41 protein-coding genes and 2 pseudogenes (2 of these 43 running past the window's edge) are annotated in these 57,671 nt (G+C 67.2%); 20 read left to right on the top strand and 23 right to left on the bottom strand.

The features are described from left to right. The 3 genes from LG3211_RS11110 to LG3211_RS11100 all read right to left on the bottom strand — a co-directional run. Window positions 1-104: the 5' end (the start) of a chemotaxis protein CheW gene (locus LG3211_RS11110; RefSeq protein WP_222837602.1), read on the bottom strand. The gene continues 361 nt to the left of window position 1, outside the view; only the first 104 of its 465 coding nucleotides appear in the window; its start codon is at window positions 102-104; its stop codon lies beyond the left edge, outside the window. Window positions 105-151: 47 nt separating this feature from the next. Further along, window positions 152-1,771, bottom strand: a complete 1,620-nt coding sequence (locus tag LG3211_RS11105; RefSeq protein WP_057942901.1) for a methyl-accepting chemotaxis protein — start codon at window positions 1,769-1,771, stop codon at window positions 152-154. An 804-nt stretch (window positions 1,772-2,575) separates the two neighbouring features. Then, the gene (locus LG3211_RS11100; RefSeq protein WP_057942900.1) at window positions 2,576-4,084 is read right to left on the bottom strand and encodes an XVIPCD domain-containing protein; all 1,509 of its coding nucleotides are present in this window, start codon (window positions 4,082-4,084) and stop codon (window positions 2,576-2,578) included. Between the two features lie 322 nt (window positions 4,085-4,406). Here LG3211_RS11100 and LG3211_RS11095 point away from each other — a divergent pair, with 322 nt between their 5' ends. Together LG3211_RS11095 and LG3211_RS11090 are read left to right on the top strand one after the other, a co-directional pair. Continuing rightward, window positions 4,407-5,573, top strand: a complete 1,167-nt coding sequence (locus LG3211_RS11095; RefSeq protein WP_057942899.1) for a benzoate/H(+) symporter BenE family transporter — start codon at window positions 4,407-4,409, stop codon at window positions 5,571-5,573. Window positions 5,574-5,601: 28 nt separating this feature from the next. Continuing rightward, window positions 5,602-6,333 carry a helix-turn-helix domain-containing protein gene (locus LG3211_RS11090; RefSeq protein WP_222837601.1) on the top strand — a complete coding sequence of 244 codons (732 nt, stop codon included), beginning with the start codon at window positions 5,602-5,604 and terminating at the stop codon, window positions 6,331-6,333. Here LG3211_RS11090 and LG3211_RS11085 read toward each other — a convergent pair. Next, complete coding sequence (locus LG3211_RS11085; RefSeq protein WP_083512883.1) at window positions 6,290-7,366, bottom strand: sterol desaturase family protein; 1,077 nt, start codon at window positions 7,364-7,366, stop codon at window positions 6,290-6,292. The two genes, LG3211_RS11090 and LG3211_RS11085, sit on opposite strands and share 44 nt — an antisense overlap. Before the next feature lie 170 nt (window positions 7,367-7,536). Here LG3211_RS11085 and LG3211_RS11080 point away from each other — a divergent pair, with 170 nt between their 5' ends. Together LG3211_RS11080 and LG3211_RS11075 are read left to right on the top strand one after the other, a co-directional pair. Beyond that, the gene (locus LG3211_RS11080) at window positions 7,537-7,866 is read left to right on the top strand and encodes a hypothetical protein (RefSeq protein ID WP_057942897.1); all 330 of its coding nucleotides are present in this window, start codon (window positions 7,537-7,539) and stop codon (window positions 7,864-7,866) included. 169 nt (window positions 7,867-8,035) lie between these two features. Further along, a complete protein-coding gene (locus LG3211_RS11075; RefSeq protein WP_057942896.1) occupies window positions 8,036-9,052 on the top strand; it encodes a transporter in 1,017 nt (338 codons plus the stop codon). Between the two features lie 10 nt (window positions 9,053-9,062). Here LG3211_RS11075 and LG3211_RS11070 read toward each other — a convergent pair whose 3' ends face one another. The 8 genes from LG3211_RS11070 to LG3211_RS11035 form a co-directional block, all read right to left on the bottom strand. After that, window positions 9,063-10,196, bottom strand: coding sequence for a M23 family metallopeptidase (locus tag LG3211_RS11070; protein ID WP_057942895.1), 1,134 nt, complete (start codon window positions 10,194-10,196; stop codon window positions 9,063-9,065). Window positions 10,197-10,299: 103 nt separating this feature from the next. Then, window positions 10,300-11,730 (bottom strand): hypothetical protein, encoded by a 1,431-nt coding sequence (locus LG3211_RS11065; RefSeq protein ID WP_148648852.1) that lies wholly within the window; start codon window positions 11,728-11,730, stop codon window positions 10,300-10,302. A gap of 109 nt (window positions 11,731-11,839) precedes the next feature. After that, entirely contained in the window at window positions 11,840-12,592 is a 753-nt protein-coding gene (locus LG3211_RS11060) for a glycoside hydrolase family 16 protein (RefSeq protein WP_057942893.1), read from the bottom strand. Window positions 12,593-12,732: 140 nt separating this feature from the next. Further along, window positions 12,733-14,133: an efflux transporter outer membrane subunit gene (locus tag LG3211_RS11055; protein ID WP_057942892.1), complete on the bottom strand. Its 1,401-nt coding sequence runs from the start codon at window positions 14,131-14,133 to the stop codon at window positions 12,733-12,735. Between the two features lie 8 nt (window positions 14,134-14,141). Continuing rightward, window positions 14,142-17,351 (bottom strand): efflux RND transporter permease subunit, encoded by a 3,210-nt coding sequence (locus LG3211_RS11050; RefSeq protein ID WP_057942891.1) that lies wholly within the window; start codon window positions 17,349-17,351, stop codon window positions 14,142-14,144. Next, window positions 17,348-20,449, bottom strand: coding sequence for an efflux RND transporter permease subunit (locus LG3211_RS11045; RefSeq protein ID WP_057942890.1), 3,102 nt, complete (start codon window positions 20,447-20,449; stop codon window positions 17,348-17,350). Before LG3211_RS11045 ends, LG3211_RS11050 begins: the two co-directional genes overlap by 4 nt. After that, window positions 20,446-21,609, bottom strand: coding sequence for an efflux RND transporter periplasmic adaptor subunit (locus LG3211_RS11040; protein ID WP_222837600.1), 1,164 nt, complete (start codon window positions 21,607-21,609; stop codon window positions 20,446-20,448). The genes LG3211_RS11045 and LG3211_RS11040 overlap by 4 nt, the downstream gene beginning before the upstream one ends. 268 nt (window positions 21,610-21,877) lie before the next feature. Beyond that, the gene (locus LG3211_RS11035; protein WP_222837599.1) at window positions 21,878-23,089 is read right to left on the bottom strand and encodes an MFS transporter; all 1,212 of its coding nucleotides are present in this window, start codon (window positions 23,087-23,089) and stop codon (window positions 21,878-21,880) included. 498 nt (window positions 23,090-23,587) lie between these two features. Between LG3211_RS11035 and LG3211_RS11030 the strand changes: the two genes are divergently transcribed. Together LG3211_RS11030 and LG3211_RS11025 are read left to right on the top strand one after the other, a co-directional pair. Continuing rightward, complete coding sequence (locus tag LG3211_RS11030; protein WP_083512465.1) at window positions 23,588-25,189, top strand: alkaline phosphatase D family protein; 1,602 nt, start codon at window positions 23,588-23,590, stop codon at window positions 25,187-25,189. Window positions 25,190-26,218: 1,029 nt separating this feature from the next. Continuing rightward, entirely contained in the window at window positions 26,219-27,445 is a 1,227-nt protein-coding gene (locus LG3211_RS11025) for a pyridoxal phosphate-dependent decarboxylase family protein (RefSeq protein ID WP_057942888.1), read from the top strand. A gap of 150 nt (window positions 27,446-27,595) precedes the next feature. Here LG3211_RS11025 and LG3211_RS11020 read toward each other — a convergent pair whose 3' ends face one another. Further along, window positions 27,596-28,921: an MFS transporter gene (locus tag LG3211_RS11020; RefSeq protein ID WP_057942887.1), complete on the bottom strand. Its 1,326-nt coding sequence runs from the start codon at window positions 28,919-28,921 to the stop codon at window positions 27,596-27,598. Between the two features lie 465 nt (window positions 28,922-29,386). Here LG3211_RS11020 and cyoA point away from each other — a divergent pair, with 465 nt between their 5' ends. From cyoA to LG3211_RS10970, 10 genes are all read left to right on the top strand, one after another. Then, complete coding sequence (gene cyoA, locus LG3211_RS11015) at window positions 29,387-30,436, top strand: ubiquinol oxidase subunit II (protein ID WP_057942886.1); 1,050 nt, start codon at window positions 29,387-29,389, stop codon at window positions 30,434-30,436. Window positions 30,437-30,508: 72 nt separating this feature from the next. Beyond that, window positions 30,509-32,515 carry a cytochrome o ubiquinol oxidase subunit I gene (cyoB, locus tag LG3211_RS11010; RefSeq protein WP_057942885.1) on the top strand — a complete coding sequence of 669 codons (2,007 nt, stop codon included), beginning with the start codon at window positions 30,509-30,511 and terminating at the stop codon, window positions 32,513-32,515. After that, window positions 32,508-33,143: a cytochrome o ubiquinol oxidase subunit III gene (gene cyoC, locus LG3211_RS11005; protein ID WP_057942884.1), complete on the top strand. Its 636-nt coding sequence runs from the start codon at window positions 32,508-32,510 to the stop codon at window positions 33,141-33,143. The genes cyoB and cyoC overlap by 8 nt, the downstream gene beginning before the upstream one ends. Continuing rightward, the gene (cyoD, locus tag LG3211_RS11000) at window positions 33,140-33,553 is read left to right on the top strand and encodes a cytochrome o ubiquinol oxidase subunit IV (protein WP_057942883.1); all 414 of its coding nucleotides are present in this window, start codon (window positions 33,140-33,142) and stop codon (window positions 33,551-33,553) included. Before cyoC ends, cyoD begins: the two co-directional genes overlap by 4 nt. Window positions 33,554-33,794: 241 nt before the next feature. Continuing rightward, the gene (locus LG3211_RS10995) at window positions 33,795-34,574 is read left to right on the top strand and encodes an SURF1 family protein (RefSeq protein WP_057942882.1); all 780 of its coding nucleotides are present in this window, start codon (window positions 33,795-33,797) and stop codon (window positions 34,572-34,574) included. Window positions 34,575-34,583: 9 nt separating this feature from the next. After that, window positions 34,584-35,966 carry an ATP-binding protein gene (locus LG3211_RS10990; RefSeq protein WP_083512464.1) on the top strand — a complete coding sequence of 461 codons (1,383 nt, stop codon included), beginning with the start codon at window positions 34,584-34,586 and terminating at the stop codon, window positions 35,964-35,966. Then, a complete protein-coding gene (locus LG3211_RS10985) occupies window positions 35,959-36,540 on the top strand; it encodes a response regulator transcription factor (protein WP_057942881.1) in 582 nt (193 codons plus the stop codon). Before LG3211_RS10990 ends, LG3211_RS10985 begins: the two co-directional genes overlap by 8 nt. A gap of 188 nt (window positions 36,541-36,728) precedes the next feature. After that, window positions 36,729-37,265 carry a hypothetical protein gene (locus LG3211_RS10980; RefSeq protein WP_148648851.1) on the top strand — a complete coding sequence of 179 codons (537 nt, stop codon included), beginning with the start codon at window positions 36,729-36,731 and terminating at the stop codon, window positions 37,263-37,265. A gap of 394 nt (window positions 37,266-37,659) precedes the next feature. Continuing rightward, window positions 37,660-39,969 carry an isoamylase gene (locus LG3211_RS10975; RefSeq protein ID WP_083512463.1) on the top strand — a complete coding sequence of 770 codons (2,310 nt, stop codon included), beginning with the start codon at window positions 37,660-37,662 and terminating at the stop codon, window positions 39,967-39,969. Window positions 39,970-40,473: 504 nt separating this feature from the next. Continuing rightward, window positions 40,474-41,166 carry an alpha/beta hydrolase gene (locus tag LG3211_RS10970; RefSeq protein ID WP_057942878.1) on the top strand — a complete coding sequence of 231 codons (693 nt, stop codon included), beginning with the start codon at window positions 40,474-40,476 and terminating at the stop codon, window positions 41,164-41,166. A gap of 997 nt (window positions 41,167-42,163) precedes the next feature. Here LG3211_RS10970 and LG3211_RS10965 read toward each other — a convergent pair. Beyond that, window positions 42,164-42,991 carry an AraC family transcriptional regulator gene (locus LG3211_RS10965; RefSeq protein ID WP_057942877.1) on the bottom strand — a complete coding sequence of 276 codons (828 nt, stop codon included), beginning with the start codon at window positions 42,989-42,991 and terminating at the stop codon, window positions 42,164-42,166. Window positions 42,992-43,090: 99 nt separating this feature from the next. Here LG3211_RS10965 and LG3211_RS10960 point away from each other — a divergent pair, with 99 nt between their 5' ends. Together LG3211_RS10960 and LG3211_RS10955 are read left to right on the top strand one after the other, a co-directional pair. Further along, window positions 43,091-44,380 (top strand): MFS transporter, encoded by a 1,290-nt coding sequence (locus tag LG3211_RS10960; protein ID WP_083512462.1) that lies wholly within the window; start codon window positions 43,091-43,093, stop codon window positions 44,378-44,380. A gap of 131 nt (window positions 44,381-44,511) precedes the next feature. Then, window positions 44,512-45,099: an alpha-ketoglutarate-dependent dioxygenase AlkB gene (locus tag LG3211_RS10955; RefSeq protein ID WP_057942876.1), complete on the top strand. Its 588-nt coding sequence runs from the start codon at window positions 44,512-44,514 to the stop codon at window positions 45,097-45,099. A 127-nt stretch (window positions 45,100-45,226) separates the two neighbouring features. Here LG3211_RS10955 and LG3211_RS10950 read toward each other — a convergent pair whose 3' ends face one another. The 4 genes and pseudogenes from LG3211_RS10950 to LG3211_RS10935 all read right to left on the bottom strand — a co-directional run. Beyond that, the gene (locus LG3211_RS10950; protein ID WP_057942875.1) at window positions 45,227-45,418 is read right to left on the bottom strand and encodes a hypothetical protein; all 192 of its coding nucleotides are present in this window, start codon (window positions 45,416-45,418) and stop codon (window positions 45,227-45,229) included. 71 nt (window positions 45,419-45,489) lie between these two features. After that, window positions 45,490-46,104 (bottom strand): GIY-YIG nuclease family protein, encoded by a 615-nt coding sequence (locus LG3211_RS10945; RefSeq protein WP_057942874.1) that lies wholly within the window; start codon window positions 46,102-46,104, stop codon window positions 45,490-45,492. Between the two features lie 214 nt (window positions 46,105-46,318). Beyond that, window positions 46,319-46,687: a BON domain-containing protein gene (locus LG3211_RS10940; protein ID WP_057942873.1), complete on the bottom strand. Its 369-nt coding sequence runs from the start codon at window positions 46,685-46,687 to the stop codon at window positions 46,319-46,321. A gap of 113 nt (window positions 46,688-46,800) precedes the next feature. After that, window positions 46,801-46,971 (bottom strand): annotated as a pseudogene (locus LG3211_RS10935) (HupB); the annotation flags it as partial. Between the two features lie 273 nt (window positions 46,972-47,244). On the opposite strand from LG3211_RS10935, the gene LG3211_RS10930 reads away from it, so the two are divergent. After that, window positions 47,245-47,724: an MgtC/SapB family protein gene (locus tag LG3211_RS10930; protein WP_057942871.1), complete on the top strand. Its 480-nt coding sequence runs from the start codon at window positions 47,245-47,247 to the stop codon at window positions 47,722-47,724. Between the two features lie 10 nt (window positions 47,725-47,734). On the opposite strand, the gene ligD is transcribed toward LG3211_RS10930, so the two are convergent. The 5 genes and pseudogenes from ligD to LG3211_RS10905 all read right to left on the bottom strand — a co-directional run bounded on the left by ligD (window position 47,735) and on the right by LG3211_RS10905 (window position 57,101). Continuing rightward, window positions 47,735-50,332: a DNA ligase D gene (gene ligD, locus LG3211_RS10925; RefSeq protein ID WP_057942870.1), complete on the bottom strand. Its 2,598-nt coding sequence runs from the start codon at window positions 50,330-50,332 to the stop codon at window positions 47,735-47,737. A 40-nt stretch (window positions 50,333-50,372) separates the two neighbouring features. After that, window positions 50,373-51,278, bottom strand: a complete 906-nt coding sequence (ku, locus tag LG3211_RS10920) for a non-homologous end joining protein Ku (protein WP_057942869.1) — start codon at window positions 51,276-51,278, stop codon at window positions 50,373-50,375. A gap of 158 nt (window positions 51,279-51,436) precedes the next feature. Continuing rightward, window positions 51,437-51,853 (bottom strand): annotated as a pseudogene (locus LG3211_RS24855) (low affinity iron permease family protein); the annotation flags it as partial. Beyond that, window positions 51,850-52,233 carry a hypothetical protein gene (locus LG3211_RS10910; protein ID WP_057942868.1) on the bottom strand — a complete coding sequence of 128 codons (384 nt, stop codon included), beginning with the start codon at window positions 52,231-52,233 and terminating at the stop codon, window positions 51,850-51,852. The pseudogene LG3211_RS24855 and the gene LG3211_RS10910, both read right to left, overlap by 4 nt. Window positions 52,234-52,655: 422 nt before the next feature. Continuing rightward, window positions 52,656-57,101 (bottom strand): DEAD/DEAH box helicase, encoded by a 4,446-nt coding sequence (locus LG3211_RS10905; protein WP_057942867.1) that lies wholly within the window; start codon window positions 57,099-57,101, stop codon window positions 52,656-52,658. 202 nt (window positions 57,102-57,303) lie between these two features. Here LG3211_RS10905 and LG3211_RS10900 point away from each other — a divergent pair, with 202 nt between their 5' ends. Next, window positions 57,304-57,671, top strand: partial view of a heavy metal translocating P-type ATPase gene (locus LG3211_RS10900; RefSeq protein ID WP_083512460.1) — the beginning only. 2,077 nt of this gene lie beyond the right edge of the window; the window shows 368 of its 2,445 coding nt (coding positions 1-368); its start codon is at window positions 57,304-57,306; its stop codon lies off the right edge, out of view.

Raw genomic sequence — 57,671 nt, 5'->3', positions numbered from 1 at the left:
GCCCGCGGGATCGCCTTGGCCTGCATCAGCGGCAACACCGACACCACCTGCGACGCTTCGATGGCGTAACGGTCGCGGTCCAGATGGAAGACGAGCAGCAACACGGCATCGTTCTCCAGAGAATGGGCTTGCCCGGCCATGCGTTCGCGGATCAGGCCTGCAACTTGAACTTCGAGACTCCGTCGCGCAGTCCGGCGCTGACTTGATGCAGTTCGTCGATCGCCTGATTGGACTGCTTGAGCGCATCCACCGTCTGCTGCGCGGCTTCGCTGAGCTGCACCAGCGCCAGATTGATCTGCTCGGCGCCGGCGGCCTGCGCCTGCACGCCTTCGTTGGCGGTATCGAAACGCGGCACCATCGCCTGCACGTGTTCGATCACCTTCGACAACTGGCCGCCGACCTGCTGCACATCGCCGGTTCCGCGGCGAACTTCCTCGGAGAACTTGTCCATGCCCATCACGCCGGCCGATACCGCCGACTGGATCTCGCGCACCATCTGCTCGATGTCCAATGTCGCCACCGCGGTCTGATCGGCCAGACGGCGGATTTCCACCGCCACCACCGAGAAGCCGCGGCCGTATTCGCCGGCCTTTTCCGCCTCGATGGCGGCGTTGAGCGACAGCAGGTTGGTCTGGTCGGCGACCTTGGTGATGGTGGTGACGACCTGGCTGATGTTGCTGGCCTTCTCCGCCAGCACCGCGAGCTTGCCGCTGATCGCCGCGGTGGCGTCGATCATGCGGCCCATCGTCTCTTCCATCTGCGCCACGCCGTCCTGGCCGTTGCCGGCCAGCATCGCGGTCTGTTCGGCGCTGGTCGCGACCGCGCCCATGGTCCGCGCCAGTTCCTTGGAGGTGGCGGCGATCTCGCGCGAGGTCGCGCCGATCTCGGTGGTGGTCGCGGCGATCTGCGCGGCGGTGGCCTGCTGTTCGCGCAGCGTAGCGGTGATCTCGTTGATCGAGGAATTGACCTGGATGCCGGAGGTCTGGATCTGCCCGACCAGTTCGGACAGATCCGTGCTCATGCGGTCGTAGCCCTGCGCGACCGCGCCGAACTCGTCGGCGCGGGTGAAGCCCAGGCGCTGGCTGAAATCGCCCTTGGCCATGATCCCGGAGGCGCGCGTCAGCCGGTCCAGCGGCAATGTGATCGCGCGCCACAGGTAGAACCCGGCCAGGACCGCCAGCAGCAGCGCGCCGGCGAAGGTGACGGTGATCCCGATCTGCGCCGAGACCACCGCATCGTCGATGCGCTTGCCCGAGGCGGCCGCCTGGGTGTAGTTGAACTTGATGATGGTTTCGATCAGCTCCACCGACTTGTTGAAAGTCGGCGTGACCTGGGCGTTGAGTATCCGCTGCAGCGCGGCCGTGTCGGATTCGCCCAGCTTGATCAGCTCGGGCTGCAGCGCGAACACTTGCGCGCTCATGCGGGTGAGCGAATCGAAATTGCGGCGGTCGCTGGGGTCGTGGATGGTGGCGCGATAGCGGCTCATCGCCTCGTCGAACGCTTCGCGGCGCGCGCGCATGCGCTCGGCGGCCTCGGCGCGGTCCTTGGCGCTGGGCGAGGCCAGCCCGTTCACGGCCGTGTTATAGGAATGCCACTGGGTTTCTATCTGCCCCGACGTATACAGCCCGGGAATGGAGTCGCTGCGCAGCAGGCTTTCTTCGGCCTGGATACGATTCAACCGCTGCAGGGCGAGTCCGCCCATCAGCAGCATGACCGCGATGATCACCGCGAAACTCAACATGATTCGCTGGCGAATCGTGAGATTACTCATGGCTGGTTCTCGTGAGACGCATGAAACGAATGGCCTACCGTGATTGCTCGCCGCATCCGTGCTTTCACCGGCGGCGGCGCGAGGACGCATCCTCGACCGGCCCGCCGCGGTAACCGGCTCTTGCCGCGGATGAAATCGCTGCCCCCTTTGATCGGCGCCATCTGCCTCACGGTCGGTCGGTTATGAACGCACCGGCGACTTAATTTACACGTCTTAACACGATAGAGGCGTATTTACAGACATATCCCGGCGCTTTTCAGTTCACGGATCATCACGTGAAATTGACGTGGGCAGGCGAATGCGAGGGTCGGCAATATGCCCGGCAGGCTGTCGTGATAACTGAATAACCGTTGGTGCCGGGCGCCCGGGTGAGGCCGCGGCCAAGATCGGCAAGGTGGTTTTATCGAGCCGCCACGTGGATATGGCCCGGATTCGAACTTGCGGGCGGACTTGGAAACTGCGGGCAGCCGCGGTGGAATGTGACAGCACAGTCACGCGTGGTGAATGCCTTGATTGGGACTTGCGTAAATTGAGAGCGGTACAAAGTCTCCATCTCCTTCTCTCCCTCTCCCGCTTGCGGGAGAGGGCTGGGGTGAGGGTTGAGCGCCGCAGGCGCGAATGCTCTCGCATCGAGCCTCACTACCGGCCGGGCACCCTCACCCCAACCCCTCTCCCGCCAGCGGGAGAGGGGCTCCACGGCGCTCTTGTCAGACTCCTCTCCTTCTCTCCCTCTCCCGCTTGCGGGAGAGGGGCTCTATGACAGTCCCCACGCTGGATAGCTCTGTCAATCGCAAGCGGCCGGGCTCACTGGCCCGGATGGCGTCCCGGGTGCGCGTGTTGCGAATCGGTCTGCATCGCCGCCACTTGGGTCTGCGCTTGCGTGTTCGACGGCGTCGGCGCGTTCGCCGCAAGCTGACTGGCCTCGCGCGAACTTTGCTGGATCGGCTTGGCCATCGCCTCGGCGGTGGTCACGCCGGCCCATTGCATCGACTCGCCGTGGCCGTGGATCGCGAACAGCTTGCCCGGCTGCTGATCGGTCACCGCGTCGATGGACGGCAACCGGTTCTGTTTGGCCGCCACCGCCAGCGCGGCCGAGGCGTTGTCGAGCTGGGCCGCGTTCATGCCCAGGCCGTGATCGCGGTTCAAGGCGCCGACGTGGCCCTTGGCCTGCTCGAACAAACCGTTATCGGGATTGCGCGGGTCGCTTAGCACGTAGCGCGGTTGCAGCTGATGCACCGGCGCGTCGGGATCGAAGGCGTGCAGCGGCCGCGGCTGGCGATCGAGCAGGCCCGGCAGCATGTCCAGCGCCCGCTGATCCTCGCGCGTCGCCGGCCCGTGCTCGACGAAGGCGCGGTCGTGCTCGGTTTCCGGCGCTTCGCGGTCGCGGAATTCGCCGCGCGCGTCGAGTTCCCATTCGTGCGAGCAGTTGGCGCTGCGGCTCACCAGGCGCAGGTTGCTGGTGTCGTTGTACAGATCCAGCGCATCGGCCTTGCTGATGCTGCCGCCGGCGCGCTCCAGGCGCTCGCGGGCGACGTCCTCGAACGGCCGCACATGGTCGATATCGAAGGCGTCGCGGGTCACCAGTTGCCCGGTTGCGGGGCAATGGAACAGCGGCACCTGCCGCGAATAGCCGTCCTCGCCGTCGATCGGGACGCTGCCGGCGTAGCGTTCGGAGAGCTGATGCTCGAACCACTTGCCTGACACGCGCGTGTCGAAACTCAGGCCGGCGCGGCCGTCGTCCAGGGTCCAGGTCTGATCGCGCGTGGTGGTGCGGCGCGCGCCGTCGCGGGCCGGATCGAACGGCGGATGCGGCGCGGCCGGATCGTAGTGGAAATGCTCGCGCGACCAGTCCTGCCAGGCCGGCGAATCCACGCCCTGCTCCAGCGCGCGTTCGGCGCTGGTGCGGGCGCGGTTGATCACCGCCGGCAGCGCGCGCAGATTGCTCACGTCGTTATAGGCCTGATGCGCGTCTGCCATGCTGCGGGTGCCGACGTCGCGCAGGTGCTGCTTCCACGGCTGCACGTGGTCGATGTCCAGCGCTTCGGCGGTATGCCAGGTGTCGGTTTCGCGATTGCGGTACAGCATCAGATTGTGCTGGCCCGCGCTCACCGGCAGCACGTCCATGTTTTCGCGCGCCCAGTCGTTGCGCATGTAGTGCACGGTGGAATCGTAGAAGGCCAGCGCGGTGCGGCTGTCGTTGGGATTCCAGGGGCGTTGCCGCAGGTCCTCGCCGTGGGCCGGCGGGCTCAGATCGTCCCACCGCGCCAATTCCACCTGACGGCCGCCGCTGAGCGATTGCTGGTACGTTCCCATTGCGCGATTTCCCTTCGGTTTTAATGTCAGCACGAACGCAGGATGCGGATGCGGGCGGCCATGCGCCGGCCGCGAGCGGCGCTGATGATCGTGGCGGCGATAAAAACGTTTGCCTGCCGCGGTCACGGTTCGTGCGCGATGCCAAAGTTCGCAACGGCAACCACCGCGCACCGCGTCGCGGGCCCGTCACTGTGACAGCGGTCGTGCAGCGGCGCCGATAACCGGCGGGCGATGCGCGCGGCTTGCGAAAATCTCCCGCGGCTACGCACGGCCGCCGCGATTGCCGCATCATGGCGGCCTTCCCCCGCCGGCCGTTCCCTGCATGCGTGCGTTGCGCGATTTGTCTGTGTCCGCGGTCGTCGCGGGTTTCGTCGCCGTCCTGGTCGGTTTCACCAGTTCGGCCGCCATCGTGTTCAGCGCGGCCCAGGCCTCCGGCGCCGACGAGGCGCAGATCGCCTCGTGGATGTGGGCGCTGGGCCTGGGCATGGGCCTGACCTGCATCGGCCTGTCGCTGCGCTACAAGGTTCCGGTGGTCACCGCCTGGTCCACGCCGGGGGCGGCGATGTTGATCACCGCGGTGGCCGGGCTGCCGCTGGCGGAAGTGGTCGGCGCATTCCTGGTCAGCGCCTTGCTGACTACCCTGCTCGGCTTCAGCGGCTGGCTGGAACGCGCGCTCAGCCGGCTGCCGGTGAGCCTGGCCTCGGGCATGCTCGCCGGAGTCTTGCTGCGCTTCGGCTTGAACGTGTTCACCTCGATGGAGCAGCGCTTCTGGCTGGTGGCGGCGATGTTCCTGAGCTGGCTGCTGGCAAGGCGCTGGAGCCCGCGCTACGCGGTGATGATCACCCTCGCGGTCGGCATCGTCATCGCCGCCGCGCAGGGCGAGCTGCACCTTGAGCGGCTGAAGTTCGCCATCGCCACGCCGGTGTGGGTGACGCCACGGTTCTCGCTGGCGGCGATCGTCGGCGTGGCGATTCCGTTGTTCGTGGTGACCATGGCCTCGCAGAACATTCCCGGCATCGCGATCCTGCGCGCGCACGGCTACCAGGACACGCCGGTGTCGCCGCTGATCGGCTGGACCGGGCTGACCACGCTGTTGCTGGCGCCGTTCGGCGCGTTCGCGCTGAACCTGGCCGCGATCACCGCCGCGATCTGCATGGGCCACGACGCCCACGAAGACTCGCGCAAACGCTACATGGCGGCGGTGGCCGCGGGGTTCTTCTATCTGCTGACCGGCATCTTCGGCGCCACCGTGGCGGCGCTGTTCGCCGCCTTCCCGCAGCCGCTGGTGCTGGCGATAGCCGGCATCGCCTTGTTCACCACCATCGGCAACGGCCTGGCCGCGGCGGTGCACGATCCGCAGGAACGCGAGCCGGCGATGATCACCTTCCTGGTCACCGCCTCGGGCGTCAGCGCGTTCCAGATCGGCTCGGTGTTCTGGGGGATGCTTGCCGGGTTGTTGGCTCTGGGTATCGCGCGTTACAAGAAATAAAGGCGATGCCTGTACCCACTCGCCACGCTTGCAACGAACATCGCCGCAACCGCAGCGCGAAGCCGCGCCGATGACGATCGGCGGCGACGCGCCGGAGGCCGGCGACTGGTACGGCTGCCTGCATCTGGCCGGCGATTTCGCCGTGCTGTACGGCGGCATCGGCGACGCGGTCGCGCATCGCCACTATTGCCACCAGGTCGCGCGCGGCGAAGCGATCCAGGCCTGGACCGAGCACGGCGAGGTCAGCGGCCCGTGCGTGCTGATTCCGTCGCAGACCCGCCATCGCCTGCGGGTCAGCGCCGCGCCGTGCTGGCTGGTGTTCGCCGAACCGCTGGCGTTCGCGGCCGATACGCTGCACCGGGCCGTCGCGCGGGCGCCGGCTTCATTGCCGGCGATCGCGCAGGCGGTGCTGGACGTTCGTCGGCCGCGCCCGCTCGATCCGCGCGTCGCCGCGACCCTGGCGCGGATCGACGCCCTGCCGGGCGAGCGCGTCCACGCCGCCGCGCTGGCGCGCGAGGCGGCGCTGTCGCTGAGCCAGCTCGAACGCTTGTTCAGCGCTCAGGTCGAACTGCCGGTGCGGCGGCTGATCCTGTGGCGGCGCCTGCGTCTGGCCTTGCATCTGGCCTGGAGCGGCGACTCGCTGACCCGCGCCGCGCATGCGGCCGGTTTCGCCGATTCGGCGCATCTGAGCCGCAGCATGCGCAGCCTGTTCGGCGTCAGTCCTTCGCGGATCGTGCGCTCGCTGCGCCCGCCGCCGTAGCCGTTTCGCGCTGGCGCGGCAGGCCCGGCGGCGTGGGCGGCACCGGCTGCGAGGGCCGGTCGCGGAACGGTTCGAACAACTGCGCACGGTAGCCGCCCGGGTAATCGGGTTGGCTGCCGATGCCCAGGTCGGCGCTGTCGAGCGGGTACTGCGGATGATCGAAGGCCGTGCCGGACAGGCGATCCCACAGATTGAAGAACAGGCCGAAGTTGACGTCGCCGGAAGTGCCGTACTTGATGTGATGAAATCGATGCAGCGGCGCCCAGGCGAACACGCGGCGCAGCGGGCCCAGGCGCATATCGACGTTGGAGTGCTGCAACTGCAGCTGGATCGCGATGGCGAAGGCCAGCACCGCGGCCACGGTCGCCGGCATGCCCAGCAACAGCAGCGGCACCACGCCGGCCGCGGCTTCGATCATCTGGTGCAGCGGATGCTTCATCAGCCCGTTGAATCCGTACATGCGCGTGACGCTGTGATGCACCGCGTGCAGCCGCCACAGCGGGCGGTAGCGATGGCTGGCCATATGCATAGCGGTCAAGCCCAGATCGGCGATAAGGATGGCGCCGAGCAGTTGCAGCGCGAACGGCGCCTGGGTCGGCCACACGCCGGCCCAGGGCAGCGCCGCGGCCAGCAGCGGGATCGCCGCCAGCCCGATGATGTTCAACGACTCGTTGACCAGGGCATGAGCGATGTCGCGGCGGCCGTCGCCGCCGTCGCGGTTCCAGTGCGCACGGTAGGGGCGATAGCGCTCGGCCAGCGTTGACACGGCGATGGCAAGCAACAGCAACGGCGGCAGCCACCACGGCGAGCCGCCGCGTTCGCCCACCCACCACGCGGCGACGCCGATGAAGCCGGCCCAGTACAGCGGTGCGTACAGGCAGGCGAATATCCGCGGCAGGCGGCGCGCGGCTGGCGCAGGTTCGCGCCGAACGGGGTCGCGCTCGCTCGGCGCGGGAGGGACGGTTTCGGGAACGACGGATGCGGGCGCGGCGGTTTGCGTGGATGTGTATCCGACTGGTGCGGGACTGGGCATGAAGGGCTCCGGCGACTGGGGTGCCGCAGTGTCCGGGCCCGCATGGGCGCGAGGCTTGAACGAACGGCGCATCCGCGCGGGCGGCGGCTTCGTCCAAACTGAGCAATGCCTCGCGTTGTCGCAGGCGGACGCCGGCTATGCTCCGGCGAATCGATCCGGGAGAACGGGGCATGGAAGCGAGCGAACATCGGCCTGTCGTGCTCGCCACGCCGGTCAACTGGCTCAGTCCGAGCCTGATCGTGAGCCTGTCGCTGGCGCTGCTGGCGGCGCTGCTGGCCTCGGTCTATCTGCTGCAGCGCGACCCGGCCCCGCGCACCACGGTGTCGGCGCTGCCGGCCGCGGATGCGGCGCGGGCGCAAACGCAGCCTGTCCCCGCTCACATTCGCGTCGATCCGGCGACCGGCCAGGAAGTGCTCGAGGAAGCGGTGGAATTCCGCTGCGTGCAGGGGATGCGGGTGCGCAAGCAAGGCAGCAGTTATTCGTCGGCTGGGCGGTGCTGACGGGGCCCCGGCCCTCATCCGCCCCCCGCCTTCGCGGGGGCAGGCTCTTCGGGCTCCTTCTCCGACAGTTGTAGCAGGCCACTCGCCGTCCAAGTCGTTTCCCCGCAATGACGCAGTCGCCCCTTTCCGCTAGCGTATGCGGCAACCTCCCGCCCGCGCGGTTTCAGCAATGCGAATCACCGACGCCAGCTACGGTTCCAACGAAGACGGCCTGATTTGGGGCTACCGCTTCGAACCGGAGCAGCCGGCGCAGTCCATCGACACCAACGCGGTCGCGCAGTTCCTCGCCGCGCCGGCCGAGGAAGGTGGCGGCGGTTTCCTGTGGCTGCACTTCTCGCTGTCCAACACCGGCAGCGAGCGCTACCTGCGCCGCGCCCTGGAACTGCCGGACGCGTTCTACGACAGCCTGCGCAGCGAAGTCGGCTCGACCCGGCTGGAACTGGACGACGGCGCGCTGATCGCGGTCATCCACGATGTCCTGTTCGATTCCAGCTTCGACGCCTCCGAGGTCGGCACCACCAGCCTGTGCATCGGCCCTCGCCTGCTGGTGAGCGCGCGCCTGCGGCCGCTGCGTTCGGTCGATCAACTGCGCGCGGCGGTGCGCTCGGGCCAGAGCTTCCGCTCGCCGGTGGAACTGCTCGCGCATCTGCTGCGCGATCAGGCCAGCGTGCTCGGCGACATCCTGCGCAAATCCACCCAGCAGGTCGATCGCATCGAAGACCGCTTGCTGGCCAACCGCATCTCCACCGACCGCACCCAGTTGGGCGCGCTGCGGCGCAGTCTGGTGCGCCTGCAGCGCCTGCTGGCGCCGGAACCGACTGCGCTGTTCCGCCTGCTCAACCGCCCGCCGGACTGGATCAGCCACGACGACATCCAGGACCTGCAGCAGGCGGCGGAGGAATTCTCCACCGCCATCGGCGATTCGGCGGCGCTGGTGGAACGGGTCAAGCTGATCCAGGAAGAACTGGCCGCGCTGGTCAACGAACAGACCGGCCGCACCTTGTTCGTGCTGACCGTGGTCACCGTGCTGGCGCTGCCGATCAATCTGATCGCCGGCCTGTTCGGCATGAACGTCGGCGGCATGCCGCTGGCCGAGAGCCGGCATGGCTTCTGGACCGTGGTGGTGGCCTTGTTCGTGCTGACCGCGATCCTGGCCTACGCCGCGTTCGGCCGCCGCCGCGACTGAGCCGCTGCGCTCAGCGCGGAAATTCCACCACCGCATTGGACGCGGGCAATTCGTCGCGGCGCTCACCCGCGATGCCCGCCTCCAGCGCCTGCCAGGGCTGCTTGCCCAGGCGATCGAGCTGCGGGTAATGGCCCAGCAGGCGGAAGCCGGCGAAGCCGTAGCCCACGCCTTCCGAGGCCAGCGGCTTGCGCCCGTCGGCGAGATGGAAATGCAGGTGCGGGCCGGTGGAATCGCCGGTGAAGCCCAACTCGCCGATGGTCTGGCCGATGCGCACCTTGTCGCCTTCGCGCAGCTTCACGCTGCCCGGGCGCAGATGCTCGTAGGTCGCGTAGCGGCCGTCGGCCAGCGCCAGCACCACGTAGTTGCCGGCGGCTTCGTCGAAATCGTGCTTGGGATTGAGCGATACGCGCGCGGTCTCGGCCACGCCGTCGCGCGCGGCGGCGACGGTGGCATCGGCCACCGCCAGCACCGGTTCGCCGTAGCCCAGCGAGTCGGCGATGAGATCCTTATCGCCGCGGCTGGTGCGACCCTGGTCGTCGAGCTTGACCCAGTCGATGGCGTAACGCCCCGGCAGGCGCGCGCGTCCGTCCAGGGCATAGAACACCCGGCGATGGCCGCGCGGCCACTGCGGCGCGTAGATCGCGATCCACGGCCCGCCGCGCAACGGCGGCCCCAGTTGCAGCTTGGGCGCGGCGGCCAACGCGATCGCCGCGCCTTCGACGGCGACCGGCGCATCGCTGCCGGCGGCCTTGAATTCCAGGACATGGCGCAAGCGTGTGGGCGTACGCCGCGGCTCGAATTCCAGATAGATCACTTCGCGCTCGCCGGGCCGGATCGCGCCGGCATCGCCGCTCTTGCGCCCGATTATCCGGCTGCGCGCGGCCAAGTCCTCGCCGCTGAAACTGACGAGGGTGGCGCCGCCGTCGGCATCGACCACGCGCAGCGTCGAGGGCGTCAGCTCGCGGTCGCCGAAATGGCTCAGGTGCAATTCGTAGATCAGGCGCGACCGCCCTTCCACCCGCACCGGCGCGGGCGGTTGCGGCACGCTCAGTTCGAAACTGTCGAACGGCGCGGCCGCGCGCGCACTCGCCGCGGCGCTCAGCAATACGAGCAGATGCAAGGCTGAAGCGAGCGGGCGCGGCATGCGGCGATCCTGGGCTGGCAATGGAACGGCGAGGACGGCAGCTTCCGCGAGCGCCGCCGCGCCGTCCCATGCCATTTGTCACCGGCGCCGCCGACGCCGCGCTTCAGTTCACATCGATCACCACCACGCTCATCCACGGCACCGCGACGGTGATGCGCCCTTGCGAGAACGCGGCGGCGTTGGCGATCCGCGCCGGCGGCTGGTACTGCGCGCCGGTGGCGAAGTTCGCCGGGTCCATGCCGCGGGTATAGCGCCAGGCGCTGTAACGGCCGCTGGTGCTGCCGGTCAGCGCGATCACCGCCTGCCGGTCGGTATTCTCCGACTTGTTGACCAGCACGATCTTCTTCGCGTTGTCGGTGGCGAACACTTCCAGATCGGCGAGCTGGGTACTGGCGCCGACCATGAACTCGCCGTAGCGCCGCGACCACGCGCCGCCGCTCCAGGCCGACAGGCCCCAATACGCCGGCAACCGCAACCGCTGGCCGGCGGGCTGGTCGTTGCGATCGGTGCCGTCGCTGATCAGGCCCAGCGGCCCGTTGTTGTCCGAATACTGGTACGCGCTGCCGCCGGCGCGCAGCACGTGGCCGATCAACGAAGCGGTGTGCACGGTATTGCGCGAGGTGTAGAACGAGCCGCGCCAGCCCGGGTCGTACCACGCGTTGTAGTTGAACTCGCCCAACTGGATCGCCACGCCGTTGGCGCGATCGCCGAAATACTGCGTGATCTCCTGGCGCAGCCAGGCGATCGCCGCGCCGTAGTCGGCGGTGGTGCCCAGGTTGCCCAGGGCGCTGCCGCTGCCGTATTTGTGGAAATCCACCACGTCGGTGTCGGCGTGGCTGGCGGCGAAGAACTTGCGGAAGTCGCCGTACTTGTAGTCGGCCCAGGTCACCAGCGACGGCCCGGCCAGCGACAGCGGCTGCGCGCTGGACTGGCGCATCGCCGTGGCGATGGCGTGGAAGCCGTCGCTACCGTTGCCGCCGAAGATGTACGGGTCCATGCCGAAGCCGTTGTCGGGCTCGTTGCCGATGATGTAGTCCACCACCGGCCCGCCGCGCTGGCCGCCGTTGTCGTTGAAGTAACGCACCAGCGCCGCCGCGTCGCTGGCGCGGATGTCGTTGTCGTTGCTGCTGCCGCCGACGGCGATCATCGGAATGCCGTTGATGCCCTTGATCGCGCGGATATAGGCCTCGCCCTCGTTGCCGCCGTGGATACCGCCGGCCGACGATCCGACCTGGCCGTCGTGATGAAACAGGGGAATGCGCCACACCAGCGGCCCCAGGTCGGCCAGGTACTGGCGCCATTGACCGCTGTCGGGCCCCTTGATCAGGTTGCTGCCGCCTTCGGCGAAGGTGGAGATGGTCGAACCCAGCGAATACGTCGAAGTCGGTTGGCCATGGGCGGTGAAATCGACGAATACGTTCGCAACCGGCGCGGCCGCGGAAGACGCGACGGCCGACGACGACAGCGCCAACAAGGCGGCGCTCAACAGACCGCTCAACAAACGGCGGCGGGGCGTGGGAACAGCTCGATGCATGGGAAATCCTTGCGCTGGAGGAAAGAACGCCCCGACGGCGGTTTGCGCGACGCCGCCGAGGCTCGTGGAAATCTTCTGGCTCTTGGCTGCGGCGCGATCGCCTACGGCGTCAGGGCAGTGCGGAGACGCGCACGTAGTCGATCGTCATCGTGCTGTTGAGCGCGGGATCGGGCGTGCCGGCGTAGGAACCGACCGCGATGTTGAGCAACACCGTCGAAGGCGAATTCGCCGGCACCGCGTACGGCAAGGTCTTCACCAGCCGGCCGTCGACGTAGAACGAGGCCTTGGCCGAGGCGCCGGGGCTCCAGCGCACTTCATAGACATGCCATTGGCTCGGGTCGATCGCGTATTCGCCGCCTTCGCCCGAGGTTTCGGTATGCACGTGATATTCCGGGCGCCAACGCGAACCGTTGAGCCCGTTCTCCATCAGATCCAGCTCGCCGTGTCTGGGCCACAAGGCTTCGGGCTGGCCCAGCGTCCAGATCGCCGGCCACGCGCCGGACTGCCAACCCGACATCTTGGCGCGCACCTGCACGCGGCCCTTGGCGTGGGACTGTTTGCTCATCAAGCGCGCGGAGGTGTAGCGGTAGCCGTTGTAGTCCTCGCGGCGGGCGGTGATCACCAGCTGACCGGCGCCATTGAGTTTGGCGTTGTGTCCGCCGTCGGTGTAGCACTGGTCTTCGGCGCCGCCGCCCCACTCGCAACCGGTCTGCTGCTCCCACTTGGCCGGATCGGGCTGGCTGCCGGCGGCGCCGTTGAATTCGTCGTTGAACACATAGGTCTGCGCTTGCGCCTGCCAGGTTGGCAGCGCGAACGCCAGCACAGCCGCGGCGATGGCGGCGGGCTTGATCGAACGGGTCATGGAATCGCATCCAGTGGGAGACCGGCGCGACCTTAGGGCCGCAAGCTGTCGCTCACCTGTCGAATCGGTCGCTTACGCGAGAAGCGGATGTGCGCGTTGTCGAAATCGGAACGGAGCTCGCGATTCCGATGCGTCCCGGCCTATCCGCCCTGCTCCGCATGCCAGCCGCCGCCGAGCGCCTGGATCAAGGCGACCGCCGTGGTCTGCCGGTCGCGCGTGGCCTGCGCCAGCGACTGCCGCGCCGACAACGCCGTGGCCTGGGCGACGACGACGTCGGTGTAGGCGACCAGACCGGCCTGATAACGGTTGAGCGCGATGCGCTCGGCTTCGTCGGCCGATTGCGAGGCCTGCGCGAACAAGCGGGCGCGCTCGACCAGCACGTTCGTGGCGACCAACTGATTCTCCACGTCCTGGAATGCGGTCAACGCGGTCTGCCGGTACAGCGCCACGCTTTGATCGTAGCCCGCGCGCGCGGCGTCGCGGCCGGCGCGGCGCGCGCCGCCGTCGAACAAGGTCTGCGCCAGCGCCACGCCGAGCGACCACAGGCTCGACGGTGCGTCGAACAAACGCCCGAGTTGCGAAGCGCCGCCGCCGCGCGAAGCGCTCAGGGTGAAACTCGGAAAGAACGCCGCCTGCGCGGCGCCGACTTGCGCGTTGGCCGCGGCCACGCGGCGCTCGGCGGAGGCGATGTCGGGGCGGCGCTGCAGCAGATCGGAGGCGACGCTGGGCGGCAGCTCGGGCACGCTCGCATGCCAGGCCGGATCGGCTGCGATGGCGAAATCGGCCGGCGCGCGGCCGACCAGCACCGCGATCGCATGCTCCAACTGCGCGCGCTGCTGGCCCAGATCGGCCAGATTCGCCTGCGCATTGGCCAGTTGCGTCCGCGCCTGCAGCACGTCGCTCTTGGGCGCGATCGATGCCGCATAGCGATTGCCGGCGATCTTCAGCGAACGCTGGTACGCCTCCACCGTGGCCTGCAGCAGGCGCGTTTCGATATCGCTTTCGCGCAACTGGAAATAATTCGCCGCCAGTTCGCCTTGCGCGGCCAGCCGGGCCGAGGCCAGATCGGCGGCGCTGGAGTCGGCCTGCGCGCTGGCGCCTTCCACATTGCGGCGAATGCGCCCCCACAGATCGGGCTCCCAACTCGCGCCGATGTCGTAGCGATAGCTCTGGCCGACGCTGGAACCGCTGTTGCCGGCGCTGCGTGCGCGCGTGCCGGAGCCGTCCAGGCTCACAGTGGGAAACAGCGAGGCGCGTTGCTCGCGCACCAGCGCTCTCGCCTGCCGGTATGCGGCCTCGGCGGCGGCGAGATTCTGGTTCGAGACTTCGACCTGCCCCATCAATGCATCCAGCGCCGGGTCCTGGAACAAGCTCCACCAGTGGCCGCGATCGAGCGCATCGGCGGGCACCGCGCGATTCCAGCCTTCGGCTTCCTTGTACTGGGCCGGCACGCTCAGATTCGGCCGGACGTAATCCGGGCCGGCGGCGCAGCCGCTCAATGCGCTCAAGGCCAGTGCGATGGTCGCAACGCGGATGCGCATCGAATCTCCTACGCGCCGTGCGCGCGCAAACCGTCGTCGACCAGGCGCGACAACCAGGCTTCGTTCTTGCCCGGGCGGCGCAGGCGGTCGAGGTAGTAATAGACTACCGGCGTGGTCAACAAGGTCAGCACCTGGCTCGCCATCAGGCCGCCGATGATCGCCACGCCCAGCGGCTGACGCAGCTCGGCGCCTTCGCCGAAGCCAACCGCAAGCGGCAGCGCCCCCAAGCCCGCGGCGAGCGTCGTCATGAGGATGGGCCTGAACCGCAACATCGAAGCCTCATAGATCGCATCGCGCGCCGACAGCCCGCGCGCCCGCTCGCTCTCCAGCGCGAAATCGATGATCAAGATCGCATTCTTCTTGACGATGCCGATCAACAACACCAGCCCGATCAGCGCGATCACGGAAAACTCCATCCGCAACAACATCAACGCCAGCACCGCGCCGATGCCGGCCGAAGGCAAGGTGGACAGCACGGTGATCGGATGGATCATGCTTTCGTACAGCACGCCCAGCACGATGTAGATCGCCACCAGCGCCGCCAGGATCAGGATCGGCTGGCTCTTGGTGGTGTCCTGGAACGCCTTGGCCGTGCCCTGGAAACTGCCGTGCACGTTGGCCGGCATGCCGATCTGCGCCTGCGCGCGCGCAATCGCCTCCTGCGCATCGCTGAGCGAATGGCCCGGGGCCAGATTGAACGACACGGTGGTGGCCAGTTGCCCGTCCTGGTGATTGATCGAAGTCGCCGCGGCGCCGTCGGAGAAGCGCGCGATCGCCGACAGCGGCACCATCTGCCGCGCGCTCTGGGTCAGCGCGCTGCCTTGCGAGGCGTTGCGCACCGGCGAGGCGGTCGGGCCCGATTGCGCCTGCACGCCGATGGTGGCGGCGGTCGCGGCGGCATGCGCCGGCAGATAGACGTCGTTGAGCGCGGACGGCTCGCGCGCATAGGCCGGATCGACCTCCTGGATCACATGGTACTGGTTGAGGTTCTTGTAGATGGTCGATACCTGGCGCTGGCCGAAGGCGTCGTACAGCACGTTGTCGATATCGGCCGGCGTGATGCCCAGGCGCGAGGCGCTGGCGCGGTCGATATCGACGAAAGACTCCACCCCGTGCGCCTGGGTGTCGGAATCGATGTCGGTCAGTTCCGGCTGCTGCTTCATCGCCGCGGCCAGCCTGTCGGCCCAGGCGCGCAGAGAGTCGGAGCTGTCGCTCTTGAGCGTGTACTGATAACTCGCGTTGCTTTGCCGTCCGCCCAGGCGCACGTCCTGGACCGGATTGAGGAACAAGGTCGCCCCGGCGATCTTCATCAGCTGCGGACGCAATCGCGCGATCACCTGCTCGCTGCTGTCCTTGCGCGCCGGCTTGGGCTTGAGTGTGACGAACACGAAACCGCCGCCGGCGCGCGAGCCGCCGGTGAAGCCCACCACCGTCGCCACCGCCGGGTCTTTGCGCACCACATCGACGATCTGCTTGAGCTTGCCCTGCATGGCCTGGAAGGAAATGCTCTGGTCCGCGCGCAGGCCGCCGTTCAACTGGCCAGTGTCCTGCTCGGGGAAAAAACCCTTCGGAATGGCCACGAACAAATAGCCGTTGAGCCCGATCACCAGCGCCAGCGTCGCCAGCATCAGGCCGGGATGATCCAGCGCCCAGCGCAGGCTGGCGCCGTACGTGCGATGAGCGCGGTCGAACTGGCGATCGAAGAACGCGCCGATGCGGCCCGGCGGTTTGTCCTGCGAATGCGGCCTGAGCAGGTACGCGCACATCATCGGCGTGGTGGTCAGCGACACCAGCAGCGAGATCAGCACCGCGGCCGACAAAGTCACGGCGAATTCGCGGAACAGGCGGCCGACGATCCCGCCCATGAACAACAACGGGATGAACACCGCCACCAGCGACAGACTGATCGACACCACGGTGAAGCCGACCTCGCGCGCGCCCAGCAACGCCGCCTCGAAGCGGTCCATGCCGCGCTCCAGGTGGCGGCTGGTGTTCTCCAGCACCACGATGGCGTCGTCGACGACGAAGCCGGTGGCGATGGTCAGCGCCATCAGGCTGAGATTGTTGAGGCTGAAGCCGAGCAGATACATCACTCCGACCGCGCCGAGAATCGACACCGTCACCGCCACGCCGGGCACGATGGTCGCGCGCCAGCTGCGCAGGAACACGCTGACCACCAGGATCACCAGCACCAGCGCGATCACCAACGTGGCGGCGACTTCCTCCAGCGAGGCGCGGATGGTCGTGGTGCGGTCCGAGGCGATATCCAGCTGGATATCGGCCGGCAACTGCTTGCGCAGCACCGGCAGCGCCGCGCGCACGCCGTCCACGGTCTGGATGATGTTGGCGCCGGGTTGCCGGCTGATCACCGCGACCACCGCCGACTGGCCGTTGAACAGGCCCAGCGTGTGCACGTCCTCGACGCTGTCGATGACCTTGGCGACATCGCGCAGGCGCACCGGCGAGCCGTCGCGCCAGGCGACCACCAGATCGCGGAAATCCGCCGCGGTCTGGCCGGTGTCGTTGGTGTAGATCTGGAACGCGCGTTCGCCGGTCTCGACCACGCCCTTGGGCCGGTTGGCGTTGGCGGCGGAAATCGCCGCGCGGATGTCCTCCAGGCCGATGCCGTAGCGCGACAGCGCATACGGCACGATCTCCACCCGCACCGCCGGCAGCGAGCCGCCGCCGATCTCGACATCGCCCACGCCTTCGACCTGCGACAGGGTCTGCTGGACGATGTTGGTCGCGGCCTCGTAGATCTGCCCGGGCGTGCGGCTGTGCGAGGTCATCGCCACGATCATGATCGGCGCGTCGGCCGGGTTGACCTTGCGATAGGTCGGATTGCTCTTCAGCGTCGCCGGCAGATCGGCGCGCGCGGCGTTGATCGCCGCCATCACGTCGCGCGCGGCGCCGTCGATGCTGCGGCTCAGATCGAACTGCAAGGTCACCCGCGCCTGACCGGTGGAGCTTTGCGAAGTCATCTCGGTGACATCGGCGATCGTGCCCAGGCGCCGCTCCAGCGGCGTGGCCACATTCGACGCCATGGTCTCCGGGCTGGCGCCGGGCAGATTGGCGCTGACCGACACGGTCGGAAAATCCACCTGCGGCAGCGGCGACACCGGCAAATTGAAGAACGCCGCGATGCCGCTCAGCGCCAGCCCGACCGTCAGCAACACCGTGCCGATGGGCCGGCGCACGAACGGCGCGGACAGATTCACGGCTGCGGCTCCGCGGCGCCGGCCGCGACGCCGCGCGTCTCACCGCGGCGCTTGGCCAGTCGGTCGAAAGCCAGATACACCACCGGCGTGGTGAACAGGGTCAGGATCTGGCTCAGGATCAATCCGCCGAAAATCGCCACGCCGAGCGGACGGCGCAACTCGGAGCCCTCGCCCCAGCCCAGCATCAGCGGCAGCGCGGCGAACAGCGCCGCCAGCGTGGTCATCAGGATCGGACGGAAGCGCAGCAGCGCGGCCTGATGGATCGCCTCGCGCGGCGCGCGGCCCTGCTCGCGCTCGGCGTCGATGGCGAAGTCGATCATCATGATCGCGTTCTTCTTGACGATGCCGATCAGCAGAATGATGCCGATGATGCCGATCACGCCCAGGTCCGAACCGGTCAGCATCAACGCCAGCAAGGCGCCGACGCCGGCCGAGGGCAAGGTGGACAGAATCGTCAGCGGATGGATGTAGCTCTCGTACAGCACGCCCAGCACGATATAGACGCAGATCACCGCGGCCAGGATCAGCCACAGCTCGTTCTGCAGCGAGGCCTCGTAGGCATTGGCCGCGCCGAGGAAGGACAGGCTGACGCCGGCCGGCAGTCCGGCGTCGCTGGCGACTTTTCGGATCGCATCCACCGCCGCCCCCAGCGATACGCCCGGAGCGGTGTCGAAGCCGACCGTCGCCGCCGGGAACTGGGCGACGTGATTCACCTGCAGGGGCGCGGCGCGTTCCTGGATCTGCGCGATCGCCGCCAGCGGCGTCGGCGCGCCCGAGGTCGGCAGGTGCAGGCGGCCGAGGTCGGCCGGTTGCGACGCCAGTCCCGGCGAGGCTTCCAGGATCACCCGGTACTGCGTGGTCTCGTTGAAGATGGTCGACACGATGCGCTGGCCGAACGCGCTGTACAGCGCTTCATCCACGGTGGAGGCGCTGATGTTCAGGCGCGCGGCGCTGTCGCGGTCGATGGCCACATATGCGGCCGAGCCGGTCGCGCCGGCATCGGTGATCACGTTGCGCAGCTGCGGCAAGCCGCGCAGCCGCGCGACCAGATCGTTGGCGGTGCGGTCCACCGCGCTCTGGTCCGAGCCCTGGATCGAGAAACGGTTCTGGGTCGGCCCGGTCTCGGCATCGATGGTCAGGTCCTGCACCGGCTGCACATACAAGGTCACGCCGGCGACCGCGGCGGCGCGGTCGCGCAGGTGCTGCATGATCTGTTCCTGCGAGCCGTCGCGTTCGGGCTTCAGATTGATCAGCATGCGCCCGGCCGACAGCATCGTGGTGTTGGCGCCGTCCACGCCGATGTAGGCGCTCAACGAAGCCACGTCGGGATCGCGCAGCAGTTCGCGCGCCACGTCCTGCTGGACCTTGGCCATGCCGGCGTAGGACACATCAAAGCTGTAGCGCACTTGCGCCTGCAACTGGCCGGTGTCCTGGACCGGGAACAGGCCCTTGGGAATCAGCACGTACAACAGCACCGTCAGCGCGAGCGTGGCGACGGCGACGATCAAGGTCGCGCCCTGGCGGTCGAGCACCCAGTCCAGGGCGACACCGTAGCGCTCGATCACCCGCTGGAACACATCCGGACGTTCGCCCCGCCCGTCCTTGCCGCCGCCATGCGCATGCGGCTTGAGCCAGCGCGCCGCCAGCATCGGCGTCAGGGTCAGCGAGACCACCGCCGAGATCACGATGGTGATCGCCAGGGTGATGGCGAACTCGCGGAACAGGCGCCCGACCACATCGCCCATGAACAACAGCGGGATCAGCACCGCGATCAGCGACACCGTCAGCGAGATGATGGTGAAGCCGATCTGGCGCGCCCCCTTGAGCGCGGCCTGGAACGGCGGCTCGCCTTCCTCGATGTAGCGCGAGATGTTCTCGATCATCACGATCGCATCGTCGACCACGAAGCCGGTGGCGATGGTCAGCGCCATCAGGCTGAGGTTGTCCAGGCTGAACCCGAGCAGATACATCGCGCCGAACGTGCCGATCAGCGAGATCGGCACCGCCAGGCTGGCGATCACCGTCGCCGCCAGGCTGCGCAGGAACACCAGGATCACCGCCACCACCAGCACGATCGCCAGCACCAGTTCGAACTCGACATCGCGCACCGAAGCGCGGATGCCGGTGGTGCGGTCGCTGAGCACATCGACCTTCAGCCCGGCCGGCAATCCGGCCTGCAACTCGGGCAGTTTGGCCTTGATCGCATCGACGGTAGCGATCACGTTCGCGCCGGGTTGGCGCTGCACGTTGACGATGATCGCCGGGGTCAGCCCGGACCAGGCGCCCAGGCGGACGTTCTCCGCGCTTTCGATCACGTTGGCGACATCGCGCAAATGGATCGGCGCGCCGTCGCGATAGGCGACGATCAGTTGCTTGTATTGCTCGGCATTGGTGAGCTGATCGTTGGCGTCGATGGTGTAGGACCGGCTGGGCCCGTCGAAACTGCCCTTGGCGCCGCTGGCGTTGCCGCTGGCGATCACCGTGCGCAGGCTGTCGATGCCCAATCCATACGAAGCCAGCAGCTGCGGATCGGCCTGGATGCGCACCGCCGGCCGGTTGCCGCCGCTCAACGACACCAGGCCGACGCCGCTGACCTGGGAAATGCTTTGCGCCAGGCGCGTGTTGACCAGATCCTGCACCTGCGGCAGCGCGATCGTGTCGGAGGTCACCGCCAGGGTCAGCACCGGCGCGTCGGCGGGATTGACCTTGGCGTACACCGGCGGCGCCGGCAGATCGGCCGGCAGCAGATTGCCGCCGGCGTTGATCGCGGCCTGCACTTCCTGCTCGGCCACATCCAGCGTTTCGTCCAGATCGAACTGCAGGGTGATCACCGACGCGCCGGCGGCGCTGGTCGAACTCATCCGCCGTAATCCCGACATCTGCCCGAACTGCCGCTCCAGCGGCGCGGTCACCGTATGCGCCATCACCTCGGGACTGGCGCCGGGGTACAGCGTCTGCACCTGGATGGTCGGGTAATCGACTTCCGGCAACGCCGACAGCGGCAACAGACGGAAACCGGCCAGGCCGGCGAGCACGATCGCCGCCATCAGCAGCGAGGTCGCGACCGGCCGCAGGATGAAGGGGCGCGAAGGATTCATTGCGCGCTACGGCGGCCGCCGCGACGTTCGCCCTGCTGCGCGCCGGCGCCGCCCTTGGCCGCGTCTTCCGGCAAGCGTACTTCGGCGCCGTCGGTGAGTTGGTCGCCGCCGGAAATCACCACCTTCTCGCCAGCGCGCAAGCCTTGCGCGATCGACACGCTGTCGCCCGAGGCCGGCCCGCGTTTCACCATGCGCAGCGAAGCCTTACGATCGGCGCCGACCACATAGACGAAATCGCCGCGCGGGCCGCTGCGCAGCGCCGCCGACGGCACCACGATGGCGTTGTTCAAGGTATCCAGCAACACCCGTACGTTGACGAACTGGCTCGGGAACAAACGCGCGTCGGCGTTGGCGAAGCGCGCCTTGGCCTTGACCGTGCCGGTGGTCGGGTCGATCACGTTGTCCAGGGTCAGGAACTGGCCTTGCCCGAGCACTTGCGTGCGGGTTCGATCGAGCACCGTCACCGCCAGCGCATCGCCCTTCGCCAATCGCGCCTGGATGCGCGGCAGATCGTCCTGCGGCGCGGTGAATTCGACATCGATCGGCGTCACCGCGGCGATCACCGCAACACCCGCGGCATCGCCGGGCGTGACGTAATTGCCCAGATCGACCACGCGCAGGCCCACACGTCCGGCGATCGGCGCCTTGACCTGGCTGTAGTCGAGATTGAGTTTGGCCGTGCCGACCGCGGCCTGATCGGTGGCGACCACGCCGGTCAACTGGCGCACGGTCGCGGCCTGGGTGTCGAAGTCCTGGCGTGCGATCGAATCCTGCGAGACCAATGTCTGATAACGCTGCAAGGTCAGTTGCGCGACGCGCAACTGCGCCTCATCGCGCGCCAGACTGCCCTGCGCCTGCTGCAGCGCCAGTTGGAACGGACGCGGGTCGATGCTCAGCAGCACCTGGCCCTTGCTTACCGTCTGCCCTTCCTTGAAGGCGATATCGACGATATTGCCCGAGACCTGCGGCCGCACCGTCACCGTCGCCAGCGGCGTGACCGTGCCCAGGGCTTCGATGGTGATCGGGATCGAGCCGCTGGCCGCGGTCGCGATGCCGACCGTCGCGGTGGGCCGGCGATTGCCGCGCTGCTCGGCGGCGCGCCCGTGCACCAGCCACCACACCAGCGCGATCAGCACCAGCACGCCGAGGATCGTCAGCAACAGTCCCTGATGGCGCCGCCATCGGCCTTGGCGAGGAGGCGCATCGCCCGATTGAGCTTCCCGCGTCGTGCCCATAGGCCTGCCTGCATCCGCTTGATTCGTGAGATTCGGATAAAGCTAACGCGCGAAGCCGGTTTCGGTTGTCCGCATTACAGAATCGTAATTCGCGGCCAATGTTCGGAAGACGGCGTGAACGTTATGTGGTGGCTGGCTTTGCCGCAGCCGCCGAATGTGGCGAAATCGGCGCCACCGGCCGGCGGCGCGTCATTCAAGCGCGGCGATTGCGCAGACCCAGCAAGACCGCCAGCGCCGCCAGCAAAGCCAGCGCGCCGCCGGCATACGGCAAGGCCGGATGCCAGCCGAACAGGCCGGCCGCCAGCAACGGGCCGATCATGCGCGCCACCGCCTGCTGACTCTGGTTGGCGCCCTGGATCGAGCCCTGCATGTCGTCGGGCGCCGCGTTCGCGATCAGTCCGCCGATCGAAGGCTGGAACAAGCCATCGCCCAGAGTGAAGGCCGCGACCACCAGCGCCAGCCACCACCACGACGGAATCATCAGCACCGAAGCGGTCAAGGCGCAGCCCAAGGCATTGAGCAGCAAACCCGCGCCGGCCACGCGGCGCTCGCCGTAACGGCCCAGCAGCCACCCGGCGAGCATGCCCTGGCCGATGATGTCGAGCGCGCCGACGACCAACAGCAACAATCCGATCTGCAACGGGCCCGAGCCGAGCGCTTGCTTGAGGAACACCGGCAGATTGCTTTGCCACATCGCCGCGGCCAGACAGAAGCCGAACGCGGCGGCGAACAGGATTCGCAGATGCCTGCCCGTCAACGCCGAGCGCAGTTGCCTCAGCGGATTGAGCCCGCGCCAGTGAAAGCGCGCGCTGCGGCGTTCGTGCGGCAGGCTTTCGACGACCGCGCGATGGACCCAGTACAGATTGGCCAGACTCAACGCGGCGGCGACGAACACCGGGCAGCTCAGCGATACCTCGCCGAGAACGCCGCCGATCGCCGGCCCGAGCATGAAGCCCAGGCCGCCGACCGCGCCCAGCAGTCCGTACACGCGGCTGCGCTGCTGCGGTTCGACCACATCGGCCACATAGGCGAACAAGGCGCTGATGCTGCCGGCGGTGAGGCCGTCGATGACGCGGCCGGCGACGATCATCCACAGGCTGCCGCCGATGCCGATCAGCGCATAGCCGACCGCCGAGCCCAGCAGCGACAACAGCAGCACCGGGCGCCGGCCGTAGCGGTCGCTGCACGCGCCCAGGATCGGCGCGGCGATGAACTCGCACAGCGCGTAGACCGAAACGATGGCGCCGACCGCGAACGCCAGATGGCGGGTATGGCCGACCAGCAGGAACGGCATCACCGGAATGACCAGGGTGAAGCCGACGAAGTTGAGGAACACCGATACCGCGATCACGCCGATGCGGCCGCGCAGCAGGTGCGGATAAGACAAAGCGGAGAGGTTGGACACGTGAAGCTCCTGGACAGGGCTCATCCGGGAACGACGCGTCGGGCGCGAACACAGGACGAACCCGAGACGCCGTAGCGCCGGGATTCGTCGAGGGTTCTCATGCGCAGGCCGAGCGCTGAACGCGCACCGCCAGGAAAGGAACAGATCTTCCGTAAATGGAAGGGTTTGGGCCTACCTAAACCAAACCTGCCTTCTTCGACCGCGGCAGTGTAGCGGGCGGGTTGATGGCGGGCAATGCGTGCGTTGTCGCTGTGAAGTCTTTTGTGGGAGGACCTTCAGGCCCGACTGCGAACCATGGCGGCGATGCTGCCTGAGGATGAGGCCAGACCTCGGGCGGGGCTGAAGCTGCCTCCCACAGAGACTTCGAGGCCGCGCTCGTGCCGCGGAATCGTTTGTACCTTTTGCAGGCCCAAGCGCGATCCGGGCGCCAACGACGGCCATACGGCTGCCATCTGCGCGAGCTAGGGTCGGATTTCCCCCAAGTGCCGAGCCGACGCCATGCACGATCACGATCCCTTCCGCCGCCGCTTCCTGTCCCGATCCGGCACCGCCCTCAGCCTGGGCGCGCTCAGCGCCAGCCTGCCGCTGCTGCCCGCCATCGCCGGGCCCGCGCCGATCACCGCCGAATCGGCGCGGCCGCAATTGCCCTACGGCCTGCAATTCGGCGATGTCGGCGAACGCGGCGCCACGGTGTGGGCGCGCAGCGATCGCGCCGCGCGCCTGTGGGTCGAGATCGGCGACGAAGACGGTTTCCGCCGCGCCCTGCGCCTGCGCGGCCCGCTGGCGAGCGAGGCCAGCGATTTCACCTCGCGCCTGGACATTCCGCGCCTGCCCGGCCCATGCCAGCGCAAAATCCGCGTCGCTTTCGAAGACGCGCGCAGCGGCGTGCGCAGCGCCTGGAGCGAAGGCCGCCTGCGCGCGGCTCCGCATACTCTGCCGCATGCGCGCACCCGGCCGGTGCGCTTCGTCTGGGGCGGCGATGTCGCCGGCCAGGGCTGGGGCATCAATCCCGAGATCGGCGGCATGCGCATCTTCGAAGCCATGCGCCTGCGCGATCCGGATTTCTTCCTGCACTCGGGCGACACCATCTATGCCGACGGCGCCATCGCCGCCGAAGCGCCGGCCGAGAACGGCCGCATATGGCGCAATCTGGTTGCCGAGGGCGTGCACAAGGTCGCCGAAACCCTGGACGAATACCGCGGCCGCTATCGCTACAACCTGCTCGACGAGAATCTGCGCCGCTTCGCCGCGCAGGTGCCGCAGCTGTGGCAGTGGGACGATCACGAAGTGGTCAACAACTGGTCGCCGTCGAAGGATCTGCGCGCCGATCCGCGCTACACGGTCAAGGACATCGATGTGCTGGTGCGCCGCGCGCGTCAGGCCTTCCTGGAATATTCGCCGCAACGTCGCGGTCCGGATCCGCGCGGCACCCGTATCGATCGCGTGATCCACTACGGGCCGCTGCTGGATGTGTTCATGCTCGACATGCGCAGCTATCGCGGCCCCAACACCGATAATCTACAGGCCGCGGCCGGCGCCGACACCGCCTTTCTCGGCCGCCGCCAATTGCGCGAACTGGCCGAGGGCCTGCGCCGTTCGCGCGCGACCTGGAAGATCGTCGCCGCCGACATGCCGCTGGGCCTGCAAGTCCCCGACGGCACCGACGCGCAAGGCCGGCCGCGCTGGGAAGCGGTGGCCAACGGCGATCCCGGCCTGCCGCGCGGCCGCGAACTGGAATTCGCCGAACTGCTGCGCGCGATCCGCGGCGTGGACAACGTGGTCTGGCTGACCGCCGACGTGCACTACTGCGCCGCACATCACTACGATCCCAGCCGCGCCGCGTTCCAGGACTTCTCGCCGTTCTGGGAATTCGTCGCCGGCCCGCTCAACGCCGGCTCCTTCGGCCCGAATGCGCTCGACGCCAGCTTCGGCCCGAAGGTGGTGTTCCAGAAAGCGCCTCCGGCGCCGAACGCCTCGCCGCTGGCGGGCTATCAGTTCTTCGGCGAGGTCAACATCGATCCCGACAGCCGCGCGCTCAGCGTCGATCTGCGCGACCTCGACGGCGCCAGTGTGTTCACCCAGGTCCTGCAGGCGGTCTGAGCACCCGCATCCGCGTTCGATCCGCGCGCCGCGGGTCGAACGCGGACGCAGCGACCTCGCTCGCGCGCCGCGAGCCTGAACAAAACCGCATCGCTTCAGCTTCGATGGTCGCCGTGTACGCACCGGTATCGTCATGCATCGGAAAGCCGCGCATCACGCGCGCTATACATCGCTCACTCAAACTCACTGAAACGGCCCGTCGCGGCAAAGCGCGCTGTCGCGCATACGGGCGCGCATCGCGCTTCACAACTGCGATCACACATCGCAATTAGTCTTGAAATACAGGCGAATTCGCAACGCACTCAGAAACCACTCCAAACACCTTGATGCAACGCAAGCGCCTGCGATTGTGTGATCCTTCGCGAGGCGCAGTGCGATACGCATCGCTACTTGAACAACCAACTTCGCGCGATCGTTGACCGATACGACACCGGGACGTAACACTGTCTTGGCAGTTTGATTCCAACGATTTCGTCGCACCCACCGGCCTCGCGCATACCGACTAAAAAAAACGCGCATCTATTCGTCGGCCGATCTGCGCTTTTCGCGCGACCCTTCTTCGTGACACGGAGCAAGTCCATTGAAGAACTCAAGCCCCAACCCGACGCGACCGCATGGCGGCTCGCCCAAAACAACGACTTTCTCCGATGCTGCGCGCGATGCGCGCATGCCCGGCGCAGGCCGTCCGGCGATCGCTGCCGGACGCTGTCGCGCATGAGTTGCGCGCTGTAGCGCAACTCGCACGCGTCGCAAGTCTCGATTCACCATCGGCTTGCGTCGCGGCGCATCGCGCTCACGTTAATCGGTGATCGCTTCGGCATAAAACCTATGCCGCTGATCGCAACGCAGACGGGCCGCATGCCGCGGCCCGGACGGCGTGCGCGCCGGAATCGCCGAGACGCGTCGATGCGAAGCAACGAACCACTGCCGTATCCGCTGCGCCACATGCAGACCGCATGACGCGCAGCGTCGCTGCACGACGCACAACGCCTGCCACCTTCATCCACATCCGCTTACGAGACCGCGCCCATGATGTCCTCGTTCAACGTCCAAGGACGTAAGACCCTGCCCGCCCGCGGCCAACCCTGGAGCGAACTCCAGGAAGCGCTTTCCGATCTGCGCAGCGGCGATGCCGACTGGCGCCAGGGCCGCGGTTCGCTGCACGTCTACTACGCCGGCGAGGATGTGCTCGATGTCGCCCGCCGCGCCTACGGGATGTTCATCAGCGAGAACGCGCTGGCGCCGACCATGTTCCCCAGCCTGCGCAAGATGCAGGACGATCTGGTGCAGATCTCGCTGTCGCTGCTCGGCGGTGGCCGCGATGCCTGCGGTACGGTCACCTCCGGCGGCAGCGAAAGCGTGATGCTGGCCGTGCGCAGCGCTTACCGCGCGTTCCGCGCGCGCCGCCCGCACGTGCGAAGCCCGCACCTGTTGCTGCCCGCCAGCGCGCATCCGGCCTACGACCAGGCCGCCGAGGTGATGGGGCTGGACGTGATCCGGGTGGCGATCGGCGGCGATTACCGCGCCAGCGTCGAGGCTTTGGCGCAATGCATCGAGCACGAGACGATGATGATCGTCGCCTCGGCGCCGTCGATGCCGTTCGGCACCATCGACCCGGTCGAGGAACTGGCCCGCGTCGCCCGCGAGCGCGATGTCTGGCTGCACGTGGACGCGTGCATCGGCGGCTTCCTGGCGCCGCACGTGGCGCGCTTCATGACCGGCGTGCCGCGCTTCGACCTGGGCATCGCCGGCGTGCGTTCGCTGTCGGCCGATCTGCACAAGTTCGGTTACGCCGCCAACGGCGCCTCGGTGGTGCTGTACGCCGACACCGAGGATCAGGCCCATCAGTTCTTCGAATACAGCGATTGGCCCAAGGGCCTGTACCGCACCGAGACCTTGTCCGGCACCCTGCCCGGCGGCGCCGTGGCCGCGGCCTGGGCGGTGATGCATTACCTGGGCGAAACCGGCTATCGCGCACTGGCGCAGCGGGTCATGCATCTGCGCGATCGCTACATCGAAGGCATCGGCCGCATCCGCGGCCTGCACGTGCTGGGCGCGCCGCACCTGAGCGTGATCGCATTCGGTTCGGACGAATTCGACATCCACAGCGTCGGCGACGCGATGCAGGCGCGCGGCTGGCATATCAGCCGTCTGTTGAACCCGGCCGCGCTGCACATGACGGTGACGCCGGTGCACGACCAAGGGGTGGAGGCGTATCTGGAAGATCTGGAGCGCTGCGCGCAGCGTTGCTACTGACGTATCGGATTGCTCTGCGCCCTTCCCTACTCCCTCTCCCGCTTGCGGGAGAGGGCCGGGGTGAGGGCAAGCGCAACCGAAAGACCCCGCGCGCCCTCATCCGGCCCTTCGGGCCCCCTTCTCCCGCCAGCGGGAGAAGGGACAGGCACTTCAGCTGCGGATGTTCAACATCCGGTTCACCCCAAGCGCCGCCATCGTGCAGATCGCACCCGACAGCAAGTACACGCCGATGAAAGCCAGCCCGAAGTGCGCGCTCAGCCCCAGCGCGATCAGCGGCGCGAACGCGGCGCCGATCAGCCAGGCCAGGTCGGAGGTCAACGCGGCGCCGGTATAGCGGTACTTGGAGCCGAAGTTGGCCGTCACCGAGCCTGCGGCCTGTCCGTAGGACAAGCCCAGCAGCACGAAGCCGATCAAGATGAACACGTCCTGGCCCAGGTCGCCGGACGCCATCAGCGTCGGCGCGAAGCCGCTGAACATGGCGATCGCCGCGGCCAGCGCCGCCAGGGTGCGCGGGCGGCCGAAACGGTCGGCGATCCAGCCCGAGGCCACCACCGCGCCGGCGGCGAGGACGGCGCCCAGGATCTGCACCATCAGGAACTGGGTCACCGACTGGTCCGAATACAGCAGGATCCACGACAGCGGGAAGATCGTGACGATATGGAACAGCGCGTAGCTGGCCAACGCGGCGAAGGCGCCGATCACCACGTGGCGGCCCTTGGCGCTGAACAGCTCCAGCACCGGCGTGGGTTCGAGCTCGTGCTCGCCCAGCTCGCGCTCGTATTCGTGCGTGACCACCAGGCGCAGGCGCGCGAACAGCGCGACCACGTTGATGGCGAAGGCGGCGAAGAACGGATAGCGCCAGCCCCAGTCGAGGAAGTCGGCGCGCGGCAGCGCGGTGTTGAGGTAGGCGAACAGCGCCGCGGCGATGATGAAGCCGAACGGCGCGCCGAGTTGGCCCAGCATCGCGTACCAGCCGCGGCGCTGCTTCGGCGCGTTCAGCGCCAGCAGCGACGGCAGGCCGTCCCAGGAACCGCCCAGAGCGACGCCCTGGCCCAGCCGGAACAGTGACAGCAGCACGATCGACAGCGCGCCGATCTTGCTGAAGCTCGGCAGGAAGGCGATGCCGGCGGTGCAGGTGCCGAGCAGGAACAAGGCGATGGTGAGCTTGGTGCTGCGATCCCAGCGGCGCTGGATCCACATGAACAAGATCGTGCCGAACGGACGCGAGATAAAGGCCAGCGCGAAGATCGCGAACGACCACAAGGTGCCTTCGAGCTTGCCCAGGTGCGGGAAGAACACCGACGGGAACACCAGCGCCGAGGCGATGCCGTAGACGAAGAAGTCGAAGTACTCCGAGGCGCGGCCGATCACCACGCCGACGGCGATATCGCCCGGCGCCACCTCGGCATGCGAACCGGTGGAGTGCACCGATACGGTCTGGGAGGAATCCGGGTTTGCGTGATTTGGCGTATGCATCGTTGGGTCGGCTGTGGTGCGTGGAGCGATCGGGCCTGCGGTGTTTGCTTAAACAGGCGGGGACGTTCAGTTACGACTTGGGACGACTTATATATGGACTCGGACGAGTGTGCCGAATCCTGCAGGATGGATCGCGGCGAATCCTTCAGGCCGTCATTCCCGCGAAAGCGGGAATCCAGTGACTTCAGGCGTTCTCGCACGAAAGGCCCTGGATGTTCGGCTCCGCCGAAGTAAAGCGGAGCCCGCTTTCGCGGGAATGACGGCTGGAAGCATGCGCAGGCGCGACAACCTACCGTCGCCCGCCCAACACCCATCGCCCCGAATCCCGGGAACGGCGCTAGCTTCCCACCACCGGCCCGGTCCTGCCATAGGACAAAACGTCCAATCGTCGTCACAGTCCGCGCGGCCTAAAGTGCGCGCATCGCCGCGGCTGTCGCGGCCTTGCCGTGTACCGGCGTCAGGTTGATGAACGCTCTCAAATCCCTGCTCCGTCCCCTGCTCCTGGCCAGCGCGCTGTTGCCGCTGACGGGCTGCAACATGCTCTTGTTGAACGCGCCCGGCGACGTGGCCGCTCAGCAAGGCAATCTCATCATCGTCTCCACCGTGCTGATGCTGTTGATCATCGTGCCGGTGATCGCGCTGACGCTGATCTTCGCCTGGCGTTACCGCGCATCCAACAAGGCCGCGGTGTACAAGCCCGACTGGGATCACTCGACCCAGCTCGAACTGCTGATCTGGGCCGCGCCGCTGCTGATCATCATCGTGCTCGGCGCGATCACCTGGGTCAGCACGCACACGCTCGATCCCTACCGTTCGCTGAGCCGGATCAAGCCCGGCCAGCCGGTCGCCGCCGACGCCAAGCCGCTGGTGATCGAAGTGGTCGCGCTGGATTGGAAATGGCTGTTCCTATATCCGGAACAGAACATCGCCACGGTCAACGAAATCGCCGCGCCGGTGGATCGCCCGATCCAGTTCAAGATCACCGCCTCCACCGTCATGAACTCGTTCTACATTCCCGCGCTGGCCGGCCAGATCTACGCCATGCCGGGCATGGAGACCAAGTTGCACGCGGTGATGAACCAGCCGGGCAACTACGAAGGCTTCTCCGCCAACTACAGCGGCGAAGGCTTCTCGCACATGCGCTTTCGTTTCCACGGCATGAGCCAGGCCGACTTCAACGGCTGGGTCGCGCAGAACCGCGCCAGCAGCAAGACCCTGCAGCGCGCCGACTACCTCGAACTCGAACGCCCCAGCGAGAAAGAACCGGTGCGCCGCTACGGCGCGGTCGCGCCGGGCCTGTACAAGGCCATCCTCAACCGTTGCGTGGACACCTCGAAGATGTGCATGGACGAAATGATGGCGATCGACGCCGGCGGCGGCCTGGGACTGAACACCAACGCGCTGGCGCCGCGCCGCCGCGGCGATCTGCGCGGCGGCCCGGTGGTGACCTCGGCGATGTGCGTGACCGAACCCACCGCCACGCCGAACTGGGGCGTCGCCACCCTGGCGCCCTGATCCGACTTAGCAACGCATTCAACAGGCGCGCGCCACGCGCGCCGAGTCCGTGAGCGGACTTTGGGAGTGAAGATGTCTGAACCGTCCAACCAAGCCTCGCTGATCTTCGGCCGGCTCAGCTGGGATTCGATCCCGCTGCACGAGCCGATCCTGATCGCCACCTTCGCCATGGTCGTGATCGGCGGCATCGCCGTGCTCGGCGCGGTCACCTACTACAGGCTGTGGAGCTACCTGTGGAAGGAGTGGTTCACCAGCATCGATCATAAGAAGATCGGCATCATGTACATCATCCTCGGCCTGGTGATGCTGCTACGCGGCTTCGCCGACGCGATCATGATGCGCCTGCAACAGGCCATGGCCTTCGGCGACAACGCCGGCTACCTGCCGCCGGAACACTACGACCAGATCTTCACCGCCCACGGCGTGATCATGATCTTCTTCGTCGCCATGCCGCTGGTCACCGGTTTCATGAATTACCTCGTGCCGCTGCAGATCGGCGCGCGCGACGTGGCCTTCCCGTTCCTCAACAACTTCAGCTTCTGGATGACCGCCTGCGGCGCGGCGCTGGTGATGGTTTCGCTGTTCATCGGCGAATTCGCCAAGACCGGCTGGCTGGCGTATCCGCCGCTGTCGGGCATCGCCTACAGTCCCGGGGTCGGCGTCGATTACTACATCTGGGCGCTGCAGATAGCCGGCGTCGGCACTTTGCTGTCGGGCATCAACCTGATCGCGACCATCGTCAAGATGCGCGCGCCGGGCATGAGCATGATGAAGATGCCGGTGTTCACCTGGACCTCGCTGTGCACCAACGTGCTGATCGTCGCCGCGTTCCCGGTGCTGACCGCGGTGCTGCTGCTGTTGTCGCTGGATCGCTACGCCGGCACCAACTTCTTCACGAACGATCTCGGCGGCAACCCGATGATGTACGTGAACCTGATCTGGATCTGGGGCCATCCGGAGGTCTACATCCTGATCCTGCCGTGCTTCGGCATCTTCTCCGAGATCGTCTCGACCTTCAGCGGCAAGCGCCTGTTCGGCTACGCCTCGATGGTCTACGCGACCGTGGTCATCACCATCCTGTCCTACCTGGTGTGGCTGCACCACTTCTTCACCATGGGCTCGGGCGCCAGCGTCAACTCGTTCTTCGGCATCACCACGATGATCATCTCGATCCCGACGGGCGCGAAGATCTTCAACTGGCTGTTCACCATGTACCGCGGCCGCATCCGCTTCGAAGTGCCGATGCTGTGGACGATCGGCTTCATGGTCACCTTCACCATCGGCGGCATGACCGGCGTGCTGCTGGCGGTGCCGCCGGCCGACTTCGCCCTGCACAACAGCCTGTTCCTGATCGCCCACTTCCATAACGTGATCATCGGCGGCGTGCTGTTCGGTCTGTTCGCCGGCATCAACTTCTGGTGGCCGAAGGCCTTCGGCTTCAAGCTCGATCCGTTCTGGGGCAAGTGCTCGTTCTGGTTCTGGATCACCGGCTTCTTCTTCGCCTTCATGCCGCTGTACGTGCTGGGCCTGATGGGCGTGACCCGGCGCATGAACCACTTCGAGGACCCGTCGCTGCAGATCTGGTTCATCATCGCCGCCTTCGGCGCGGTGCTGATCGCGCTGGGCATCCTCAGCATGCTGATCCAGTTCTACGTCAGCATCCGCCGCCGCCACGAGCTGCGCGACGAAACCGGCGACCCGTGGCAGGCGCGCACCCTGGAATGGTCGACGTCCTCGCCGCCGCCGGACTACAACTTCGCCTTCACCCCGGTCGTGCACGACAACGACGCCTGGCACGACATGAAGCAGCGCGGCTTCGAGCGCCCGCAATCGGGTTTCCTGGCGATCCACATGCCGAAGAACACCGGCGCGGGCGTGGTGATCGCCGGCCTGAGCACGCTGTGCGCGTTCGCGCTGATCTGGCAGATGTGGCTGGTCGCGGGCGTGTCCTTCGCCGCCATGCTGATCGCCGCGATCGTCCACACCTTCAACTACAAGCGCGACTACTACATCCCGGCGGAGCAAGTGACCGCCACGGAAACCGCGCGCACGCAACAACTGGCCGCCGCCCATGTCTGACGCACACGCCATCGCCACCCATACCGCCGAGGGACGTCCGCTGTTCCTCGACCTGAAGGGCAAGCACCATCCGCAGAACGGCACCCTGCTCGGGTTCTGGCTGTACCTCATGAGCGACTGCCTGGTGTTCGCCTGCCTGTTCGCCGTCTATGGCGTGCTGGGCCGCAACTACGCGGCCGGCCCGTCGGGCGCGGATCTGTTCGATCTGCAACTGGTGGCGATCAACACCTCGATGCTGTTGTTGTCGTCGATCACCTACGGCTTCGCGATGATCGCGATGCAGAAGCGCAAGATCGCCGCGGTGCAGGGCTGGCTGGCGATCACCGGCCTGTTCGGCCTGGCCTTCATCGGCCTGGAACTGTACGAGTTCGCCCACCTCATCCATGAGGGCGCCGGCCCGCAGCGCAGCGCGTTCCTGTCCTCGTTCTTCGCCCTGGTCGGCACCCACGGCCTGCACGTGACCTTCGGCATCGTCTGGCTGGTCACGCTGATGGCGCAGGTCGGCAAGCACGGCCTGACGGTCGAGAACCGCCGCCGCCTGATGTGCCTGTCGATGTTCTGGCATTTCCTCGACGTCGTGTGGATCGGCGTCTTCACCTTCGTCTATCTGATGGGAGTGCTGCCGTGAGCCAACCGGTCGCCACGCAACACCACGACAACGGCCACGATCACGAGCATGGCCACAAGGATCACGATCACGACGACGGCGCCCACGGCAGCGTAGGCAGCTACAGCATCGGCTTCGCGCTGTCGCTGATCCTGACCGCGATTCCGTTCTGGCTGGTGATGGCGAAGGTCATCCCGAGCTCGGGCCTGACCGCGTTCGTGATCCTGGCCTTCGCCGTCGTGCAGATCGTCGTGCACATGGTCTACTTCCTGCACATGAACACGAAGTCGGAGGGCGGCTGGAACATGCTCGCGCTGATCTTCACCCTGGTGCTGGTGGTGATCATGCTGGCCGGCTCGTTGTGGGTCATGCATCACCTCAACGCGAACATGATGCCGACGATGATGCACGATATGCGGAATATGCCCTGATTCGGGATTCGGGATTCGGGATTCGGGATTCGGGATTCGGGATTCGGGATTCGGGATTCGGGATTCGGGATTCGGGATTCGGGATTCGCGCGTATGCTTTTTTTGCCGTCATTCCCGCGAAGGCGGGAATCCAGGGCCTTTCGTGCGAGAACGCCTGAAGTCACTGGATTCCCGCTTTCGCGGGAATGACGGCAAAAGCCGAACCAACGCACCACCGGCGACTACTTAAGAGGCCACCCTCATGACCGCGAACCCTGCCAAGCGTCCCCGCGGCCGCTTCGCGCTGACGGTCCTGTCGCTGGTCTTCATCGCCGCCTTCCTCGGCCTGATCGCATTGGGCGCGTGGCAAGTGCAACGCCGCGCCTGGAAGCTCGACCTGATCCAGCGCGTGGAAGCGCGCGTGCATGCCCTGCCCGGCGCGGCGCCGGGTCCGGCCGAATGGCCCACGGTCAGCGCCGCGCGCGACGAGTACAGGCACGTGCGCCTGCAAGGCCGCTACCTGCCCGCGCACGACACCCTGACCCAGGCGGTGACCGAGCTCGGCCCGGGCTTCTGGCTGCTGACGCCGTTCCGTACCCAGGACGGCAATATCGTCCTGGTCAATCGCGGTTTCGTGCCGAACGCGCGCGCAGCCGCCGCTTCGCCGCCGCCCACCGACACGCAAGTCACCGGCCTGCTGCGCCTGAGCGAACCCGGCGGCGGCTTCCTGCGCGACAACGCGCCGGCCCAGGGCCGCTGGTATTCGCGCGATGTCCAGGCCATCGCCGCCGCGCAAGGGCTGGGGCCGGTGGCGCCCTACTTCATCGACGCCGACCGCGCCGCGCCGCTGCCGCGCGATCCCGGCGTCGAGCCGGCCTGGCCGGTCGGCGGCCTGACGGTGATAAAGTTTCCCGACAATCACCTGCAATACGCGCTGACGTGGTTCGCGCTGGCGCTGATGGTGGTCGCGGCCGCCGCGCGCGTGGCGCTGGAAGAGCGCCGCTTGCGCCGCGCCGCACGCTCGCCCGATGGGCTTCAATGAGGTTCGCCGATGCGCGACACACCGCTTTCCCGCGCCGCTGAAGTCCGCCTCGCATCGCCACTGTCCGATGAGGCCGGCCCGCACGCCGAACTCGGGCAGTCGCGCACTGACTCCGGCACTCGCGACAACGCCGGCGTCAAGAACATGCACCAGCTGATCCAGCTTCGCTGGATCGCGGTGATCGGCCAGGTCGCCACCATCGTCTTCGTCCATTTCGGCTTCAACATCAAGCTGCCGCTGATGCCGATGGCGATCGTGCTGGCCTGTCTGGCCGCGTTCAACCTGGTCAGCATGCTGCGCTGGCGCCGCCGCGAGGAAGTCACCAACGGCGCGCTGTTCCTGGCCCTGCTGGTCGATATCCTCACTCTGACTGCGCAGTTGTATCTCAGCGGCGGCGCGGCCAATCCGTTCGTGTTCCTGTATCTGCTGCAGGTGGTGCTGGCGGCGGTGCTGCTGCGTACCTGGGCGAGCTGGGCGGTGGTGGTGGTCACCAGCCTGTGCTTCATCGCCCTGACCGCGTTCGCAGGTCCAGTGGTGATCCCGGCCGATCCGACCCGCGGCCTGGCCGATCCCTACGTGCAGGGCATGCTGCTGTGCTTCGTGCTCAACGCGACCTTGCTGGTGGTGTTCATCACCCGCATCGGCCGCATCCTGCGCGCGCGCGACGCGCGCCTGGCCGATCTGCGCCAACGCGCGGCCGAGGAAGAACACATCGTGCGCATGGGCCTACTGGCCTCCGGCGCCGCGCATGAGCTGGGCACGCCGCTGGCGACGCTGTCGGTGATCCTCGGCGACTGGCGGCGCATGCCGCCGTTCACGCAGCAGCCCGAGCTGTTGCAGGAACTCGACGAAATGCAGACCCAGCTGACCCGCTGCAAGAGCATCGTCACCGGCATCCTGCTGTCGGCCGGCGAAGCGCGCGGCGAGGCGCCGGCGCAGACCACCGTGGTGGCCTTCCTCGACGACCTGGTGGCGCAATGGCGCGGCACCCGCCCGGTGCGCGGATTCGACTACGAGAACGGCTTCGGCGAGGATGTGGCGATCATTTCCGATTCCGGCCTCAAGCAGATGATCTGCAACGTGCTCGACAACGCGCTGGAGGCCTCGCCCGGCTGGGTCGGCCTGGAGTCGTGGCGCGACGGCGACAAGCTGGTGCTGCGCGTCAGCGATGCCGGCCCGGGTTTCGCGCCGGCGATGCTGTCGCATTTCGGCAAGCCGTATCAGTCCAGCAAGGGCCGCCCCGGCGGCGGCCTGGGCCTGTTTCTGGCGCTCAACGTCGCCCGCCAGCTCGGCGGCAGCATCGTCGCGCGCAATCGCGAACCCAGCGGCGCGGTGGTGACCATGAGCCTACCGCTATCGCCCCTGACCCTGAGCGAGGCCGGCGATGAATGACACCGATCCGCGCGACGGCGATCGCGCCGAGCCCGGCGACGACGAACCGCGGCGCCTGTTGATCGTCGAGGACGATGCCGCCTTCGCGCGCACGCTCAGCCGTTCGTTCGAGCGCCGCGGCTACATCGTCCACAACGCCACGCAACTGAGCGAGGTCGAAGCGCTGCTGCAGGAGCACAGCCCCGGCTACGCCGTGGTCGATCTGAAACTGGCCGGCGGCGATTCCGGCCTGACCTGCGTGCAGGCGCTGCACGAACACGATCCGGACATGCTGATCGTGGTGCTGACCGGCTACGCCAGCATCGCCACCGCGGTAGAGGCGATCAAGCTCGGCGCCTGCCACTACCTGGCCAAGCCGTCGAACACCGACGACATCGAGGCCGCCTTCGGCCGCGCCGAGGGCGATGCGACGGTGGAACTCACCGAGCGCCAGACCTCGATCAAGACCCTGGAATGGGAGCGCATCCACGAGATGCTGGCCGCCACCGACTTCAACATCTCCGAGACCGCGCGCCGGCTCGGCATGCATCGCCGCACCCTGGCGCGCAAGCTCGGCAAGCATCGGGTGAAGTAAATCCGCGGCGCGCGGGCGAAGCCGCTCGCGCCAATCGATTGCACCGGCAGGCCGCGCCGTCGCGCTTCGCATCTAACCGATCGCATCATCGCGCTCATCGTGAACGCCGCATATCGGCGCTTGCACCGCCGTCTGTGCGCACTACGCCGACTTGGTTACCCTCGCCCTCGTCATTACGGAGGATGCCAATGAAACGATCGCTGCTATGGCTGTGCCTGCTTTGCCCCGTGCTCGCTCAGGCGGCCTGGATCGGTCCCGACGGCAAGCCCATCCCGGATTCCTCCAGTCGCCGCAGCGACGGCGATTTCGGCGCACAGTTGCTGATCACGCCCGACGAAGACGGTTTCCGTAAAGAGTGGGCCAAACAACCCGGGCCGCCGTCGCTACGCACCACCGACAAGGCACGAGTGGGCGCGCCGATCTCGGCGATGGTGTTGTTCCATGGCTGCAAAGCCGATGCGCAGGGACATTGCCGCGTGCTCGCGCGCTTCTTCCTGAGCCGGCCCGACGGCAGCCGCGAATCGGCCGGCGAAGGTCCGGTTTGGACCGCGGCGCCGATGCCGGCGGGCATCATCCAGCTCGGTCAGTCGGCGATGACGCTCACCTTCGAACCGCGCGATCGACCAGGCGAGTATCAGGTGATCGCGCAGGTCGAAGACAGCGTCGCCGGTCGGCGCATCGACCTGTCCACGCCGCTGCAGCTCGATCCGGGCGCCACGCGCTGATTCGCGCCCGGGCGCATCGGCGCGAAACTGGCCGAGCCCGGGCGCCGCTGTTTTCACCGCCCCGTGTCGACACGAGGTTCGCGCCCGAGAGCCGCGCGAGCATTGCGGCCGGTGTCGCCGCCCGCGCTTCTTTCCGATGCCGGTCAGGCGGGGTTTCGACGACCGCATCGAGGATATCCGCTGAACTCAGCCGGCCGCCGCGCGAATCCTCAGCGAACTGTGAAGCAAGCCGCGAATGAGCGCCCGCAGCGGCGCTCGGCATTCATTGAATACGATTGCAAGCGAAATTGTGCGCCCCGACGCGAGCGTAGAGTTGGCCCGCACGCGCGCCTGACGCGCGTTCCGACCTCGAAGGGAGTACGCGGCGATGGGCAAGGGTTTGCGTGAGTGGAGCATGCGGTCGGTTAGCGCCGGCACCGCGTTTGGATTGATGCTGATGGCCGCGCCCGCACTTGAAGCGCGCGCCGCCGTCGATGCGCAGCAACTGGGCGCGCGCTACGACGCTTCGCAGAGCAACCTCAACTTCCGCGTGCATTCCTCGCGCGCCAGCCGCGTGGAAGTATTCCTGTACGCCAGCCCGAGCGGCGCGCAGGAAGTCGCGCGGCTGTCGCTCAGCAAGGACGCCGCCACCCAGATCTGGTCGCTGTCGGTGCCGGTCTCGACGATCAAGACCAGCTACGGCATCACCGGCACGGTCTACTACGGTTATCGCGCCTGGGGGCCGAACTGGCCGTACAACGCCGCCTGGACCAAGGGCAGCGGCAGCGGCTTCCTCCGCGATGTGGACAGCGCCGGTAACCGCTTCAATCCGAACAAGCTGCTGATCGATCCCTACGCGCGCGAAATCAGCCAGGACCCGAATACCGCCGCCTGCACCGACGGCACGATCTACGCCACCGGCGCCGTTCACCGCAACAAGGACAGCGGCGCGTGCGCGAGCAAGAGCATCGCGCTGTTGCCCGATACCAGCGCGGTCGGCAGCAAGCCCACGCGCGCGCTCAAGGACGAAGTGATCTACGAAGTCCACGTGCGCGGCCTGACCCGCAACGACGACAGCGTGCCGGCGGCCGAACGCGGCACTTACAAGGGCGCGGCGCGCAAGGCCGCGGCCCTGGCCGCGCTGGGCGTCACCGCGGTGGAGTTCCTGCCGGTGCAGGAAACCCAGAACGACCAGAACGATGTCGCGCCGAATTCGACCGCCGACGATAATTACTGGGGCTACATGACCCTGAATTATTTCGCCCCGGATCGTCGCTACGCCTACGACAAGACGCCCGGCGGGCCGACGCGCGAATGGAAGGCCATGGTCAAGGCTTATCACGACGCCGGAATCAAGGTGTATATCGACGTGGTCTACAACCACACCGGCGAAGGCGGGCCGTGGGGCGGCACCGACGGTTTGACGGTCTACAACCTGTTGTCGTGGCGCGGACTCGACAACCCGGCCTATTACTCGCTCAGCAGCGACTACCAGCATCCCTGGGACAACACCGGCGTCGGCGGCAACTACAACACCCGCCATCCGACCGCGCAGAATCTGATCGTCGATTCGCTGGCTTACTGGCGCGACAGCCTGGGCGTGGACGGCTTCCGCTTCGATCTGGCCTCGGTGCTGGGCAACAGCTGCCAGCACGGCTGTTTCAACTTCGACAAGAACGACGCCGGCAACGCGCTCAACCGCATCGTCGCCGAACTGCCGCCGCGTCCGGCCGCGGGCGGCGCGGGCCTGGACCTGATCGCCGAGCCTTGGGCGATCGGCGGCAATTCGTATCAGGTCGGCGGCTTCCCGGCCGGCTGGGCGGAATGGAACGGCCTGTACCGCGACGCGCTGCGCAAGAAGCAGAACAAGCTCGGCGTGGAGACGGTGACGCCGGGCACCCTGGCCTCGCGCTTCGCCGGTTCCAGCGATCTGTACGGCGACGACGGCCGCAAGCCCTGGCATTCGGTCAACTTCATGGTCGCCCACGACGGCTTCACCTTGAACGATCTGTACGCCTACAACAGCAAGCAGAACAATCAGCCCTGGCCGTACGGCCCGTCCGACGGCGGCGAAGACAACAACATCAGCTGGGATCAGGCCGGCGTGGTCGCCGAGCAACGCAAGGCCGCGCGCACCGGTCTTGCTTTCATGATGTTGAGCGCGGGCGTGCCGATGATCACCGGCGGCGATGAGGCCCTGCGCACCCAGTTCGGCAACAACAACACCTATAACCTGGATTCGGCGGCGAATTGGCTGTACTGGACGCGCAGCGCGATCGAGGCCGATCACGAAACCTATACCCGGCGCCTGATCGCGTTCCGCAAGGCGCATCCGGCCTTGCGTCCGGCCGGGTTCTATTCCGGCACGGACGGCAACGGCAACGTGATGGAGCAGTTGCGCTGGTTCAAGCCCGACGGCGCGCAGGCCGACACGGCTTATTTCAACGACGCCAACAGCCATGCCTTGGCGTGGCGTGTCGATGGCAGCGAATTCGGCGACAGCGCCAGTGCGATCTATGTCGCTTACAACGGCTGGTCGGGGCCGGTGAATTTCGTTCTGCCGTGGCCGGGCAGCGGCAAGCAGTGGTATCGGGTGACGGATACCGCGACGTGGAACGAGGGGCCGAATGCGGTGGCGATGCCGGGTAGCGAGACTTTGATTGGCGGGGAGAATGTGACTTATGGGCTGCAGGCGCGGTCGGTGTTGTTGTTGATCGCGAAGTAGATCGGCGCTGCAAGGAGACTTCAGCGCACCTATTCAAGACCGTCATTCCCGCGAACGCGGGAATCCAGAGACATCAAACGTTCTCGCACGAAAGGCCCTGGATTCCCGCGTTCGCGGGAATGACGGTCTGGGAGGGGCGCGGTGAAGGCCCTGGATGTTTTCCTCCATCGGCGTCAAGCAAAGGAAGTACACAGTCGCTCCTGCGAGGCTTTAGTACGACTCTTCCACTTCGTCATTCCCGCGAAGGCGGGAATCCAGAGACTTCAAACGTTCTCGCACGAAAGGCCCTGGATTCCCGCGTTCGCGGGAATGACGGTCTGGGGGATTCGTACACGAACGTCACTGCGCCGTGGTTGAACCGAAAATATCTGCTCCTCCCGGCGACTCGACCTGTCTCGCGCCAAGACACCATATCGAAGCCCTCCGGTAACGTCACCATGACACCCCCGGGACTAAGTTAGGCCCCACCCGCCCTACCCCCAGGGCCTTCAGAGGAGCCGCGCCATGTCCGCCAAACCCACCATCGTTCTCGTGCACGGCTTCTGGGGCGGCGCGGCGCATTGGGCCAAGACCATCGCCGAGCTGTCGCGCAAAGGCTATCGCGACATCAAGGCGGTCGAGCTGCCGCTGACCTCGCTGGCCGACGACGCCGAGCGCACGCGCAAGATGGTCGCTCAGGTCGGCGGGCCGGTGCTGCTGGTCGGCCACTCCTACGGCGGCGCGGTCATCAGCGAAGCCGGCAATCACGACAACGTGGTCGGGCTGGTCTACATCGCCGCGTTCGCGCCGGATGCGGGCGAAAGCCCGGGCGGTATCACACAGGAACACGTACCGGAAGCGGCGGCGAATCTGGCGCCGGACAGCGACGGTTATCTGTGGCTGAAGGCGGACAAGTTCCATGAGAGCTTCTGCCAGGATCTCAGCGCCGAGGAAGGCCTGATCATGGGCGTGACCCAGAAGGCGCCGCTGGCCAGCGCCTTCGGCGATACCGTCGCCAAGCCGGCGTGGCGATCTAAGCCAAGCTGGTATCAGATCTCCAGCCAGGACCGCATGATCGCGCCGCAGAATCAGCAGCGCATGTCGGCGCGCATGAATGCGAAGAAGCTCATCACGCTCGATGCCAGCCATGCCTCGCTGGCCTCGCGCCCGGCCGAGGTGGCAGCGCTGATCGACGAGGCGGCGCAGGCGGTGGGTTGAACCGTTGATTATCGCGATCTGAGCAGCAGCCTCGGTTGCCGTTGCCGTTGCCGTTGCCGTTGCCAAGATTTTGCTTTGGCTTGGCTTGGCTTGGCTTGGCTTGGCTTGGCTTGGCTTGGCTTGGCTTGGCTTCGCTTTGGCTTGGCTTGGCTTCGGCTTGACTTCGCTTTGCCATGCTCTGCTTCGACTTCGACTTTGCTTTTGTTGTTGTAGCTGTTGCTGTTGCTGTTGCTGTTGCTGGGCGCAGCTTATTACTCGCGAGACCAGGGACACCCGGAGGGCGGCGCACATGGACGTGCGCCGGGTCCCGCCGTGGGCAGGATGCCCACTGCGGGACCTGCCCGCGTCGGCATCGCACTCGTGGCTTTTGACTCGAAACAGCGAAAGCCCTTTCTTTGGTTACTTTCTTTGTGGCTTTGGACAAAGAAAGTGACCCGCCGCTCCATGGCGGAAGCTTTAGGCGTTTGATCTTGCTTTCGCTCTTGCTCTTGCTCTTGCTTGAGGCTTCTTTTGCTCGTCATTCCCGCGAAAGCGGGAATCCAGCGACTTCGAACGTTCTCGCACGAAAGGCACTGGATTCCCGCGTTCGCGGGAATGACGGTAGGAGGGAGTGCGCAGGCTTGGCTGTTTCGATCAGGGATTTCAGGTTCCTTAGAAGCCTTAGAAGCCCCAAGCAAGATCAAACGCAACAGGCAAGATCAAACACTAAACGCTTCCGCCATGGATCGGCGGGTCACTTTCTTTGTCCAAAGCCACAAAGTCCCACGGGATTTCCTTCGGTCAAAAGTAACCAAAGAAAGGGCTTTAGCTGTTTCGAATCAAAAGCCACGAGTGCGGTGCTTTCGCGGGCAGGTCCCACATTGGGCATCCTGCCCAAGGTGGGACCCGGCGCACGTCCATGTGCGCCGCCCTCCGGGTGTCCCTGATCTCGCGAGTTACTAGCGCCGCCCAGCCAAAGCCGAAACAAAACCTAGGCAACAGCAGCAACGTCGACATCTCAACCGTCTATCGACGCGATCGCCGCCCGCAAAGTCGGCGACGGCAACGGCTGCGACATCGCCAGATAGCGGCTCGGCGGCATGCCGATCAAGCGCTTGAACATCGTCGTGAACGCCGACGCGCTCTCATAACCCAGATCCAGCGCCAGCGTAGTGATCGCCTCGCCCGCCGCCAGCCGCGGCAACGCGGCGAAGATCGCCGCCTGCCGGCACCACTGGGCGAAGCTGGTACCCGTCTCGGCACGGAAACGCCGGGTGAAGGTGCGACGGCTCATCGCCAGGTCGCGGCACCAGTCGTCGATGCTGTCGTGCGGCGAGGGATGAGCCAGGTACGCCCGGCAACGTTTGGCCAAACGCGGATCGGCCGGGAACGGAATGTCCAGCGGCAGCACCGGCGCGCGTTCGATCTCGTGCACGATCAGCGAATAGATCAGGTCCGGGCGCGAGCCGCTGCCGGCCTCGACCAGCAGCGGCAGATCCAGGGTTTCCAACAGCAGATGACGCATCAGCGGCGACACGCCGATCACCCGGCAGTCGCTCGGCAAGGCCGCGCTGACTTCGGGTTCGACATAGATGCTGCGGGTGCTGATCTGCGCCAGCACATGCACATCGTGGCTCATGCCCGCCGGAATCCACGCCGCGCGCTCGGGCGGCACGATCCAGCGGCCGGTCTCGGTGCCCACCACCATGATCCCGTGCGCGGCATACAGCAGCTGCGAGCGCCGATGATCGTGCCGGGCGATGCGGTGATGGGTCGGGTACTCGTTCGACGTCGCGACGATGCGTCCGGGCAGACTGTCGGCCTGGACCGCAAGGACGTTGCGCATTGGCCCGTTCTCGAAGATTGTTGACCTGAATGATAGTGCGGGCAGGATAAAGGCGGCGTCTACTGGTCGGGTTCAGCCCCTCCCCACTCGCTGCGACCGATGACCACTCTGGATTCCACCGCGACCGCGCCGGCCGAGATGGCCGACGCCGCGACCACGCCGCAGATCCCCGCTTTCGAAGCTCCCCAGGCGCCGGCCGCCGAAGCCGCGAACAAGATCGCTTTGCCGATCCTGGCGATGCTGAGCATCTGCCACCTGCTCAACGATATGATCCAGTCGCTGCTGCCGGCGCTGTATCCGCTGCTCAAGCAGTCGTTCCAGCTCGATTTCGGCCAGATCGGCCTGATCACCCTGACCTTCCAGGTCACCGCCTCGCTGCTGCAGCCCCTGGTCGGCATCTACACCGACAAGCGGCCGATGCCATGGTCGCTGGCGATCGGCATGGGCTTCACCCTCAGCGGCTTGTTGCTGCTGTCGCGAGCGACGACCTTCCCGATGCTGTTGCTGGCCGCGGCGCTGGTCGGCTCGGGTTCGTCCGTGTTCCATCCCGAATCCTCGCGGATCGCGCGCATGGCCTCCGGTGGCCGCCACGGTCTGGCGCAGTCGCTGTTCCAGGTCGGCGGCAATCTGGGATCGGCGCTGGGGCCGCTGCTGGCGGCGTACATCGTCATGCCGCGCGGCCAGGGCAGCGTCGCCTGGTTCGCGTTCGCGGCGCTGACCGCGATGGTGATCCTCAGCCGCATCGGCCTGTGGTATCGCGAACAGATTCCGGCGCAGCGCAAGGCCGGCGCGCGCGCAGTCGCCGCGCCTCGGCTGCCGCGCAAGACCATCGTCGCCACCATGGTGGTGCTGGGCCTGCTGATCTTCAGCAAGTACTTCTACATGGCCAGCCTGTCGAGCTATTACACCTTCTATCTGATGCACAAGTTCGGCGTCACCGCGCAGAGCGCGCAGGTGCATCTGTTCGTGTTCCTCGGCGCGGTCGCGCTGGGCACGCTGGCCGGCGGGCCGATCGGCGACCGCATCGGGCGCCGCTACGTCATCTGGTTCTCGATCCTGGGCGTGCTGCCGTTCACGCTGATACTGCCGCACGCCAATCTGGCCTGGACCACGGTGCTGACGGTGATCATCGGCCTGATCCTGTCCTCGGCATTCTCCGCGATCCTGGTCTACGCGCAGGAACTCGTGCCCGGCCGCACCGGCGTGATCGCCGGCCTGTTCTTCGGCTTCGCCTTCGGCATGGGCGGGCTGGGCGCGGCGGCGCTGGGCCAACTGGCCGACCATATCGGCATCGAGGCGGTGTACCGGATCTGCGCCTATCTGCCGGCGATCGGCCTGCTGGCGTGGTTCCTGCCGAAGCTGGAGAAGCGCGAGGCGGCCGCGGGTTGAGTCCGCGCCGGCTTCGAGGCAAGCGCTGCGCGCACTTGCAAGCGGCGAGATCGGGCGCCATCTGAGCAGGACCGTTTCGATGCCGGCGCGTCTCAACCGACGCGACCGGCCCCGGGCATCCTCGCGCGCATATGCATCAGAATTCGCTGTTCGACACCACCGATCCGCAGCACCCGATCGACGACGCCGAAGGCGGCGTGCGTTACCTGCCGGGCGTGTTCGATCGCGACTGGTGCGAGCGCCTGTTCGAAGTGCTGTGGCATCAGGCCGAATGGAACAGCCAGCAGCGGATGATGTACGAGCGTCTGGTCGAGGTGCCGCGACGCATGGCGTCCTACCGCCTCGACCGCGAGCGCGGGCGGCTGCCGCCGATGCTGGAGGAAACCGCGCAGCGGATCGGCGAGCGGCTGGCGGCGCCGTTCAACAGTGTCGGCCTGAATCTTTATCGCGACGGCCGCGACAGCGTCGCTCCGCATAACGACAAGCTGCACGATCTGGCGCCGCGCCAACCCATCGCGGTGCTGTCGCTGGGCGCCACCCGGCGCATGACCATCCGCGCCAAGCGCGCGCCGCACACGCAATGGCATATGGAACTGGAAGCCGGCAGCCTGGTGGTGATGAGCCATGCCTCGCAACATCACTACGACCATGGCATTCCCAAATCGCCGGGGGTGGTCGATCCGCGCATCAGTATTGCTTTGCGCGTGCGGCATTCTTGAGAGCCCGTTCACCATCTGGGGATACGCGATTCCCGCGGACGCGGGAATGACGGGGCAAAAGACGCGGACGCTCGCTCGGCCCCGGAGCCGAGACTCGAGCGAGCTTTGAGCGATTAGGCCGCCGCGGTCATGGCTCAACCGAAGCCTGCAACGCCGCCGCCAGCGCCGCGTCGCCCGAGGCCAGTTCGGTCCAGCTCAGGGCCAGGCCTTTGCGCCGGCCTTTCTCGGACAACTTCAAGCCATCCGGGTCGATGGTCAGGGTGTAGAGCTTGCCTTCGATTTCCAGTTCGCGCCGTATCGGTTTGTCGAGTCGGGTCATGGTCGTCTCCCAGAGTAGAACGCCATAGAACACAGTGCCGCCGATCGCTACCGCCACCGTCGTTCACGGGCTCAGTCGCGCCGGTACCAGTGCAACAGGGGTTCGGGCAAACGCGGCGCCAGATCGATGCCCAGGGCCGCGTGCGCGTCCAGGGTGTCGAGCAGGTTGCGCCGCAGCCGCGCCAGCGGCGGTTGATCCAGCAGTTCGGGCTCGCCCTGCAGTTGATCGAGCAGTTCCGCGGCGCGGGCGAACAGCAGATCGCCCTGCTCGGCCAGTTCCCGGCCCAGCCACGGCCGCAAGGGACGGTGCACAAGGTGGCCCTGCGCCTGCATGGCCCGCGCCTGGGCGTCGAGCATCGCGTACGCGCCGCGATACCACTCGCTGTGCCCGGCCGCCTCGACGCGGATGGTCAGCGGCGCCGGCGCGTTGTGTTCGGTCAGGGCGCGGCGCAATCGCAGTTCCATGGCGCGCGCCTCGCGCACGCTGTCGGTCTGCACCGCGAAGGCGCGATCCAGATCGAAGAATTCGAAATAGCGCGGCTGCAGTTGCTGCGCGCGCGACAGCGGGTTGCGCGAAAACCCCAGCTTGAGCAGATCCTCGTAGGCGCAGGGCAGCACGTAGAGATAGCAACGCCCTTGGCTGGCGCTGTGGACCTTCTCCGGCTCGGCGCTGCGCAGGAACGACATGCGGGCATGATCGCGCGGAAATGTCGCATCGGGTGATGCCGGCTGCGCAAATCGGCGGGTATCGGCGACCGCCGGTCGGAGGCGGCACTGCCGCAGCCGTGCCGCGAACCGCGGCGAGGCCGGCGAAAGCGCTTGCGCATCGGCCGGCCGTGCGCAGTGAACCGCACGGCCGGCCACGGTGCGCTGAGCATCCAGCCGCTCAGCGATGCCCGGCTTACTTGTGGTGCGCACTCTTGGCCGAGACCAGGGCGCTGGTATCGACCTTCTTCACGCCGTCGATGTTCTTCGCGATCGAGGCGGCCTTGTCGGCCTGGGTCTTGTCGACGTTGCCCGACAACTTGACCACGCCGTTGACGGTTTCGACATTGATGTCGGTGCCGGCGACCTCGCTCGACGCCATCAGTTCGGCCTTGACCTTGGTGGTGATCCAGGTGTCGCTGACCGGCTGCCTGGAATCGCCGGTGGCGGCGGCCGCGGCCGGATCGGTCGCGTCGGCCTTGGTGCCGGCGGTCTGCGGAGCGGCCCAGGCGGCGCCGGACAGGGCGAAGGTCAGGGCGAGGGTTGCGATGATCGGAGTTTTCATGGGGCATCCTCTGGTGATCGATGCAGGCGCCCGATAGCGGCGCGGCTGCGGGATTCAAGCGTTACGGCGATGGAACTCGCGCGAATCGGCGATGCGGCGCGTCAGTGATGCGACTTGCGCCCGGAGCCGGACTTCTTGCCGCCGTGATCTTGTTTGTTGACGGTGCGCCAGGCGCGTTCCTCGGCTTCCTTCTTCGACACGCCTTCCTCGATATAGCCTTGCTCGATGTGCTCGGCCTGACGTTTCTGCTTGTCGGTATAGGACGATTTGTCGCCGCGGGGCATGGGACTCTCCTGTTGGTTCTGGTCGGTTCTCTCGGCGGTTGCGGGTGAATTCTCGTATCCCGGCACGTCTCGCCGGGGCGTTCGAAGTCGTTGCGTTTTCCGTGGCGACGACGCTACGCGCGGCGAAGTTAAGCCGTCCGCAGCATGGTGTTAGCGCGGCGTGTTGTGTTCATGCTCGTCGCGCGAAGGTGACGGCGCGCGGCTTCGTGCGATCACGATCGAGTCACGAGCGCGCGGTTATCAAGAACACCGTCACCCTCGTGGAGCGCATTCATGTCCGTCATGGAGCAACTGTGGGTCGTCGGCGCCGCGGCCTACGCGATGATGCTGGGCGGCGCGATCGGTTACGAACGCGAACTCAAGAACCGGCCGGCGGGATTCCGCACGCACATGCTGGTGGCCGGCGCGTCGTCGCTGTTGATCGGGATGGGCCAGCTGGCGATCGCCGATCCGCGCTTTCGCATGCCGCTGCTGATCAACATGGACCCGATGCGATTGGTCGAAGCGGTCGTCGCCGGCGTGTCCTTCATCGGCGCCGGCACCATCTTCGCCTCGCGCGGCGGCAAGGATGTCGCCGGCATCACCACCGCCGCCTCGCTGCTGATGGTCGCGGTGATCGGCGCCTGCGCCGGGCTGCGCTATCACTTGCTGGCGCTGGCATCGGCGGTGCTGACGTTGCTGGTGCTGGTGGCGCTGGATGTCGTCGAACGACGCGGGCGGACCAGGCCGGCGTCCACGCAGGACCGTCAGTAAGCCGCAGCGGTTACAAGTCCGGCAACGTCTGTTCGGCCTGGGCGAAGCCTTCCCAGGGATCGCTGCTCAGGCGCGAAGCGCGGCGCTTGGCCTTGGCCAGATCGAAATCGGTCGAGGCACGGCTGCGGCCGAATTCGTCCCAGCGCAGCGGCATCGCCACCGGTGCGCCGCTGCGCGCGCGCAACGACCAACTGGTGACGCTGGTCGCGCCGCGGGCGTTGCGCAGCCAGTCGATGAAGATGCGGTCCTTGCGCGCGGCCTTGGACGCGGTGGCGAGGTAACGCAGCGGCGATTGTTCGACCATCGCTCCGGCGAAGGCCTCGCTGAAGGCCTTGACCCGGGCCCAGTCCGGCCCGCGGCGAATCGGCACGCACACATGCACGCCCTTGCCGCCGGACAGCCGCACCCAACTGTCCAGGCCGATCTCGCTGAGGCGGTCGCGCACCTCGCGCGCTGCGCGCTTGATCTCGCTCCAGGCCAGGCCTTCGGCCGGATCGAGATCGAACACAATCCGATCGGGCCGGTCTGGCTTGTCGCGGCGCGCGCCCCAGGGATGGAATTCCAGGGTGTTCATCTGCACCAGCGCCATCACGCCCTCGATGTCGCGCACATAGACGTAATCGGCCTTGCCGCTGGACTCGCGCAGATTCACCGCATGCACGTGCGGGCCGAAACTGTCGCTATGGTGCTTCTGGAAAAAACACTGCGAGGCGATGCCGTCGGGACAACGCAGTAACGAGATCGGCCGGTCGATCAGCTCCGGGAGCAGCCAGCGCTCGACCGCGCGATAGTAGTCGGCGACCTCGCCCTTGCTGATGCCCGGGTCGGGGAACACGATGCGCTCGGGGTGGGTGATGTGGGTGTGCGCCATCTTCGACTCCTGCTTCGTTGCGCGGCCCGATGATGCAGCAGGCGCCTGCTTCGCGGAGCGGGTCGTCCGCCCCGCTCCGGCCAACGCCGCGCTCAGATCGGCCGCGCGCTTGTCCTCGCGCAACCGCATGAAACTGGCCTGGCGGACCAGCCCTTCCTTGCCGCGTCCGCGCGAATGCACATCCACGACCAGTTCCGGCTCGACCCAGCGCACCTGCCGCGACGGGAACGGCACGTGCGCCGGCAGGGCCAGCGTCGGTTCCGCGCGATGCAGGGTCTTGAGCCGTCGCGTCAGCGAGCGCAGCGTGGCGTCGTCGAATCCGCTGCCGACCCTGCCGACGTACTCCAGCCCGTCTTTACCCGGTTGCGCCAGCAGCAACGAACCGAACCCTTGCCGGCTGTTCTTCGGCGGCGTGTGCCCGACCACGATGAATTCTTCGTCGGCGACATGCTTGAGCTTGATCCAGGCCTGCGTGCGTCCGCCGCGATACGGCGCGTCGGCGCGCTTGCTGATGATGCCTTCCAGGCCGGCGCGGGCGCTGGCCGCCAGCACCTCGCCGGCCGCGCCTTCGACGTGTTCGCTGAACGCCAGCGCCGGCGAATCCGAAGTCGCCAGCAACTCGCGCAACAGATCGCGGCGTCGCGATTGCGCCGCGCCGCGCAGGTCGATGCCGTCCAGGTACAGCAGATCGAACAGCACGTAGCGCAAGGCCTGCACCTGCCCGGATTCGAGCAGGCACTGCAATTGGCCGAAGTCGCTGTGGCCATCGCGGCCGGGCGCGATCAGTTCGCCGTCCACGATCAGGCTGCGCACCGGCAATGCGCGCAAAGCCTCGGCCAGATGCGGGAAGCGTTCGGTCCAGTCCTGGCGGTTGCGCGATTCCAGGCGCAGTCTGCGCTGGCGATAGGCAAGCAGACGGTAGCCGTCCCACTTGACCTCGTGCAGCCAACCCTCGCCTGCCGGCGGATGTTCGCGCAGGGTCGCCAGTTGCAATTCGATCTGATCGGGCATCGCCGCGGCCTTGGCGCCGTCGAGCGCGAGCGCGGTCTTGCGCCAACCGTCGCGGGGCGATGGCCGCGCGGGTTGTTTCGTTTTCGCCGCAGCGGCGGACGCTACAACGGCCTTGGGGCTGGATCGGTTCTTGCGTGCGGTCGCCTTGCGTTTCCCCGCGCTCGCATCCGCCTTGGCGGCGCGAGCCGGTTTCGCCGCAGTCTCGCGCAGAATCCCGTCCGCATCGCAGTCGCGCGCATGTTCGTCGTTGCGCTTGATCAACAGCCACTGCCGCTGGCGTCCGGAGGGTTTGGTCCGCACCAGGGTGAAGGCGCCACGCAAGTGTTCGCCCTGCAGCGAGAAATCCAGCTTGCCCGCGCCGATCTGTTCGAGCGCGTCCCCATCGGTGCGCCACACGCCGCGATCGAAGATATCGACATGGCCGGCGCCATAGTGGCCTTGCGGAATATCGCCGTGGAAGTCGGCGTAATCGAGCGGATGATCCTCGACCTCGACCGCCAGCCGGCGCTCGCCGGCGCGCATCGACGGCCCCTTCGGCACCGCCCAGCTCTTGAGCGCGCCGTCGGCTTCCAGGCGGAAGTCGTAGTGGCGCGCGCGGGCATGGTGCAGTTGCACGACGAAGATCGGCTCGCCGCGGCGCTTGCGCGAGCGCTTGGCGCCCGCCTCCGCCGCCGGTTCCGGCGTGACGCCCAAGCGGCGCTTGCGCACGTAGTCGCGCAGGCTCATGGACGCCGACCTCGCCGCACGGACTCAGCCACGGCCATCCTCAGGCCGATTTGCGCGCGCGTTTCTTCGCCGCTTTCTTTGCGGTCTTCTTCGCCGCCTTGGCCGGCGCCTTGCGCGTGGTCTTCTTCACCGCGGCGGCCTGCCCGCCTTTCTTGGCCAGGCTGCGCTTGAGCAGCTCGGCGAAGTCGATGACGTTGGTGGCGGCGTTCTCGGGCAGCTTGGATTCCTCCGTCTGCTTGCCGTGCACGACCTTCTTCGACTTGACCCGTTGCTCGATCACCTTGTGCAGGCGCGCGCGGAAGTCGTCTTTGTAACTTTCCGGCTTCCATTGCCCGCTCATGGAATCGATCAACTGCTCGGCCATGTCGATCTCGCGCGGGGAAATCTTCCACTTCGCCAAGCCGCCCTCGGGCAGTTTGTAGTCGGCCGGATCGATGATCTCCTGCGCGTAGCGCAGGATCAGGAGCAACAGCGCGTCGCCCTGCGGCGCCACCGCGGCCAGGTATTCGCGGGTGCGGATCACCACCCGGCCGATGCCGACCTTGCCGCTGCGCTTGAGCACCTCGCGCAGCAGCACGTAACCTTTCTCGGCTTTCTTGCCCGGTTCCAGCACATACGGTTTTTCGTAGAACTCCGCGCCGATCGAGGCGGCATCGACGAAGGTGTCGATGTCCACGGTCTCCTTGTGATCGGGCGAGGCCGCGGCGATATCGGCTTCCTCGATCACCACGTAGCTGCCCTTGTCGTATTCGAAGGCCTTGACGATCTCCTTCCACGGCACTTCCTCGCCGGTTTCCTCGTTGATCCGCTCGTAACGGATCGGCGACTTGTTGCGGCTGTCGAGCATGCGGAAATGCAGATCGACCCGACGCTCGCCGGTCATCAGCTTGACCGGGATGTTGAGCAGTCCGAACGACAGAGTTCCAGTCCAGATCGGGCGCGCCATGGTCAATCCTCGGAGGTGGGCCAGACCGGACGCGGCCGGTCTGGCGCGGTGGGTCGGCGATCGGCGGCGGCGCGCGATTCACCCGCAGCGCCGGGACGCGGCGCGTCTTCGCCGGCGCCGGCGGAACGCGGGTCGCCGAGCGCGGTCGGATCGGGACGATCGTCGTTGCTGTCGGCGTCCTGCGCCCGCTTCGCGTCCTCCAGCAGCTCGCGCGCCTTGCAGGCGAGCAGTTCGTAACGCGCACGGAACTCTTCCAGCGTGACTTCGTCGAGTTCTTCCAGATCCAGCAGGCTGTTCTCCGCGCTCTCGGTGGCGCGGATCAGTTCGTCGAGCTTGATCTGCACCGCGGTGGAGTCGCGGTTCTGCGAGTTCTGGATCAGGAACACCATCAGGAAGGTGACGATGGTGGTGCCGGTGTTGATCACCAGCTGCCAGGTGTCGCTGAAACCGAACAACGGTCCGGAGATGACCCACACCAGCACCACCCCGACCGCGAGGCCGAAACACAGCGGTTGCCCGGTGAAGCGCGCGGCCGCCTTGGCCCCGCGCTCGAAGGCCCGGTGCAATGCATTCATTGCGTGCGCCGATGCAGGCGCAGGCGTTCGCAGGCCGCGGCCACGACCACGCGCGCCTCCTCCCAGTCCAGACGCGAGGCGCCGCGCACGCGCCGGTAACATCCGCGCAATTCTTCTTCCATCTCGGAAAAACTGCGGCCGTGGCCGCGCATGTACGCGTCCAGGCCCAGCTTCAAGGCCGGCTCGTAGTCGCCAAAACGCAGGCCGGTGCGATCGATCAGACCGCGGTGATGGCCGCGCCAGTACGACATCTCCGCATCCAGATCGACCGCGTCGGGCGAGAGGATCGAATCCAGCGGCCTGGAGAAACGGCCGGCGCCGATCGCACTGGAGGAAACGACGAAACCGCTGTGATGGGTACGATGGCTTTCGAAGCGCATGCTTGACTCCTTGCGGTGCACCGCGACGCAATTGCGATCGCGTGCGTGGGTGGCATGGGCGAATGTTTCGAACTTGCAACCGTTTCGCGCTCGGGTCGATGCATGGCGTGCGGCTGCGAGTCCGGATGCATTCGGTCGATCACGGACCCCTGGCGTACCTTGCCATCGCAGCGCGCGAAGACCGCGTCAGTGCGGACGCGGCGGATTACCCAAGCGTTCAGTTGCGTCAACGCCACCGCGCTGCGCGCATGGGCGATGCGCGGCGCACGCGCGCCGGGATTGGAACAACGCGCGCGCGGCGCGCGGATTGGTTCGCCGGCGGCGCCTGTTGCATACGCGGCCGTTACGCTGGATCTACGCGCTTTTAACCTGCCCGACCGCCGTCACAGTTTGAGCCTGAATCGGTCAGATAGCCGCAGTCGTCAACTCGAACGCGCGGCGATGTTGCGCAGCACCTGATCGATGCTCGACTCCGCCGCCGCGCTCGCGCTGTCCGGCCGCCGCACCAGCAGACGGTGCACTTCGCGCTGATCCTGCGCCGGCAGGGTTTCGATTTCCTCCACCTGCCCGGCCAGCAGGCTCGCCACCGCGACGCCGTCGCGCAGGGCGATGCGCGCGCCGGGAATGCGCGCGACCTTGGTTCCGGCCAGCACGCTGCCGGTGAGATTCAAGGGATCGGCCGCGGACACGCAGACGATTTCGCCGTCGTGTTCGCGCTGGCGCACCTGGCGCAGGGCGTTGACCGCATCGGGCAAGGCGTATTGCTCGCCTGTCATGCCGGCGATAAAACGGCCGCCGCGGATTTCGCCGCGCGCTTCCAGGCGGCGATAGACCCGCAGCAGATCGCGCCACGGCGGCAGCCAGCCCGCTTCGCGCTGGATCAGGCGCCAGAACACCACGCCGTAGCGTTCGAGCAGGCGCCAGGCGATGTGTTCGATCGCTTCCGCGTCGCGCGCGGCCTGGGCCGGAGCGTTCACGGCATCGGCGACTGCGAGTGGCGTCGCACTGGTCAGCGACCAGCGTCCGGCGTCCTGCAGATCGGTGAGCATCGCCCGGCGGCGGCGATGGCCGTGGGTCGAGGCGCGCTTGGACGGCGGCACCAGCAAGGCGCGCAGGCCGGCGAAACTGTCGCAAGTGATGCGGCCGCGGGTGACCAGTTCGCCCAGCGCTTCTTCCAGTTCGGTGCGCAGCAGATGCGCGGAGTGTTCGAGTTCGTCGAAGAACGAGGCGCCGCGCGATTCCAGCACGCTCAGCACGCGTTGCGCGCGCGAGGACACCGGCGCCGGATCGGCGTTGCGATCGGCGGCCGCGCGCCAGTCGGGCAAGGCGCGGCGCGGCAGCAGCACGATCGGGGTCTGACGCACGCTCGGCACGCCCTGCGGCGCGGCGTTGTCGCCGCCGGCGGCGTTGGCGTTCGGACGCAGGCGCGCCCAGGTGACCCGGCCGGCGGCGCACAGTTCGTCGAGCCAGCTGGATTCATAGTCGGCGATGCGCGCGGGCAGCAGTTCGCTTTCCCACACGCAGGCCGGCGCTTCGAACCCTTCCAGTTGCTCCAGCACCGCCTGCAGCGCCTGCGGGCCGCTCATGCGCGCGCGCTTGGACAGATGCTGCCAGTCGGCCAGGAAGCGGGCGAAATCGCGCGGCGCCACCGGTTCGATCTCGCGGCGCAGACGGCCGACGGTATAGCGGTGGATGCGCGCCAGCAGATGCCGCTCGCACCATTGTTCTTCGCCGCCGAGCAGGCTCTCGCGGCTGAAGCGGCCGCGCATCACATAGCCTTCCGACTCCAGGCGCAGCAGCGCCAGTTCGATCTCGCCGGCATCGCGGCGGCTGTCGCGCGCGAGCACCGCGACGGTGGTCGGGCCCAGCGCGGTCAGGCGCGAACGCAGCAGATCGATCAGGGCCGATTCGGCGGTCCACTCGGCCTGCGCGTATTCCTCCGGCACCCGCACCGGCGGCGTCGCCGGCGCGTCGGGAAACAGCGCCAGCGCCTGCGGCAGGCCTTCGGTCGCGACCCACCACGACGGCTCGGCGTCGGATGGGTTCAAGCGCAGCGCGGTGGCGCGGCCGCTGTCGGCCAACTCGCGCAGCCAACCCTGCCAACCGGGCGCCCGGGCTTCTTCCGCGGTGACATAGCCCAGGCCCATCAGCGCTTCGTGCATTTCGTCGAAATCGCGCACTTCCGGCCAGGCCTCCAGGCGCACCGCCTCGATCGCCTCCGGATCGAGCCGGCCGAGGTCGTCGGCGCTGTCGGCCTGGGCGTAACGCCGCGCCATCACCGCCTGGGTGCGGCGTTCTTCGATCGGCGCATCGTCGAGGAAGGCGTACGGCTTGGCGTTGATCGCCTCGGCCGCGATCGGCGACGGCCCGGTCACATCGCGGCCGACCACACGGATCTCGCCGGCTTCCAGCCGCCGCAGCATGCGCAGCCAGCCGGCGCTGTCCATCGCTTCGAACAGGCAATCGTGCAGGGTCTGCGCGACCAGCGGATGCTCGGGCACCTCGCGCTCGCCGACCAGATTCTCCGCGCAGGCGACCTGATCCGGGAACACCGTCGCCAGCAGATCTTCGCTCTTCATCCGCTGCAACTGCGGCGCCACCTTGCGGCCGCCAATGAAGCGCGGCAGGGCCAGCGAGGTGGTCGCGTTCCAGCGCCAGCGCACGCCGAACAAGGGCGCGTCGAGCAGCGCCTGGATCAACACATCTTGCGCGGAGGCCGAATGCAGATAACGCGCCACGTCTTCCAGAGCGAAGCTGTGCGCGGTGGACAGCGACAGCACGATCGCGTCCTCGGTCGCGGCCGCCTGCAGTTCGAAATTGAACTTGCGGCAGAAACGCTTGCGCAGCGCCAGTCCCCAGGCCTTGTTGATGCGGCTGCCGTAGGGCGAATGGATCACCAGCTGGGTGCCGCCGGATTCGTCGAAGAAGCGCTCGAACACGAGCGTTTCCTGCGTCGGCACCACGCCCAGCACCTGCCGCGTGCGGGCCAGATAATCGGTCAGCTGCAACGCGGCTTCGGCGTCGAGCGCCAGGGTCTGGCCGAGTTGACGCGCGGCGCCGGCGGCGTCGGCGGCCTCGCTCAGCAGCGCCTCCACCTGCGCGCGCAAACGCGACACGCTGTGCGACAACTCATCGCTGCGGCCGGGCGCTTCGCCGAGCCAGAACGGAATGTTGGGCGGCTGGCCCTGGGCGTCCTCGACCCGCACCCGCCCCGGTTCCACCCGCAGGATGCGGTAACTGGCGTTGCCGAGCTGGAACACGTCGCCGGCCAGGCTTTCGACCGCGAAATCTTCGTTGACGTTGCCGATCACCTGCGCTTCGGGTTCCAGCAGCACCGCGTAGTCGCCGGTATCGGGAATGGTGCCGCCGGACATCACCGCGGTCAGGCGCGCGCCGCGTCGGGCGCGTACGCGCCCGTGCACGGCGTCGCGATGGATGTAGGACGCACGCGGGCCGCGTCGGGTGGTGAAACCGTCGGCCAGCATGCGCACGATCGCATCGAAGTCCTTGCGCGCCAGCTGCGCGTACGGCCAGGCTCGGCGCACCCAGGCGTACAGCGCGTCCTCGCTCCATTCGCGCGCGGCGACTTCCGCGACGATCTGCTGCGCCAGCACGTCCAGCGGCGCCGGCGGAATCTGCAGGGCGTCGAGTTCGCCGCGGCGCACGCTGTCGAGCAGCGCCGCGCATTCGACCAGATCGTCGCGCGACTGCGGGAACAACCGCCCCTTGGGCACGCCGCCGACATGGTGGCCGGCGCGCCCGACCCGCTGCAGGAACGCGGCGATGGCGCGCGGCGAACCGAGCTGGCAGACCAGATCGACATCGCCGATGTCGATGCCGAGCTCCAGCGACGCGGTCGCGACCAGCACCCGCAGTTGCCCGCGCTTGAGCCGCTGCTCGGCGTCCAGGCGCAATTCGCGCGACAGGCTGCCGTGATGCGCGGCGACCGCGTCCTTGCCGAGCCGGTCGGCCAGATGGCGCGCGGCGCGCTCGGCCATGCGCCGGGTGTTGACGAAGACCAGGGTGGTGCGATGTTCGCCGACCAGCGCGGCCAGGCGCGTATAGACCTCGTCCCATTGTTCGTGCGACATCACCGCCGACAGCGGCGAGGCCGGCAGTTCCAGGGCCAGATCGCGCTGCTTGGCGTAGCCGATATCGACGATGGCGCAATCGGGCACGCCGTCGGCATCGACTGCGTCGCTGCCGACCAGGAAGCGCGCGACTTCGACGATGGGCTTCTGCGTGGCCGACAGGCCGATGCGCACCGGCGGCGTGGCGCACAGCTCGCGCAACCGTTCCAGGGTCAGGCTGAGATGGCTGCCGCGCTTGTCGTCGGCGACGGCATGGATTTCGTCCGCGATCACCGAACGCACCGTGGACAACATGGCGCGCCCGGATTCCGAGCCCATCAGCACGTACAGCGACTCCGGCGTGGTCACCAGGATATGCGGCGGCCGCTTGCGCATCTGCGTGCGTTCGCCGGCCGGAGTGTCGCCGGTGCGCACCGCGGTGCGGATGCCCGGATCGGGCAGGCCCATGCGCTTCAGTTGCTCGGCGATGCCGGCCAGCGGCGCTTCCAGGTTGAGGTGGATGTCGTTGGACAGCGCCTTCAGCGGCGAGACGTAGACCACCGCGGTTTCATCGCGCAGACCCTGGCCGGCGTTGTCCGGGCCCAGGCCTTCGCGCACCAGCTCGTCGATGGCGGCCAGGAACGCGGTCAGGGTCTTGCCCGAACCGGTCGGCGCGGCGACCAGGGTGTTGCGGCCGGCCTTGATCGCCGGCCACGCCAGTTCCTGCGCCTGCGTCGGCGCCGGGAAGGCGGCGCGGAACCAGGCGGCGATGGCGGGATGGAAGTCGTCTAGCACCATGTTCGTGCGGTACTCCGGCAGACCGGAAGGATCGTCTCCAGATGGGGGCGATTGTGGCATTGCCTACCGCCTGAACGGCCGCGGCGCGCGCGACCGGTTCGAAGCGGTGAACGGTTCAGCCGCGCTCACGCCGGCTGACGCTTGACCTTCCCATCATGGCAAGGCCCACCCTGGCTGGCATCGAGCCTCCTGGATGTCTTTCATGAATGCGACTGCCTCCTCCCTCCCAAGCCTGCGCCAGCTGCAGGCGCCCATTGCGGGCATGACCTGCGGCTCGTGCGTGGGCCGGGTCGAAAAAGCGCTGCGGGCCGTGCCGGGCGTGGATTCGGTCAGCGTGAATCTGGCCACCGAAAGCGCCCGTGTAGCCTTCACCGACGCCGTCTCACCTGCTGAGATCGAACAGGCGATCCGCGCCGCCGGTTACACCCTGGTAAGCGAAGAAATCGCGCTGCGGTTGCAAGGCATGAACTGCGGCTCGTGCGTCGGCCGGATCGAGAAAGCGCTCAAGGCCGTGCCCGGGGTGCTGGAGGCCTCGGTCAATCTGGCGACCGAGCAGGCGCGCGTGCGGGT

The sequence above is a fragment of the Lysobacter gummosus genome, assembly GCF_001442805.1.
GTDB lineage: Bacteria > Pseudomonadota > Gammaproteobacteria > Xanthomonadales > Xanthomonadaceae > Lysobacter > Lysobacter gummosus.
Note: the sequence above shows the minus strand (reverse complement) of the source record. Positions and strands in the feature narration are given on the sequence as shown.

Bases quoted from the DNA above. Each gene is read 5' to 3' on its own strand.
- LG3211_RS10955 (WP_057942876.1), top strand. From the start codon at position 44,512: ATGCATCAGAATTCGCTGTTCGACACCACCGATCCGCAGCACCCGATC.
- LG3211_RS10985 (WP_057942881.1), top strand. From the start codon at position 35,959: ATGAATGACACCGATCCGCGCGACGGCGATCGCGCCGAGCCCGGCGAC.
- LG3211_RS10965 (WP_057942877.1), bottom strand. From the start codon at position 42,991: ATGCGCAACGTCCTTGCGGTCCAGGCCGACAGTCTGCCCGGACGCATC.
- LG3211_RS11070 (WP_057942895.1), bottom strand. From the start codon at position 10,196: ATGCCGCGCCCGCTCGCTTCAGCCTTGCATCTGCTCGTATTGCTGAGC.
- LG3211_RS10990 (WP_083512464.1), top strand. From the start codon at position 34,584: ATGCGCGACACACCGCTTTCCCGCGCCGCTGAAGTCCGCCTCGCATCG.
- LG3211_RS11045 (WP_057942890.1), bottom strand. From the start codon at position 20,449: ATGAATCCTTCGCGCCCCTTCATCCTGCGGCCGGTCGCGACCTCGCTG.
- LG3211_RS10960 (WP_083512462.1), top strand. From the start codon at position 43,091: ATGACCACTCTGGATTCCACCGCGACCGCGCCGGCCGAGATGGCCGAC.
- LG3211_RS10945 (WP_057942874.1), bottom strand. From the start codon at position 46,104: ATGTCGTTCCTGCGCAGCGCCGAGCCGGAGAAGGTCCACAGCGCCAGC.
- LG3211_RS10910 (WP_057942868.1), bottom strand. From the start codon at position 52,233: ATGCGCTTCGAAAGCCATCGTACCCATCACAGCGGTTTCGTCGTTTCC.
- LG3211_RS10930 (WP_057942871.1), top strand. From the start codon at position 47,245: ATGTCCGTCATGGAGCAACTGTGGGTCGTCGGCGCCGCGGCCTACGCG.
- LG3211_RS10940 (WP_057942873.1), bottom strand. From the start codon at position 46,687: ATGAAAACTCCGATCATCGCAACCCTCGCCCTGACCTTCGCCCTGTCC.
- cyoC (WP_057942884.1), top strand. From the start codon at position 32,508: ATGTCTGACGCACACGCCATCGCCACCCATACCGCCGAGGGACGTCCG.
- cyoA (WP_057942886.1), top strand. From the start codon at position 29,387: ATGAACGCTCTCAAATCCCTGCTCCGTCCCCTGCTCCTGGCCAGCGCG.
- LG3211_RS10995 (WP_057942882.1), top strand. From the start codon at position 33,795: ATGACCGCGAACCCTGCCAAGCGTCCCCGCGGCCGCTTCGCGCTGACG.
- LG3211_RS10975 (WP_083512463.1), top strand. From the start codon at position 37,660: ATGCGGTCGGTTAGCGCCGGCACCGCGTTTGGATTGATGCTGATGGCC.
- LG3211_RS11060 (WP_057942893.1), bottom strand. From the start codon at position 12,592: ATGACCCGTTCGATCAAGCCCGCCGCCATCGCCGCGGCTGTGCTGGCG.
- LG3211_RS11025 (WP_057942888.1), top strand. From the start codon at position 26,219: ATGATGTCCTCGTTCAACGTCCAAGGACGTAAGACCCTGCCCGCCCGC.
- LG3211_RS11030 (WP_083512465.1), top strand. From the start codon at position 23,588: ATGCACGATCACGATCCCTTCCGCCGCCGCTTCCTGTCCCGATCCGGC.
- LG3211_RS11020 (WP_057942887.1), bottom strand. From the start codon at position 28,921: ATGCATACGCCAAATCACGCAAACCCGGATTCCTCCCAGACCGTATCG.
- LG3211_RS11095 (WP_057942899.1), top strand. From the start codon at position 4,407: ATGCGTGCGTTGCGCGATTTGTCTGTGTCCGCGGTCGTCGCGGGTTTC.
- LG3211_RS10905 (WP_057942867.1), bottom strand. From the start codon at position 57,101: ATGGTGCTAGACGACTTCCATCCCGCCATCGCCGCCTGGTTCCGCGCC.
- LG3211_RS10980 (WP_148648851.1), top strand. From the start codon at position 36,729: ATGAAACGATCGCTGCTATGGCTGTGCCTGCTTTGCCCCGTGCTCGCT.
- LG3211_RS11065 (WP_148648852.1), bottom strand. From the start codon at position 11,730: ATGCATCGAGCTGTTCCCACGCCCCGCCGCCGTTTGTTGAGCGGTCTG.
- ku (WP_057942869.1), bottom strand. From the start codon at position 51,278: ATGGCGCGCCCGATCTGGACTGGAACTCTGTCGTTCGGACTGCTCAAC.
- cyoB (WP_057942885.1), top strand. From the start codon at position 30,509: ATGTCTGAACCGTCCAACCAAGCCTCGCTGATCTTCGGCCGGCTCAGC.
- LG3211_RS11100 (WP_057942900.1), bottom strand. From the start codon at position 4,084: ATGGGAACGTACCAGCAATCGCTCAGCGGCGGCCGTCAGGTGGAATTG.
- LG3211_RS11080 (WP_057942897.1), top strand. From the start codon at position 7,537: ATGGAAGCGAGCGAACATCGGCCTGTCGTGCTCGCCACGCCGGTCAAC.
- LG3211_RS10950 (WP_057942875.1), bottom strand. From the start codon at position 45,418: ATGACCCGACTCGACAAACCGATACGGCGCGAACTGGAAATCGAAGGC.
- LG3211_RS10970 (WP_057942878.1), top strand. From the start codon at position 40,474: ATGTCCGCCAAACCCACCATCGTTCTCGTGCACGGCTTCTGGGGCGGC.
- LG3211_RS11055 (WP_057942892.1), bottom strand. From the start codon at position 14,133: ATGCGCATCCGCGTTGCGACCATCGCACTGGCCTTGAGCGCATTGAGC.
- LG3211_RS11085 (WP_083512883.1), bottom strand. From the start codon at position 7,366: ATGCCCAGTCCCGCACCAGTCGGATACACATCCACGCAAACCGCCGCG.
- LG3211_RS11105 (WP_057942901.1), bottom strand. From the start codon at position 1,771: ATGAGTAATCTCACGATTCGCCAGCGAATCATGTTGAGTTTCGCGGTG.
- LG3211_RS11075 (WP_057942896.1), top strand. From the start codon at position 8,036: ATGCGAATCACCGACGCCAGCTACGGTTCCAACGAAGACGGCCTGATT.
- ligD (WP_057942870.1), bottom strand. From the start codon at position 50,332: ATGAGCCTGCGCGACTACGTGCGCAAGCGCCGCTTGGGCGTCACGCCG.